Source organism: Streptomyces cucumeris (assembly GCF_024295805.1).
GTDB classification, from domain to species: domain Bacteria; phylum Actinomycetota; class Actinomycetes; order Streptomycetales; family Streptomycetaceae; genus Streptomyces; species Streptomyces cucumeris.
Genome location: NZ_JANCLX010000050.1, coordinates 1 through 42435, shown reverse-complemented (window position 1 = coordinate 42435; position 42435 = coordinate 1). Strand labels below are relative to the sequence as shown.

Below are 42435 nucleotides of genomic sequence, written 5' to 3'. Positions count from 1 at the left end.
GGGGGCGGGAGCAAACGGCGCCCCGCCGCCCGGCGGGCGGGCCCCTCTTTTCCCCCCCCACCCCGACGAAGGACTACGCATTGACCATGCAGTTCCCGGATCCCGGGCGCGTCATCGAGACCGAGATCCGGATCAAGGCCCGAAGGATCCTCAAAGCCATGTCCACCGATGCCCTCACGGTGTGGGAAGAGGCCATGGAAGAGGTCAAGGAAGATGCACTGGGCGAGGGCATTGTGTTGTCCACTCAGGCATTCAAAGGAAGGTTCGACACCGACGACGAAGTCTGGCTCGGCCCCCGGGAGCTGAACCTTGACCGATACATGTGCGAAGAGGGCCTGGGCGTGCTGACGATGGTCGAGTACGCCATCGCAGGAACCGTCACCCGGTGCGAGGTGGTCACGTGCCGTCAGTTCGGTGATGTGGTCCACCGCATGGTCGTCGGGGAAATCGTGGTGGGCGGCACGCCCACCAGTCCCAGCCGTCCGGCGATCCCCCAAGTACGGCTGGAACTACCCTAAAAGTAAATGCAGTTCGACGGAGCAGATTACCTTCGTGACGGATGGGGGGTGCCTATCAGAGAACAACGGAAGGCACCTTCCTCACCCTTGTCACGCGGATTCCGCCTCCGCGGCGGCCCGTCGGGCCAGTCGGTGCGCTTCGGGGAGGGCTTCGGGCGTCGTCAGAGGAAGACGCACCGCATGGGCATTGTCGGCTTGGACGTTGCGCGCGGCAGCAAAGCGACAGCCGTCCGCGGCGTGGCTGGGAAGACGGAAGTCCAGGTATGTACGGTCCGGACGTACGTAGCAGTAAGCGCCCACTCTGCGCGGCCCCGGAACGTACAGCTTCACATAACTGGTCTTCTCAGTACCGAGTTCGGCGACGGCACCGTGATCGCGAACTTCCGTTTCCACGAACGAGATGAAGAGGTCGGCGTGCTGGGAGGGGGCACGCGTGCGCAGCAGGGTGAGCACGTCGCGATCCAGTACAGGTTCGGTCCGCACCTCTGCCGCCTGCGAAGTGCTGTGCAGACTGAAATCGGCCCCGTGAGCGGCCAACGCATCAATCAGCGCCGGCAGTTCCTCGGGGCTCGCGTGAATGCTCACCTTGATCATCCGAATCGGCTCCTTGATCTCGTACGGGTGCCTTGCGGCAGCCAACCGAGAGCAGCATAGGGGAAGCAGGTGACCAACTGTTAACAGTTCACGGACCGCTGTTCGTTTACTCTTCGGGTCCGCTGCAGCTACGACCGTCAGGGTTGTCTATCGTGTCCGATATCGCATCATGTGCGCACCGCTTTACGGCCAGGCGGGCGGAGCCGCCATTCAACAGGCCGCCGTGACTCCGGTCGATCACGCTTCGACGGCACACGCTTGCGGCTCAGTGCCACTGAGTAGCCGCCCTGATGGACGGACCCTCCCCGGAGAGGCCCGGACGGGCTACGGTAACGACCCAGACTCGGCGTCACGCACATGTAGTCTATGTATCGTCGCAGTTCAGAGCCGGTATCCAAGCTCCTGCGGTCGGTAAAATCGAGTACAAGCGCGGCACGGATGCCGGCGTGATCAACCAGGGCCTGTTCTACCTGGCCTGGCTGCTGGACCACCGCGCCGAGTTCGAGCGCCTGGTCCGAGACCGGCTCGGGGTGACGGCCGCGTCCCAGGTCCTGTGGAGCGGCCCGCGCCTGATCTGTATCGCCGGCGACTTCACCCGCTACGACGTGCACGCCGTGCGCGAGCACCGGCGCTCGATCGACCTGGTCCGCTACCGACTCTTCGGCAGCGACCTGCTCGGCCTTGAGACCGTGGCCGCCGTCAGCGGCGACATGCAGGTGGCCCGCCGGGCACAGCGCCATCCGGCTGCCCGGGCAGCGGCCGACGTTCAGGGTGCGGCGATGATGGAGTTGGCGGGCGCAGTTGACGAGGTCCTGCTCGGGCTCGGGGACGGTGTGAACCGCGTGGAGCGCAAGACCTACCGGGCGTATCAGCGGCTGCGGAACTTCGCCTGCCTGTGCCCGCCGCAGCGCAGCAAGCTGCTGGTCTACCTGAAGGTCAACCCGAAGGACGTCGACCTCGTTCCGGGCTTCACCCGGGACGTGCCCGGTCTCAGACACCACGGGACGGGCGACCTGGAGGTTCAGCTCCGTACGCCGAGGGACGTGGAGCGGGCGCAGGATCTGTTCCGGGCGAGCTATGCGGCGGCGTGATCAGATGGCGCTGCCTGTCACCTGGCGGGCTGTGCTTCGTGTCGTGTCTGTGGTCGTGGGTGGTGCCTTTCGACGTCCGGGCAGGGGGTGGCGGTGGACTATCTATGGTCCGCAGGTTCGCCGGTTTGGCCAACCGGCGATCCCGGGCTATGTTGCCCGGTCGTGAGGGCCGATGATCAGCGTGAACGGCTGCTGGGGCGGCTGGCGGTGGCCGCCGGAGCTGCTGGCGCACTGTTGGCGAGGCGGGTCCTGTGCTCGCGGCCCGGCTGGACCTCGTGCATGCAGGTCTGATGGGCGAGAGTCTCGGAGAGACCCGTCAGCAGCGAACTCGGGGTGTGCAGGGACGCGGTGATGGTCCAGGTGGCCCGGTCCGGACCGGGGCCGGCCCAGATGGTCCAGGTGACCAGGTTCTGGCTCGGGTGCTGTGCGGTGAAGGCTTCGAACTGGACGCCCGCAGCCCCGTCGGGGGATGTCCAGCGGATCCATCGCCCGTCCACGGTGTGCTTCCATCCGGCGTCGGAGAGGGGCTGGGTGGCCGCAGCGACAGTCCTGTCGTCCACCGGGGTGTCGATGGCTGTGTCCCAGCCGTCGGCGTCGGCGAGGTGGATGAGCAGATCCTGCAGCACTGGGGCGGGGGTGGCGCCGGTCGCGGTGAGGTGCCACATGCGGTCGGAGACGGGTGTCTCGTAGGCGGCTACGGTCCAGGCGGTCTCGTGGGCGGGGGTTTCATGGATGCGCTCGATGCGCAGGGTCTGCGATTCGTGGATGGCATGGGTCGTGTCATCCGACCAGGTCCGCCACCGCTCGAACTCGCCGTGCGTGGTGAGGAAGGTGTCGAGGAGCGCGTCGTGGTCGCCGGTATCGGCGAGGTAGACGGGGACGGTCTCCATCTCGGGGCGGGGAAGGGGTTTCGTTGCGCCGAGGTCTGAGGTGGTGCGGAGTTTGCAGGCTGCGAGTTCGGTGGGAGTCAGAGGGGCCGGGCCGGGGTGCATGTCGGTGCCGTGGGCCTTCTCGAAGGCGAGCAGGGCCTGCGCGGGTGAGTCGAATGTGTCGGCGACCTGGCGCGTGTGGTCCTCGCCGCGGAGGTACACGCTCTTGCCGGTGTGGAGGTAGGTGCCGACCGCGAAGGTGGTCTCGCCATCGTCGGCGTGGGCGTGGATCAAGAGATGCCCGCGGCGGATGTCGTCGTGGATCTTCTGTGCCTGATTGGAGACCTCACGGATTTCGCTGCGGGTCAACCAGGGCATCGGATGTTCCGCCCAGGCCCAGTCTTCGTCGATGGTCTTTTGAAGTCGCGGGGTGATCTCGACGGTGATGCCGTCGGCCCGCAGCTGCGTGGCCGCGTCGTTGGCCCAGTAGGGCTCCTCGTGATCGATGCGGGCCAGGACCAGGACGTTGGTGGCGGCGACGCTCCAGTCGGCAGCTTCCAGAGCCATGGCAGCGACGCGGGCCTGCGTGCCGGTCAGGACGGCGGTCACGGCGCTGGGGTGAGTGGGGTGGGTGTCGAGGCGGACATGGGCGTCGATGGCGGGAGTCACGTGGGGGTCTCATCTGTTCTGCCGGTGGCCGGGCCTTCGGGTCCGGCCACCGGCGTACTCGGGGGTCACCGGGCTGCTCGTGTCGACCGAGCGGTGTGTGCGGCCGTGGTGGTCGGTGGGCCGGCGCGGGTGGTGGGTGCGGGCCGCCGCCGCTGTGGCGGGGCGGTTCCGGTGGCGTGCTGCCAGCGGGTGCGGACTGCGGCGATGTCGGTGAGGGCGCGGCGGGCGCCGACGACGAGCTGGAAGGGAGTGTTCGCCGGGTCATCGGCGTACGCCTCGATGCGCCGGCCGGTGTGATCGGCGGTGGCCAGCAGGGAACGCTGCAGGGCGCGCTCGCCCCAGTGCTCCACGGAACCAGCCGGTTCGGCCAGCATGCGGAGCACCTTGCCTGGTTCATTTCCGTCGTCGAGCAGACCGCGCTGCTGTGCTTCCCACAGGACCGTGACGGGGTCGATGGGCTCGCGGCGCCGGGCCAGGGCGGTCAGGCACTGCCACAGGCCGGCGTGCAGGGGCAGGGTGAGGTCGTCGGGGAGCAGCCACGGGACGGAGTTGATGTCGCAGGGGTAGGCCGTGGCCGTTGCGAGCAGTATCTGCTCCTCCTCGGCTGCCTCTGTGGGGTCGGGCGCGGTGGGCGGCGATGGTGCCGTGGTGCGGGGTAGCACGCCTGCGCGTGGTGGGAATCGGGCTGCGATGTCGTCCACGACCTCGGCGAGCGCGTCGGCCTCGGCGAGCACCGTCTGGACAGGGTGAGGGAGGGAGACGTCGTGGGCGGTGTGGACGAGGTGTTCCGCGGCCGTCTGCAGTCGGCGGCGGGCGTGTTCGGCCTCGACCATCCGGGCATAGGCGGGGGCGTGGCTGGGCCAGGGGCAGACCTGGATGAGGGTGTGCAGGTAGGAGGCGGTCAGCCCGCGCGTCTGCCCCCGGGCTGTGGCGAGTACGTGGTCGAGCCACTTGGTGTTCTTTGCGTGCTCGGCGGGGTCGGGGCGCGGCAGGGTGGTGATCGCGGCGTACAGCGCGGTGTGCGCGGCGGTGGAGAAGGAGACGGCGGCGATGTCGCTCACGTCGTCCACACGGTGCGGGTCGAGGAGGAGGGCTCCGAGGAGGGCCTGCTCGACATGGAACACGGGCCGGGGCGGTGGAAGAGCGTCGAGGTCGTCTTCGTCGGGTTCGGGGGCGCGGGGCATCAGGCGGCGAGGGTGAAATCGTCGGGGTCGAGGGTGACGCCGAGGTGTGGGGCGAGGAGGTGGCCGGCGAGCAACGGGGGCACCGCGTTGCCGATCTGCGAGAACTTCTGGCCCTTGTTGCCGGCCCAGGGGTAGTCGGCCGGGAAGGTCTGCAGAAGGCCGGCCTCGCGGGTAGTGATCCGGATTGGCTCGGGAACGGCCGCGGCGTCGGCATCCTCAGCCGACGGCGAGGCGGGTTCGGCGATCCAGGTGCATTCGTTCGCACGGTGTCCGAAGAACAGCGTGCCGGCCGGCTCCTGGATGGACCGGACGGTGGCGTTGGTCTGGTTGTTGCTGCGCAGGGACCAGGACCAGCGGTGGGCCTGGGCGGTGCACGTGGGTGCCGGAGCGTCGGCGGCGCGGTTTTCGCGTGTGCGCCGGGCCGCCCACCCGGCGCCTTCACGACGGGATTGCAGGACCACCCCATCCGGCCGGGGCACCCAGGTGCCGCGCTCCCGGGCGTCGGACAACGTCTTGCGAGAGCCCGACGGGAACGGCTCCGGCCCGCCACCGGGCCCACCGCCCGCGCAGACGGTAGGGACAGGGCGGTCGGTGGCACCCCATCCCAGGGCTTCAGCCATGCTGACCCAACGGGCGCGGCCGGGACCGAACAGCGACTCCGGCTCCGCGAGTCGGGCGTGCGTGGGCGCGGGGGGTTGCGCCGTACGGACGCGGGAGGCCAGGAGGATCGCCCGCTTCCTGGTCTGCGGAACGCCGAAGTCGGCGGAGTTGAGGATCCCGGACCAGACGGAGAACCCCCAGCCGCGCAGGATGACCGCGTACTGTTTCCACAAGGTCAGGACGTCCGGTACTTCCTCCATGGCGACCCAGTCGGGTTCGCCGACCGTGTTCAGGGCATGCAGGTAGCGCATCGGTTCCGCTGCGAGCAGGGAGCGCTTGTCGAGGCACGCGGTCAGGAGATGTTCGCGCGTGTCGCGTCCGGTGGCCAGGTCCTCGACGGCCTCGTGTACCAAGGGCTGGTCGAGCAGGCCCAGGCGTTTGCCGGCCCTGCTCCACGCCTGGCACGGCGGCGAGGCGATCACCCCGCGGGTGCGGCCGACGAAGGGCCGGGTCGGATACATCGCCACGTCGGTCCGGATGGTCAACTGCTCAGCCGCAGCACGGGTCTTGCACGCCCACTGATCCCATTCCAGCCCGACGTCGCGCACGCCCAGGACGTGCAGCGCTCTGCTCCAGCCGCCCGGCCCCGCGAAGAGGTCGAGTATCACGTGGCCAGCCCGAAGTCGCCCTGCGTCAGCGCGTTGGCGTCGCCGCGGCACGCCCAGGGCGAGCAGCCGTCCTCGACACCGTTCTCCAGGACGTCGGCCTCGCCCGCGCTGATCCGCAGGGCGGCTCGCTCGGCGGCGGTGACGTGGTCGATCGGGGCCTGGCTCAGCGGGACGCGGGAGCGGTGCAGGAACGCCTCGCCGAGCAGACGGCTGCCCGACGCGTTAGCGCGCGCGTTGCCCTGCCGTATGGCCGCGTCGAATTCGACAACGTCCGCCCACTCGGACGGAGAGTTATCCCTGATATGCCTCCACTGCGCGTTTCCATGGAACGGACATCCGAGGCAGCTCGACTTCGGCGTATCGGCAAGCCCGAGCGAAGTCAGGTATCGCACGCAGTCGACCCTGCTCCAGGACATGTCCAGAAGGGGATGCCGGTTGCGCATGTACTTGACGTCGGCATCCTTGGCTCGGTGGAATTCGTCGGTCGATATTCCCACCCACTGTTCGACGAACACCCCCTTAGGTATGCGGGCGGGGTAGGGGAACCCGAGCAGTTCGCGAACCTTCTGCTTGATCGGCTTTATCTTATATTCACCGGTGCACTGCCTCCGGGTCATCCCAGGCCGCCCATCCTTGTTGAGGATGTGGAGGGGCATGGATGCGAATCGGTGTTCCGGGTTCAGGGCGTCACTGCGAATGTTCCCGGCCGACACGCGCAGTACCGGGATTCCGACGGGTGCGGCTATCTCTTCTTCCAGCCGGTCGAGGTGGGCATAAACTGCTTCGGATTCCCATCCGGTGTCAGCGAAAATCGCGTAGTCGACCTTCGGGAGAATCCCTTCGGCTGACAGGGCGAGGAGGGTGCTGGATTGAACTCCCGCACCCAGAGAAAGGGCGCGGAATCGGGGCTGATCTGAAATGGTCTGTCCTGGGAGTAGGGAAACGGGATGGCGCGTCCTCACTGCGGCGGGCGCGCAAGCGACTGAGAGATAACGGCCGGTCGCGGGATATGGCGTGGCAGAGCGCGGGGATGCGGGTGGGAAGGCCGGCGACCGACTCGACCCGATCAGGACGGCCCGCCCTGAGGCGGCGTCAGGGTGCGCCTTTCTCGGCGTGCGGGCTGTCGCCGCAGGTCAGAGGTGGCGTGTGGCCGGTGAAGGCGGGGAGACCACGGGAGCGGTGGCGCTCCGGTCGTGAGCGACCTGAGCGCTGGGTGTGGTGTCCGGGGCGGGCCGGTGGCTGAAGGCGGGGGCCACACAGCCGAGGGCCTGGGCGATCTGCTGGGCCTGACCGTGGGCGTCAGCGAGCTGCTCGGCGACATTGGCAGGGAAGCGGTCCCGCCGGGCTTGGTACTGGTAGCGCTGGATGATCTCGGCGGCGTTGCGCAGCTGTTTGGCGACCTGGCGCAGGACTGCGGTCTTCTGTTCCGGGGTGGTCGCGGTGTGCGTGGCCTGCAGGAGCGCGTCCAGAGCGGCGGGCAGCGACTCGTCGTGCGTCGGAAGGCCGAAGAGGGCGGCGTGCAGTGCTTGGGCGTATACCGTCACGGGCCCGCCCCGGCCGCGGCTGCGGTACTCGACGGGGGCTTGACGGCGGGCGCCGAAACTGACGGTCACGTCTCGGGGGGCGGCACCGGGGTGGAGCTGGTCAGCGAGGGCGCGGGCGAGATCATGGACGGTGGGGGTGTCGGAGGACGTGGAAGCTCCTCGGGGGGACGGATCTGTAGAGCGGTCAGCGGCGGCGCATGGCACGGTCGAGCTGGGCGCCGGCGTGGTGGACATGTGGGTTCACGGCGGCTCCGCGTACGGGGGTGATGAGCGCGTCGTCCAGGTCCTGGACGAGGTAGGGGATGTCGCGGAAGGCGCGCTCGACTGGTGTGGTGGTCGCGAGGTGGGTGAAGAACTGGGCGACGAGCTGCTCGGGGGTGTCCTGGGTGAAGGATGCGTCCCAGTGGGTGTCGAAGCCCTCGTACACGTGGTGCCGGAATCGCCACGGGGTCTCTTCCCCTGGAGTGTGCTGCAGGTGGCAGTGGCCGTCGGGCGAGGTGAAGGTGTCGCCCTCGCGGTGCCAGTGGTTCAGGTCGGCGATCTGTGCGAGAGGGGTGGCGGTGAGCGGAATCCGTTCGATGTGACGGTGGTCGCCGATCAGCTGGGGCAGTGCCTGGGTAACGGCGGCGATGGCCTCGATGGGGGTCTGCCGGGTGAACCGGGCTTCCCAGTACGGCTCGTGGTGCGCGATGGTCCACCAGTGGCCAAGGGTATGGAGGGAGTTGAAGTTCACGAACAGGCTGCCGTCGGGGCTGTTGACGCAGATGCGTCCGTTCGCGTGTTCGTGCTCGCTTGGCCAGCCGAAGAGGTGGATCAGCGGGCCGATCGCGTCGGCGAGTCGGTCGACGCCTGCTCCCGCCAGATGGCGCGGGGAGACCAGGACGCGGTCTTGAGGCTCGAAGGGCTTCACCAAAGGGCTCCTTGTACTGCAAGCGGCTTGGGGGAGACTTGCGAGGGAGGTGTTGCCGGGGCTTCGAGGCGTGGCCTGGCCAGGGTTTAATGTCCTTCGGTGACGGTGATCTTCTGCCTGCTGAACGAGCCCACGCTCGGTCAGGGCCCGGAAGGTGGCGGTCGAGATGCAGGTCCGGTCGTCGAGGTGGCGGGCGACGGGCTGGCTGACGAGGACGACGGCGCGCAGGATGCCGGTCTTGTCCGCAGCTCCGACAGCGGAGATCTGACCCGCGGGTGCCGGGTGGTGGCGGTGCCAGGTGCGCATGAAAGCCTTCGCCCGGCGTGCGCGGGCCAGCGCCAGGTGTAGGGGGTGTTCCTCACGCGGCCTTCCCGAAGTCCGACTGAGTCGGCGTGTGCTTTGCGACGGCGCGGGCGGTGATCGCCTGGGAGGCGCGGGCGGACGCCGCGGACAATTCCTCCGCGCCGGGCTCCCGGTACCACGGCCGAAGATCGAGTATGGCGGCGCGCATGCCGGTGGCGAAGCACAAGGCCGTGCCCTTAGGGAGGGCGCGGATCGCGTCGGCGGGCAGGATCCGCTCCTGCCGCATCGACACCGACGTGCTCTTGCCGGACTCCGAGTGCGAGGTGGACGTGGTCTCCACGTCGTGGTCGCCGATCAGGCGACTGAGCTTGTCGGCGAGGTCCGGATCATCGATTCCAGAGCCGATGACCTTGATGGTCGAGGCGGACCACATGGCGTCCATCCCCGCGTCCCCCCACACCTTCTGCCCCTGGCGGTAGGACTGGAGGATGGTGATCGGGATGATGCCGCGGCTACCCAAGTGGGAGAACAGATCCGGGAGGTCCGCAATTTTGCACACGTTGGCGGCCTCGTCGAGGATCGCCAGCATGGGCGGATCCAGGCGCCCGCCGGCGCGTTCGGCCTGCGCGGTCGCGGCCCGCATCACCGAGTCGGCGCACGCGGCGATCAGCGCCGAGGCTCCACCTCCGCCGTCCTTGCTGAGCAGGAACAGCGTGTCCCTGGAAGTGACGAACTCGGCGGGCCGGAATTCCGCCACGTCCTTCTGCGGGGTGACCCACGCGGCGATCTCCGTGTTCAGGAGAGCGGAGGCGTACTGTCGGGCGGTCTCGTAGATGCCGTCGCGCGTCTCCGGGGGGCCCTCGACGGTGCCCTTGAGCTGGGCGGCGACGGCGGTGAAGCCGTGGTCGCGCAGGATGTCCAGCGGGGTGCGGTCGGCGGGGAAGGCGAGCCACTGCATGATGTCGGTGATCGGGCGCTCGTCGAGTGCTGCGGCCAGCAGCAGTTGGGCCAGGATGTTGCTGCCGGCCTTCGACCAGAAGTCGCCCTGCTGGGAGGCGTCCACCGAGGCGGCGAGGAAGTGTCCGGCGAGCCGGTTCGCCCCGTCCAGGGTTCTTGCGCTGGCAAGGGGATTCCACCACATCTCGCGTGCGGCGTGCGCGATCTGCTGCGGGTCCATGGTCCACACCGCCCCCGCCCGGGCCCTTGCCTCGTGGGCGGTGGTGAAGGCGTCACCGGCGGCCTTGTTCGACGTCAGCAGGACCGGGCCGGGTGCGCCGAGTATGGAGGGGATGGCGAGCGAGGTGGTTTTGCCGGAGCGGGGTGCCATGATGGCGACGGCGACGTCCTCGAAGCCCATGCGTACTTCGTGGCGGCTGCCCTGCAGGTTGCCGAGAAGGATGCCGGTGTCCTTCGCGTCGATGTGCTTGGTGTCCTTGAGGCTGGGGCGCAGGGAGCGGGCTTTGTCGGTGATCGCCTTGGCCATCAGCGGCTCGATGTCCCGGGCCTTGGCCATGCCGGTGATCTTCTTCCGGCCGCCGTTTCGGTTCTTGTGCCGGGCCCACAGGATGCCCGCCCCCGCCCCGAGGGCGAGGAAGACGATGACGGGGACGATGCGGGCGCCGATCAGCAGGGACGTTTCTCCTGCGGCGGGCCAGACCTGTCCGGGGTGGAGCAGGGCCTTGGTCGGCTGGTAGGGGGCCCAGCTGGTGCCGGTGAGGTAGGCGGTGATGTTGCCGGACAGCCAGGCAAGGTGGGCGAGGGGGGCGACGACGGCGAGCACGCCGAGCAGGAGACGCAGGACGAGGTCGTATCCGTCGGTGTTGCTGCTGGAGGAGGAAGGGGGCAAGGGCTACGTGCTTCCGGGCGGGGAGGAGGGTCAGCGGGTGCGGCCGTGCCTGGGCGGCGCCTGGGGCGAGGGGATCGCGACCGGCGGCGTGGCGGTGCGCCGGGCAGCGAGGGAGCGGACGCGGTCTTCTAGCGCGCCGGTGACGTACGCGGCAGGTACGTTGATGAACTGACGGGTGACGACGTCCGGGTCGAGTGTCGGCATATTGCGCCCGCTGTCGGTGCGGTGCACCGGTTTCGGGTCGGAGAGCGCGTCGGTGAACGCGGCGACGAGGGGCGGCGGGGTGTGAGCTCCGAAGCGGGCTTGCCAGACCTGGTGCGTGCCGAGGGTGATGGTGGCGAACCAGGCTCCAGGGTCAGCCGGTGTTCCCAGCCGCTCGACGAATGCCGTCCTGTCGGGGGAAGCGAGGCTGCTGTCGCCGGACGGTGTCCAGCCGTTCTGCCGGAGTGCACCGTATGGATCGCACGGCGCATCGGCGTTGGGGGCCGGATCGGTGAGGGCGTCGGTAACCGCGGCGATCAGTTCAACGGGGGTCCGGGCGCCGAAGCTCGCGTACCAGGCGGGCCGGTTCGGCTCGGCAACGTGGAGCAGGCGGGGTCGCCCCCGCCGGCGAGGTGGCGCGGGGCGATGAAGTCGACCTCGACGGTCTCGGGTGCCGGGGACATGGTCACTTCCGTGCCGCGGTTCGCTGGGCGGGTGCGAGGGCCGGTGTGGGGGCCAGGGGTGAACGGGCCTTGCGGGCTGCGGTGTTGATCTCCCGGAGTGCTTTGCCGTGGGTGGCCCAGTCGTCGAGGTAGCTCCACGATTCGGCGTGATGCTCGGCGAGGGCGCCATCGAAGTCCGGCGTGCCGGGCTTGGCCGTGGCGGGGAGGGCGTCGCGGGTGAGCAGCCACTGCTCGTGCAGTTCGTCGAGCCGGTCGAGGGCGTTGCGTAGGACGCCCAGCTGATAGACCCAGCGACTCTGGACCGTGTTCTCCGGCAGCCGGGTCAGCTGTGTCTCGGCCGTGGCCAGCAGGTGCCGGGCGCCGTAGCGGAGCGTCTCGAACGCCTCGGCGGTGTCGGCGTCGCGCTGACTCGCGCGCAGGCCGTAGGCGTCGTCGTCGTGGGGCCAGCCGTCGAGGTCGGTGTGCTCGTCGGAGTAGGTATCCCAGGCGTCGAGGATCTTCTTGCTGTCGCGCACGTAGTGGTCGAGGTGGCGCAGGGAGTCGCGGTGTGCTCGGTGGTTTCGGGAGATGGGAGAGGTCCTGTCGGTTCAGCGGCGAGCGGCCGGCCGCGGGTGCTGGCGGGGGCCGGGGCGGTCACGGGGGTCTTCTGCTGGCGGCGTGCGGAGCGGGCCTCGCACGGAGTGCTTTGACTCGCGTGGTGTGCGCATCAACCGTCTGCTGCGGAGTGAGCGGGCTGGGCTTCTGCGTCACCCCGTAGGTGGCCGTGCAGTCGAACAATCCGCGTTGCAACGGCGCGGGGTCGGTGAGCGCTTTGAGAAAGGCCGTCACGAGGCGCTCGGGCGTGTAACGGTGGAAGGCGGCGTGCCAGAGGTGAGTGCCACGGCTGCCGACGTCGGTGGGGAGATCGCTCACCACGATGTTCCAGGCGACTCGCACCTGTTCGCGCCACGGCACCGTGCCCGCGCCCTGCCCGGGGAGGCGCTCCACCTTGCAACTCGGATGATCGCTGTAGGCGACTCCGCGGCCGTCAATGAGCCAGCCTGCCGCGTCCAGCACGGCCAGTGGGCCCTTTGGCTCGGTAGGCGTTTGGGCGACGAGCGCGTCGGTGAGGCCGGCGAGGACTTCGGAAGGCACGTGCTCGCCGAACTCGGCATACCAGCCGGGCTCGGTGCCGACGGGCTCAGCCCGTAGCCGCCACCATGCCGAGGTGCGCGACTGGGGGTCAAACTGGAGCCGGTGGCGAAGATCGGGACTCACCAGGACGAACTCGGCGCTCAGGGGGTCGGAGACCGCGTTCCATCCAGCGGCGGCCAGACCGTGGGTGACGTGGCGGGCGTCTCCAGGGCCGGCGAGGTGGCGAGGGCTGGTGTCGTAAGGGATCTGCGTGGCCTGCTTGTCGGCGAAGGCTGCGAGCTGCCGTTCGCTCAGCGGCACCAGCAGCACCCCGCCTCGCTCGTGGGCGAACTGCCGTACAGATCACGGAGATCGTCCAGCACGTAGTGGAGGGTGTGCTGGTCGGCCAGTTCCCACGCGGCGGTGCGTAGTTCGGTGATCAGCAGGTCGGCTTGCGTCGTGCGCGGTGTGTCCGGGTTCTCTTGTACGCCGCGGGCGAGGGCGCGCAGCGTGTCGGCGAACTGGACGGGCAGGCCCGTGTACTCGTCGAGGAGAGGCTCGACGAGAGCGAGCGCCTCAGCGGGGTCGGGGTTCTCCCGCAGGTAGTCGGTAAGGTCCGCGAGCGTTTCGGTCAGGGTGCGGATGGTGTCCGGGGTGAGTGCGGGCATCGGGCTCCTCGGGGCGGGGCAGTTGTGGTCAGCGGCGGGTGCGTGCGCCGCCGGCCGGGGTGTAGGGACGGGCGCTGGTACGCGGCCGGGTGCTGCGGGGGCTGTCCCGGGCCCAGGTGGCGGCTCGGGCGGCCGTGATCCGGGCCTGCTGCCACGCACTGAGCTGGGAGGGTTTGACGGACACCGACCAGGTGCGGATCTGCGCGCTGTGCGGAACGTGTCCGCGCGGGCGCATCACGTGGTCCGGGCTGGCGAGTTCGGTGGAGAAGGCTTGCACCAGGTGCATGGGGGTGTTCGGCGTGAAGTGGGCTGTCCAGCCGTTGCCTTGCTCGTCCTTCGCTCCGGTCCACCACATCGTCGACCCGTCGGCGTCCTGGTGGTACTGCATCCACGCGGTGCCGTCGGGGCTGGTCGCCACGTAGTGCTCGCCCTTGGAACGCGTGTGCCAGTTCTGCTCCTGCAGAGGTGCCCAGACGTTGGGGGCGTGTGCGGATCGGGGACGGGTGAGGGCGTCGGTCAGGCCGGCGACGATCTCCACCGGCGTCTGCCGGCCCAGGTGCGCCGACCACTCGCCGTTGCCGCCGTCTGCTCTGCCGTGGATGGTCCACCCGCCAGGCAGGACGCAAGGGTCGTAGGCGATGCGGACCGTGCGGTCCGGGCTCTCCATGAACAGGGGGCCACCGGATATGGATTTGTCCCGCCATCCCGAGGCACGCGGGAACTCGGAGACGTGCCGGACGTCGCCGCCGCCGGCGAGGACACGGGGCTGGACGAGGTAGTGCTGCTCGGCCTGTTCACCGGGTCCCCAGCCTGGCCACTGCTTCTTCTTCACCGGTGCCGCCGGGCGACGAGCGGTGCGGGTGCCGGCGGCTTCGCACCTGTGGTGGCCGGAGTGGTGCCGGCGAGCTGGAGGCTGTCTTGGTGTTCGTCCAGGTCGAGGACGATGTTGTGCAGTTCGTTCGAGGCGCGGCCCAGGGCGAGCCACACTTCCGGCGGGAGGGCTCCTCGCTCTGCCTGGTCCTTGGCGAACACGCTCCCGGTGGCGACGAGGTGGGTGACGCCACCGAGGACTCCGGAGTCCGGGTCGAGCACGCGGGCGATGACCTGTGCGGCCTGGGGCGGGGGGAGTTGAGAGAGGCGGTCGGCTAGTTGACCGAGCTGGCGGGTGATCTCGTCGGTCAGCCTCACTGCGTAGGTGGTGGGGTGGGACATGCTCCTCCGGGTCGGGGGACGGTTCAGTGGTGGTGGCGCTGTCCGACGCGCTGCGTCTCGGTGAGTACGGCCTGTGGGCGGGCGCCGGCCAGCGGCGAGGTGCGGTCAGGGCCGGTCGGAATGCAGGCGCGCAGGTAACGGCGGAAGAGGGCCGTGGCCAGTCGGGGCTTGAGCCGGTTGCTGATCGGTGGGGGTGTGCGGGTTGCTACGGGTTTCTCCGAGTTTCGGGTGGGAGGCGGGTGGCCCCGGCGCGGTGCCGGGGCCACCCAGGCGCTTATGGCGTTCGGCGGGCCGGGGTTGGAGGCGAGGAGGTGCTGGACGGTGCCGGTTGCCGAGCGGCAGGGCGGCGCGCTCGGTTACGCAGGTCCAGCACGGCCTGCTGGTAGGCGAGTTCGTCGAAGACGTCGGGTGTGCAGTTGACCTCGTACCCGGCCACCAGCAGCGCGGGGATGGCGCGGGTTGCCAGCCGCTTCTGCTCGTCGGCGTCGAGGTGCTCGGGCACGGTGTGCCAGATGTAGAGCGGCGCCTCCTGGGGGTAGGCGTGACGCTCCAGGCCGAGGCGTTCCAGCAGGTCGTGGAGCTGGGCGGGGGCGCCGGTCGGGGTGTCGGCATGGATGGTGGTCGTCAGGGCCTTGATGTAGATCTCGACGTCCGTACCGTATTCGTCGGCCAGATTGGCCATGTAGTTCTCCGGTGTCAGCGGCGACGGGATACCGCGGCTGGGCGCGACCCGGCGGTGGCGGGGCAGCGATCGCCCGCTGCGCGGGGCGCGCGGCGTGATTACGTGCGTGGAGGATGGCGCGCGCGGCCTCGCTCATGGAGGTGGCGGTGTCTGCTTCACCGAGACCGGGTGGCCGGCGTACGGGGGTCGGCCGGGACGGGCGGCACGGACGCGGGGGCGGCGGTGGGGGCGGTCCGGCCTGCGGGGTGCTGCAGAGCGGTGCCGATGCCGAGTGCGTCGAGGCGCGGGCCGATCTCGCGCAGGGCACGGGCCTGGGCTTGGGTGTCGTCACCACTCAGGCGGTAGATGCCGCTCTGCGGGTCCTGGACGAAGCCGTGGGAGGTGAGGACCGCGTCGGCGCGGTCGTCGGCGGGGGCGGTGGCGACGCTGCCGTCCTGCTGCCAGGTCAGGACGACCCGGTCCGGCTGGGAGGGCTGAATGCCGCCCAGGGCGTTGTGCCGGACCTGGGCGAGGGCGCTGTCGTAGCGGGCAAGGAGGTCGCCAGCGATCTGCTCGGCACTCAGGAACGGGTCGTCGACCAGGGTGATGCCGTTGGGCTCGGAGACGCCGTGGTATGCCTCGTCGGGCAGGGCGCGGGGGGCGACGGCGGCGATGAGGAAGCCATCGCGTTCGTCGTGGCGTTCCAGTACGACGAGCTGGGCGCCGTCCGGGCGGCTCAGGACGGCGGCCTGCTGGAGCGGGTGCTCGGTGAGGGAGGCGGCGATCAGGTCAAGGTCCCAGATCCGGTCGGCGAGTTCGGCGAGGTCGTCCTTGGCCTCCGGCGGAAGGTGGGAGCTGGTCCAGGCATCGGGGAGTTCGCCGGCGAGGACGTCGGCGTATGAGGTGAGGCGCTCGGAGGTGTCGAAGTGGTCGGGCATGGTGTCCTTGGGCGAGGTGGGAGTCAGCGGCGCAGTCCGGCGGCCAGCGGGGGCGGCGGGGCCGGGAGGGTGCGCGGCGATGGCGCGCAGGCGCATGGGGCGGAGCGCTCGTGCTCGGTGGGCGGGACTTCCTCCGTGCAGGTGCTGCGGCCGGGGTGCTGGGCGTGCCGGTCGGCGAGTTGGCTGCGGGTCTCGGAGAGGTCGGTACGGATGACGCGAAGGTGTCAGTCAGCGAGGTAGCGCAGCCGCCGGGCGATGTAGGGGTCGGCCGCCTGGCCGAGCCCGTCGTGGAAGTCGGCGGCGGCCAGGATGTTCTCCAGCGCGGCGATGACGCCGTCGTAGGAAGCGGTCAGCTCGGTCAGCGCCTGGGCCGCCTCATCCGTGGTGGTGGCCTCACGAAGGCGCTCGGCGACGTGGGCGACGGAGGTGCCCAGCGGCAGGTAGCTGGCCGGACGCGAGTCGGCGTCGAAGGCCGCGTCGCAGTCCACGTGGTACCCGGCTGCTCGCAGGCGGCCGACGGCGTCGGTGGCGAGACGGGACTCGTCGTCCTCGACCAGGCCGGTGGGGACACGGTGGTACGTCTCGTGGACGCGGACGACGGCGACGAAGCCCGCCCGCTGGAGAACGCTGTGCGCCTCGGGGTCGCCGCCGCGGGCGAGGGGTTCGTCGGAGTGCGGGTCGCGGCGGATGTCCAGGAAGCGGTCGGTGCGGGGCGAGGAGACGTTTTTCCTACGGCGATCGGTGGGCGTTGTGCCGGAGGGCGGCCGGGGCCGGGACGGCACGGGGCTGGACCAGGCGGGTTGCCGTGGTGTCCAGGTCCTGCTGGATGGCGTGGAGGCGGCGGGCGATCAGCTCCAGGCGGTGTGCCGCATCGGTGCTGGCGGCCTCCGGCTGGCGGGCGATCCGGTGCGAGGCGTGCTCGACGAGTCCGCGCACCGCAGCCAGCGGGCCAGCCTGTTCGTCGGCCAGCTGCGCGAGGATGGTCGCGAGCTGAGCCGACGCCGTAAGCACCGTGCGGACAGCAGGCCGCGAAAGGGGTTCGGACCGGACGGGGATCAGGTGGAGGTCCTGTTCGATGCGACGCGTCTCATGTGCCAAGCGCCGTCCCGTGTTGACGGGAGGAGCGTGCCAGGCACCGTCGAGATGGATCAGGTTGGCGATCAGGTCGAGGCGCCCGGGCTGGGCCTGGACGGCGATCCACCGGCAGCCGCTTTCCTTGCCGGGAATCTCGATGCCGGCGGCCCGCGCGAGCCGGTGTGCGACCTCGGCCCACTCCGGCCCGGTCAGGTCCCGGTCGTCCGGGTGCAGACGGACATCGACGTGGAGGATCGCCCGCCGGTCGTCGTCGGGGCTGGCGGCGAACGGGTGCCCCAAGAGGGCCTCTTCGAGGTGCTCGGCCCACTGGACCGACGTCCAGGTCTTCTGCTCATCGTCCAGGGTGAAGTAGTCCAGGCCGGGCCAGTGAGCGACGATCGTGTGCTCCGTCAGCCCCTCGTTCGGTGAGACCGGCCGCCCCAGCGCCTCTTCGAGCGGGTCCTGCGGCGTGTGGGTCCGCACGTGCACGCGGGGGATCACCGGCCGCCCCGGATGTCCGCGACGTGGACGAGCTGGCCCAGGGCGGTGGTGGTGTACCAGCCGCAGTCGATCAGCTCGTCGCGGCCGGCGAACCGCGCGAGGAGGGTGTCCTCCATGGCCCGCAGATAGATCAGGCAGTCCGGGCACCGGCGCGAGAGGTGCACGAGATAGCGGGGGTGGGCAGTGACGTAGGACTGGGCGCCGCCGGTCGCATCCCGCAGCCGCCACCCGTCCTCGTCGGTCGGGGTGTGCCAGGACGGGACGACGACCCGCATCGCGTCTCCCCACAGTTCCCCGTCGGCCACCCCCTTCAGGACCACGACGGTGTCACCGGCCTGGAAGTGGGCGTGGGTGATATCCCGGGTGGGAGTGAGCGGGTCAGGCGTCGGTGCGAACGCCGAGGTGGGCGGGGGCTGGGACATGAGTTCCTTCCACGCAGGGGCTGGCGAGGTGGGAGCATCAATAGTCCGGAGGAACGCCGGTTTGGCCAACCGGCGTTCTCCGGCTATGTTGCCCCGCCGTCAGCGGAACGGATTCTCCGTCCCACGGTCCGCCTCACTGGCCGCGTCGAGGAGTTCGAGCAGGTCAGTGCCGTCGGCATCGCGCTGGTCGATCCACCATGCGGCACTGCTGATGCCCCGGGCCTTCTCTTCCAGCTCCGCCCAATCCGCCTCGTCCCACGTGCCTTCGACGACGAGCGCGGTGTGCCCGGCCGTCATCAGCTGATGGCGGGAGCGCTCGCCCCAGTCCAGGGCCTTGGCCGGGCCTTCCAGATCTGGCATGTCGAACTGCTTCGCCCACGCGACGGCTGCCTCCTGTTCCTCGGCCCGCTTGGTTGCGAGCCACTTCTTCTTGGACGCGGAGTCGGCGTTGCGCGTCGCCTTCCAGCAGTCGGTGCAGTCCTTCGACGCGAGCCAGCGGGCGAATCCCGCCCGCTTGTCGGCAGGACGATTGGACAGGTCATGATCCACGCTGTGGGAGCAGGCGTGCTCCACGGTCCAGTGCGTACGCACGGCCATAATTCGATCTCCTAAAAAGAGTGTGGAAGGTGGGGGTGCGCCCTGATCAGGACGTCTTGTGCCAGCCTCGGAGCGTGCGGCGGTGACGGCTGCGCCGCCACTGTTCGGCAGGGCGTAGCTGTCGGCGCGCGGCGAGAAGCACGGTCAGGGCGAAGGCCGCACCGCCGGCCGGGAATGCCGCGGTGGCGAGAGGCTGCTCGGCGAGGCATCCGGCCAGGGCGGTACCGGCGGACTGCCCGACGCCGATCGAGAGGATCAGCCTCTGCGCGCCCCGGATTTCGCCCACAAGATCGTCTCGTTATGAGATCGAGACCGTTTCACTCCGACGGAATTTGCCGCCGATGCCCTGCGGCCCTACTCGGCGGAACCACTTTGGTGCCGCGCTTTCGTAGGTGAAACGGCGTTGGCGCGCAGGCAGGGGGGCTGCTGCCTGGTCGCGGGTTTGTGTTTACCGATGGCGCCGATGGAATGGCTTTCAAACGAAGGGCGCCCAATATCCGGGTTCCGCCCGAAAGTCCTGTTTGTAACCGAATGGGGCCCAGTCATGTCTGACGGTAGATCTGCAAATCGCTGCGTTACCTCGCCCGCGCGCACGGGGTATGAGCGGGCACGTGTTCGGAGTCCTCGTGGTCGTGATCGTGCTCGCCATCGCAGCCCCCCGGATGCCTTCGGCGGCGCTCTCCGTGCTTCTCGCAGGGCTCACCGTACTTGCGCCGTACTGGCTGACCCGTGGCGCCATCCGAGTGCAGAGCTGACGCATTTCCGCCCCACCGCGCGGGGGCGCGTGCCCCGGTCACCATGCTGTTGGGAACGCGGCCGGGTGAGGGTGTCGCCGAGAAGGCGGGCGACGTACGGGCTGCCCAGCACCGCGTCGTAGGTGATGCGCGGTGCTGGGACCGGGAGTGCGGTCGGGGGCAACGGGAGCTTTCTCGGCGGTCTATCGGTGGCGGGCGGTCGTGTGGCGCGGGGTGGTGGCGCGGGTGGTGTGGTGTCCACGGCCGGGCGCGGGCGGGCGTGCAGCACGGGGGTGCGGTGCGGGGGCAGGACGGCGACGGTCGCGCCCAGATCCTCGGCCGCTTCTTCGACCTCGCGGGTGAGGAACTCGATCTGCCGGCTCAGCGCTGAGAGGCGGGCGGCGATCTGACGGCTCTGCACGGTCTCCAGGGCACTGGCGAACTGGCCGCTTGTCTGCAGGAGTTCCTGCAGGCGGACCATGGGGCCGGCGTTGTAGCCTCGTTGGACGGCGGCGAGGAGAGCAGTCGATGCGTCACCGGCACTGTGGCCTTCGACGACGTCGCGGATGAGGTCCTGCAAGGACAATTCCGGTGCTGGTGCTGGGTGGTTGAACCGGGAGACGTCCGCGTGCAGCACGCCGGGCGGGACCGGAGCGGGCAGGACCTTCCCCGCCTCCAGCTCGTGGGCGTAGTGCCCGATCGCCTGCCAGCCCGGTACCCCCGGATCGCCGCGCAGCGCGACCACCGTGGAGTCGTCGCCTTCGACCAGGTGAGCGAGGGTGATCGGCTGCCCGTCGGCTGCGTACCACGACTCGGTCAGCTCCAGCTCGCCGCGCCGCTGCGCGGCCTGGGCCCTCTCGGTCCATATCTGCTGTTCCTCGTCGGTCAGCGGAGCCTTGTGGTGCTGGCCGTCGCGCTGGTCGGCGAGGTTGTTGGCGATGGAGCCGTGGTCCGCCCACGCGGTGAGGTGCGGCCACAGGGCGGCGTGCTGGGTGCGTTCGTCCCGGGAGCCGGGGGCCGCAGGTCGGTCGAGGGCCCGGCCGATCTCGGCAGCGGAGGCAGCAAGGCCGTCCAGGACGGCCCGCCACCCAGGTAGGTGCCGGGCTGGGGGCAGTTCGTCGAGTGCGAGGCGGGCGGTATCGAGGAGAGCCTCGGCGTGCGGGGCGAGGTGGGTGGAGTACGCCTCGACCGCCGCCGTGTCGCGGTGGGCTCGTGCGGCTGTCGCGGCGCCCGCGTGGACGGTACGGCCATGGCGGTCGCGGGTCGCGTCGAACGCGGCTTCCGCCTCGCAATCAATGACCGCCATTCTCAAGCGGAAGTTCTCTGCTGTGTTGGCCAGTTCGGGGATCGCCTGCGCGGGGCTGTCGGGAGCCGGACCGTTCAGGACTGTCATCGGGATCGCCCGCCGGCTGTGGCCGTCAGGTGGACGGTCGGAGCGTAGGTGGGCTTCGGAGGGATCGGCCGGGCGGCTGGCGGGGAGGTGCTGGGCGGTGCAGAGCGCAGCGTCGTACGGCCGGTGGCGGCCTGGGCGAGACGACTGCGGCGCTCCTGGAGTCCGTTGGGCCGGGCGGGGCGTGGCGGGCCTGCCGAGAGAGACGGGTCGAGGCGGATGTCGGCCTGCACGGTGTAGCCGTGGCGGCGCAGGTCGTGGACCGCCTGGCGGGTGCGGCGGACTCCGTCGCGCTCGGGCTCGCTGAGCCGGTACAGGCCGGGCTCTGCGGGAACGGGCTCGAACTGCTCGCGCTCCAGGTACCAATGGGCGAGATGGGCGGGCAGGGAGGCGGTGAAGGAGGCCACGAAGCCGTGTTCCTCGTGGTCGCCGAAGGCGAAGTGGGTGCCGGGCGGCAAGGGAGCGGGGTTCTCCTCGGGGCGTGGAGCGGAAGGGTCACGGGCCGTGGAGCGCGGGCCGGACTGCGGCGAGGGGCAGGGCTGGCGCGGTGACGGGCAGGGCTGGGCGGCGGTGGGGTGCGCTGATGCGGGCCTGACGCAAGAACGTTTCACCTTCGGCGAGCCAGGTCTCGATGGCCGACCCCGCGCGTGCCCGGCGCTCCTGCTCCGGCACGGAGCCGCCGTGGACCATGTCATCGACCAGGGCCTCGGCATCGATCACGGCGTCGGCCAGGCGGGAGAGGGCTGCGGCGTCGTCGGGCCACGAGCTGGTTGCCGGTCGGCATCGGTCCAGCAGCGTCGGGGCGTGGTCGAGGACGGTGAGGAAGCGACGCCAGGAGTGGTCGAGGAACATCTCGGTGGCGGCGCCGAGAGCGGCGGCGCTCAGCGGTGTGGCGTCGCTGTAGCGGCCGGAGGCTTTCATCGCCTGCCAGGTGTCGTGCTCGGAGCGGATGTCCCCGAGTGCAGCGGCGATTTCCGCTGTCTGGCGGGCGTGGACGGCCTGTTCGTAGACCGGGAGGTACCGGTCGGTGAGTGCCTGGGCCGCCCGCCCTGTGGTGCCGTGGACAGCGTCGGTGAGGGTGGCGGCGAAGGGGATGCGCTCGCTCTGGAGGCCACGGCCGAGTTCGCCGCTGTCCCAAATCCAGGGGACCAGGTCTTCCTGCCAGGCGGGGTGCGAGTAGATCTCGACCGAGGCGTTCCACCGGCCGGGCAGGAGGCGGGCGAGGTCGCCGGCCGTGTCGCCGATGAAACGGCGTTTACTCGTGTGCACGCTGGTGCGGTGCTGCTTCGCGCACGTGACCAGGTCGACCACGGTGCTCTGCGTACCGTCCGCAGGTAGGTGCCAGACGCCGTCGTCGTCCCGCCGGAAGCCGCTCTCCGCGAGGGCGGTGTTCGCCCACGGGTACCGTTCGCCCGAGGCGATGGCGACGATGCCGGACTCCCGGCTGTGCGACAGGATGATCTGCGCCTCAGCCATGGACCAGGTCCTCGCGGCGCAGGATGGCGCGCAGGCTGCGGCCGTACGTCCAGGCGTGCTCTCGGGCCGCTGTCTCCAGCTGGTCGTACCCGGCCTGGGCTGTCATCTGCCCGTTCCACTTGCGGTACCTGTACACGGGGACCGGCAGTAGAATCCCGGGGGCGAGAGCGGTGACGCCGAGGGCCGCGCAGTAGTCCTCGCCCTGGACAAGGCCGCCCATCGGCGCGGCGCGCACCAGGTCGGTGCGGGCGAGGATCGTGGTCGGCCCGATGGGGATGGTGTCCGTCGGCGACCTCCAGTACGTCCACACGTCACCGGCCTCGTGCCGGCCGGGCGGCGTGGGGCAGCGCCACAGGGTGGTCGAACCGTCGGTGTGCTGGTCCTCGCTCCATCCCGCGCACCAGCCGACCCCGGTCGACTCCAGGATCTCCAGCCGTACGGCCATCGCGTCGTCGGGGAACAGGTCATCGTCGTCTGCCCAGTTGGTGTATTCGGTGCGTACATGGCCGAGGGCCAGGTTCCTGGCGCAGGCAGCGCCCACCGGCCGGGGCAAAGTCAGCGTGCGAACGCGGGGGTCCTGTGCGAGCGGGGCCGGGAGGCGGTCGGGCGACGCGCCGTCGAGCGCGATCACGGCCTCCCACGGCACGGACTGCCGGGTGAGGCTGGCGTGCATGGCGGTCAGGTAGTCCAGCCGGTCTTCGCGCAGGCGGCTCGCGATGACGACGGTGATCAGGGGCGTGGTGTGCGAGGGCAGGGAAGGCTCCGGGAAGGCGAGGGGGAACTAGCGGCCGACGGCGGGGCGCGAGGAGCCCGCCTTTGCCGGGGCTGCGGCGGGAGCGCTCTGAGGCCGACTTCCGCGCGGTGCGCAGGTGGCGGGCGGGGCGTCAAGGGAGGACCAGGCCGCCGGGTGGTCGTTGAAGGCGGTGCGCGGGTCGGTGGACCAGCTCACGACCGGGCCGATGTCCTCGTGCAGGAGGCTGATCACCTCGCACCCTCCGTGTGCAGGACGTACCCCCACTGCATGTCCTGCTCGCTGGCGGTCGTGACCCGTCCGGGGTGACCAGGTGGTCGAGGGTCGGGCTGGGCCAGCGCTCGCCGCCGGTCAGCGTGTTCACCAGGGCGGGCGGAGCGTCGTCCAGGAGGTGGGTGCCGAGCTCATCCCAGCCGACGGCCACGTCGTCGATGCGGCGCCGGGACATGGCCTCAATGTCGCGGCCGAACTTGTACTGGTAGGCGGCCAGGAGCAGGGGGAGGTGGTGGCTGGGCACGCCGTCGAGTTGGACGTGGATGATGCCCGTGTATCCCGTACCGGTGGTGGGGCGGGCGATGAAGGAGCGGCACGGAGTTGCTGTTCCTCAATGCATTCGGGCGTCGGTGTCGAAGAGTGCCAGTTCATGGCTGTGCAGCACGTGTTGGACGATGAAGCTCCGACCTGCGACTTTCCACAATCCGCGCCCCCGGTTGAGGTGGGCGATGGCGTCCATCTCGACAGAGGACAGGCCGAGCAGGGAGGCTGCGGCGTGGAGTTGGTCGGTCTCCTGGCGGTAGATGATCCGGGTGCTGCAGTCGGCGAGGAGTCCCTCCGCCAGTGCCCGGCCTTGTGATCCGGCGTCGCCGGCGGTGAGCAGATCGCTGAGCCGGTGGATCACCATGAGGTTGGCGATGCCGAGGCCGCGGGAGAGCTTCCACTGGGCCTGCATTCGTTGGAGCAGGCCGACGTGTCGCATCAGCCTCCACGCCTCGTCGTACACGATCCAGCGCCGGCCGCCACTGGGGTCAGAGAGGGCGGATTCCATCCAGGCAGAGGCGCAGGTCATCGCGAGGACGAGCGCGGTGTCGTCCCCGCTGCCGCCGAGGCGGGACAGATCGATGGTGAGCATCGGCGCGGTCGGGTCGAAGCTCACGGTGGAGGGGGCATCGAACATGCCCGCCAAGTCGCCATGGACCAGGCGCCGCATGGCGTGAGCCAGGTCGCGGGCTGCTTCGCCGAGTTGGCCCGACATCATCCCGGCGGCCTCGTCGAGTGCCAGTGGGTTGTTGAGGTTGGTGGCGACGTCGCCCAGGAGCGGGGTGCGGCCGGTGGCGGCGGCGCGGGTGACGACCGCGTCGAGGGCGACGTCCAGGGCGGTGTGCTCCATGGGCATCAGGTCCCGGCCCAGGACGGTGCGGGCCAGGGAGCCGAGCAGGAGAAGGCGTCTCTTGCGGATCTCACCGACCCAGTCGGCCTCGGACACGCTCTGCGGGCGTGGGGCCGCGTCCAGGGGGTTCAGGCGTCCCGGCAGTCCGGGACCGAGGGCGACGGACCGGCCGCCGAGGGCTTCCGCGACCGGCGTCCACTCGCCCTTGGGATCACACGGGACGTACACCCGGTATCCGAAGGCGACCGAACGCAGGGCGAAGGACTTGGCGAGGGCGCTCTTGCCCTGGCCGATCACGCCGGCGAGCAGGAGGTTGGGGTTCGTGAATCCCTCGACGCGGCCGTACAACGCGAACGGGTCGAAGACGAACGATGCTTCGGCGTGGACGTCACGGCCTATGTAGATGCCCTCGGCGCCGAGTCCGCCCTCGGCAAGGAACGGGTACGCCCCGGAAGCGGTGGCGGTGGTCATGCGGTGCGCGGGCAGCTTGATCTTGTTGTTGCGTGAGGAGGCGGGGCCAGGCCGTCCTGTGGACGGGTAGAGCGGCGCCGGCATCTCGTATTCCTCGACGCCGGCGCCGCTGGTGTGGGCGGCTGCTTCGGTACGGGCCTTCGCGGCGGCGCCGGCGAGTTGGCGGCGGGCAACTTTGCGGGAGGCGCGGTCGGTGCCGTGCGGGGTGAACAGGGGGCTGGCGCTGGCTCGGTGGGCGCGGCGCGCGGGCCGGTGGCTCATGACGGGGTGGCTTTCACGTGACGGAATTCAAGGCGCGCCATTGCAGGTCAGACACGCAGGGGCGTGGCGGTGGCCAGGGCGGCGGTGCCGGTGAGGGCGGCGGTGGAGGTGGAGCGCTTGAGCTTGCGCATGAAGCCTCTCTGTGGTGGAGCTACTGGGCGCAGGTGGTGGTGTGGCCGGGCGCCGGGGTGTTGAGGTCAGCCGGGGTGGTCTTGCGGCGTACCACGTGGCCGGCGGCGAGGTGGCGCTGGCAGATGGTCAGGACGGGCGGGCCTTCAGGGAGGCGCTCGGGGCGGCATTCAGTGCCCGACGCGGTCACGTCCCTCGCGGGCAGAAGGTGGAAGGCGTTGTGGATGGCCGCGGCGGCCTGCCACAGCCGGGTGTGAGCGGTGGCGAGCTGTCGGCCGGCGGCGGGATGCGGGGGCCGGGTGGTCTCCGCTACCTGGTCGAGCAGCTGGTGCAGTGCGGTGAGGTGGGCGTGCAGCACGTCGAGATGCACGCGGTCGGTGGCCGAGGCCGGGTGCTCATCGCGCGGGGCGAGGGTGCGGGAGTGGTGGCGGATGCCGGCGCTGGCGGCCCGCAGGTACGGGTGCGCGTCGCCGACGGGGATGTCAGAGGTCAACGGGGAGAGGTTCCTTCCTGCCACGGCGGCAGGACGTCGGCGGGTGGCCGGTGCGGGGGTTACAGGGCAGTACGGGCCAACGGGAGGGCGCCGAGCGCGAAAGCGTCGGGCTGCTGGAAGTTCAGGCGCCGCAGGTCGACCTGGGCGGTGACGGCGGCGGTCTCGATCTGCGCGCAGGCGGCGTCGAGGAGCGCGTCGGTCTCGGCGGACACGGTGAGCAGTCCAGTCAGGGCGACGTCGGCATGCCCTGCGAGCAGCTGGCGCTCGCGGGTCTTCACGTCCGCGTACTCGACGCTGTCGGCCTCGGAGTCCACCTGCCCGCGCCGCGACCGCTCGTTCGCGTCGGCGATGATCGCCGCCTTCTTGCGCTGCACGTCGCGCATCGCGGACTCAAGCCCCTGGGGGGCGTATATGAGGGACAGGGTGCGGCGGACCCCGGCGGTGAACATCAAACCGTGCAGGAAACCCGCGCTCGTTTCGGTGCGCGGCCAGTCCTCGACCCAGTAGGTGGCGTGCCGTGCGGAGTCGGTGGCGAGCCGGTCGTACTCCTCGACCTGGACCACCGGCCCGGCAGCGGCCGGGTCGGCCTCGGCCTGCCCGGACTGCGACCACTGCTGCAGGCCGGACAGCGCCTTGGGGTCGTAGGCTGTGCGGATGACGGCCGCGATCTCGCGCGCCGAGAGCCAGCCGGTCACCATCAATCCCGCGCTGCGCGCGGCCTGCGCGATTGAGCTGGTGGTCTGCTCCAGCACGGTGAAGGCACCGGGCAGACCGCCCCCGGCCTGGCTGATGAGGCGCTTGGCCGCCCTGAGATCAAGGGATATCGCCAGGTACGCCTCGTGCGGGGCGGCGGCCGGTCCGGCGGAGGCGACCAGCTCGCTGTAGACCTGTCCGGCCACCGGCGTCTCGGGGTGCCCCTGCTGGCTCCAGTGCCGGGCGAGGGTGTCGCGGGTGTCGGGGACGGTGCGCTCCAGGACCTGCACGGTGGCAACGTGTCCGGTACGGGCGATGCCGGCCAGGGCCCGCCCCCACCCGGCGACGTTGTGGTTCTGGGTCGTGGTTTCCAGCAGCGCGAACGCTCTGCTGGAAACCCGGGCGATGGCCGTCAGGGTCTGCTGATGCGGATCGTGGACCGCGGAGGCGTCGTTGGCGGAGTCACCGGGAGTGACCACCTTCAGGGAAGCGACGGTGCCGGGCAGATGAAGGACCCCGTCCTGCCGGGGCCGGGTCAAGGGCCGGGCCAGCCAGTGAGTCTGGCCCGTACGGCGGCGGTGCGCGTACCGGGTGACGATCGGTGCCCAGTCGATGAGGGAACGGCCGTGCCGGCGAATCGCGATGAGTGCACCGGATGCCACCCACAGCGGTGCCAGGGCGACGGCACCGAGCAGCCCGGTGGAGATCACCGTCATCAGCAGCAGCGCCAGTGTGCAGGAGACGAGGACGAGTTGGGGCAGGGAGAGGCCGAGGAGGATGCCGCGGCGGGACCGGTGCGGGAATCGCACTGTGACCGGGGCGACGGAGGGGGCAGTCAAGGGGCGGGTCCTGGAGGCGCGGGTGGAACCCGGGGGCGGGGAGGTGGCGGTCACCTCCCCGCCCCCGGGTGTCGGGCAGGAGATCAGAGGCCGGCCGGAGGTGGCGGCGGGGAGGCCGTCCCGCCGGATGTGGCGTTCTGTGAGCCGGAGGAGGGCGGTGCGCCCTGCGGCGGCGGGGTCGTGGTCGGCGGAGTGGACTGCCATCCGCCGCCCTGGCCCGACGCTGCGCTTGCGCCGGATCCGCCTGGCGCCGGGCTGCCGTCCGCCTGGCTGCTGGTGTCGTCACTGGGGCTGGTCGGAGGTGGCTGCACGGCCTTCTCCAGGCCGTTCTTGAGCCCGTCGCCTCCGGAATCCGGGGAGCCTTGGCCTTCCTGGCCACCGCCTCCGGTGGGGTTGGCGGCGATGTCGCCGGGGAATCCGCCGCCCGCGGGGTCGGGACCCTGCGGTGCGCCGCCCGCTGCGGCTGCCGCGCCGCCCGTTCCGGCGGTGGTGACCGCGGCGGCGGCCTTGCGCGTGGCCTTCTCGGCATGCTGTCTTGCGAGCTGGGCTCCGGCGCCACCGGCGCGGTGAATCGACTCTCCGTCCGTGCCTTCGGACGCCCAGTGGACGAACTTGAAGGTGGCGTACGGGCAGAGCAGCACCAGGACCATGATGACGATGCCCGCCATGACGTCGGCCAGAGCGGCGATACCGTCCTTGGCTTCGCTCTTGCCCATCGCGGCGATACCGAGGACGAAGATCACGGTCATCAGCAGTTTGCTGAACACCAGGGTGGCGGTGGCTTCGATCCAGCCGCGCCGCCAGCGGCGGGTGGCCTCCCAGCCGCCACCCGCACCAGCGAAGACAGCGAGCGTGACGAGGACGAGGATGCCCACTTTGCGGACCATCATCACGCACCAGTAGAGGAAGGCTCCGATCGCGGCCCCGATGCCGACGACTACCGCCACGAGCCAGCCCATCCCGGCGAGGCCCGCGATCTGGGAGACCTTGACGATACGGCGGACCGCGGATGCGATCGACAGGTGGGACGCCTGGAAGAGCCCGTCGGACAGGGCATCGGTGACTTCGATGGCGACGGTGGTCAGGGAGATGGCGCAGAAGACGAACATCACGCCGGAGACGGTGCCGGTGACGGCCTGAGTGAGGGCTTGTCCGTCGCGTCGCACGGCGGCCCGGATGAGCTGCGCACAGAAGGTGCCGACGAGGATGGTCAGGCCGATCGGCAGCAGCATCTGGTAGTTGTCCCGGAACCAGGCCGCGTTCAAATCGACGTTGGTAGTGGTGTTCACAGCCTTTGCCGCCAGGTCAGCTGCCGCGGCAGCGAGTTCTCCGGCGCTTGTGGCCATCCAGTCACCGATCACCTTGCCGGGATTGGAGACGAAGTCGGCCGCGCCTTTGGCCCCGCGACCGATCGCGCATACCTTGTCCGCGACGGGCAGGTTGCAGAAGCCCATGGGGTATGTCCTCCTTTCTCAGTCGGGGCAGGTCACTGCGTGACCTGGGGAGCGATGGCGGCCAGGGAGCAGTCGTCGTGGGGCCGGCACTGCACCGCCAGGGTCACGGCGCGGTCCTCGGCTCCGCCGCCGCCCGTCTTCCAGCCGATGTGCTGCTTGCCGTTGACGGTGACGACATAGACGTACGCCTCGGTGATCGCGGACGGGTCCTCGGCCAGCGCCTGCTGGAAAGCGGAGGGGTAGTGGCCCTCGGTGACGTGGGCGGTGGCGTGCTGGTCCTGGTCGGCCATCCGCGACCACAGCACCGGGTCGGGGACCTGGCCGGAGACCGAGGCCCAGTCGGCGTACTTGGTCTCCTTGGTCACCCACGTGCGCATGCCCGCGAGCTGCTGATCGCGGCTGGTGTCACGGGTGTCGTAGGACCACAGCATCTCGGCCGCTGCCTTGGCGAAGGCGACCGGCTCGGCGATCTGCGGAGGCTTGGCCATCGAACCGGATCCAGAGGAAGGCTCGGGTGCGACCTCGGAGGAGGACGGGCTGCCGGTCGGGGCAGGTGCTGCGGTGTCCCGAGCGTGGTGGCTGTTCCCGCCTCCGGTCAGCACGGCGACGGTGGCGGCGATGGCGAGCAGGACGGCGACGGCGACAGCGACGATCACGATGCGCCGGTTGGCCGACCAGCCGACGCCGTAAGAGGACAGCGAGAGGACGGGGAGTCGTTTTCGCATTAGTGGACCTGCGACCCCAGGCCGGAGAAGAAGGCCACGATGCCGTTCGCGGCGCCCAGACCGAGAGCGGCCCCGGCGGCGACCACGGCGCCCTTCTTCCCGTTCGCTTCAGCCTGGTGGCCACCGGTGTGGTGGCCCCAGGCCCAGACACCGAGTGAGACGGCGAGCGCGCCGACGACGGCGGTGATCCCGAACATGTTGATGCTGTTGACGACGTTCTTCAGCACGCTCAGGCCGGGCAAACCACCGCCCTTGGGCGAGATTCCGGGATCGTAAGCGAGTTGGAAGACGCGGTCTGGGAGAGGGAGGGACATGGGCGTGGCGGGGCTCCTTGTATACACGGGCCAGGCGATAGCTGGCGGGGGAGGTGAAGGCGGAGGGGGAGGTGCGCGAAGGGCGTGCAACTTGCCGCGGGCCGCCCGGGGCGAGGCCGGGCGGGGCGGCGTCAGAGGACGCGGCGGGCGGCGAGGATCGTCCAGTCCTTGATCGGGGTGATCCGGACCGGCTTGGTGGTGCGTGGCGCCTCGATCACGAGACCCTCGCCCATGTACATGCCGATGTGCTCGGGCCGTGCGGCGCTGCCGCGGCTGAAGATCAGGTCACCGGGCTGGAGGCTCTTGGCGGAGACGGCCTTGCCCTCGCCCACCTGTGTGTACGTGGTGCGCGTGAGCGTGACGCCGGCGTGGGCGTACGCTTGTTGCATCAGGCTGGAGCAGTCGCAGCGGCCCATGGGGTCGGGACCGTGCGAGTTCGTGCAGGATCCGCCCCACTGGTAGAGCGTGCCGAGCTGCTGCATTGCCCAGGCGATGGCCTTGCGCGCCCTCGGATCCGCGTCCTTGGGGATCGAGTAGCCCTTCGGAACGCTCCCCTCGGGGATGTGGCCGAAGCCGGAGCCGTCCCTACCCGGAGCACAGCCGGTGGTGCCGGTCGTGGCCGACTGCTTGTCCTGGTCCGTGTCCTTGCCGTCCGCGTCACCGCCGCCGGGGAAGGTCTTGGCGATGGCGGTTTGCAGCGCGGTGGCCAGCTTCTCCCACTGTGCGTACGCATCCGGCAGTCCGGACTTCTGCACGGCCTGGGCGGCCTGGGGGACGGTCATCTGCTGCCAGCCGTCCACCTTGAGCAGGTGCTTGTAAAACTGCTCGGAGGCATAGACCGGATCGCGGATCTGCTGGGCGCTGCCCCATCCCTCGGAGGGACGCTGCTGGAACAAGCCGAGCGAGTCACGGTCTCCGGAGGAGAGGTTGCGCAGCCGACTCTCCTGCATCGCCGTCGCGAGCGCGACGATCTGCCCCTTTTCGGGGACGTCGAGGGAGAGGCCAGCGGCCACGATCGTCTGTGCGTTAGGGACCTGTTCGGCGGGCAGGTCCAAGCCCTCGACGTGCACGTCCTTGCCGGAGGCGCCGTCGAGGATCTTGGTGACCTGGTCGGCAACCTTGTCGGTGTCGATGTCGGTCCGGCATTTGCTGACGGTGCTGCTGCTCTGCACGGCGCTGGCGGAGGCGGCCAGCATCATGCCGGTGCCGGCTAGCAGGATGGGGGAGAGGAAGACGGTGCCGATACCGGCGGCGAGCCCCTTCAACCCGAGTGGGCCGCTCGCCGATCAGCGGTTTCGGGCATGGGTGGGTAGCGAGACGTCATGAGCGTGTCCTTGGAGGGTTCGGTGTCCGGTGTGCCGCGTGCGCGAGGCGTCTCGGAAGGGCGCGGCAGCCGAGGTGGACGATCAGAGGTGGGCCGGTGCGGGGCGAGTTGCCGCTCGCTCCGCGTGGCCGGGCCGTGAGCGAGGTGTGCCGGGGCAGGGGGTTACCCCCGTGCGGTGTGGCAGGGGTAGCCAGCGGCGGTGTGCGCCGGGCGGTTCAAAAACAGTAGGCGCGGATCGGCGGTTGACCAAAAAGGCGGCGTGAGGTGCCGGACACCGATACCTCGGCAGGCACTTCTTGGTCGTCGGCGCTTTCGCCTCTACAGTTTTTGGACTCCCCTCGCCCTCCTCGGTCTGCGGCCCTGGGCTTCTGCATGCCCACTTCCGGTCCGCGAGGACTCCTGCGCGAGGCGGCTGTTTCCCTCCGCGTTTCCGCACCCGAATCGGGGTTCCTCTTTGCCTTTTTCCCTGCACCAGGGCGACGCCCTGGCCGTTCTGTCCGGCCTTCCGGACGGCTGCGTCGACTCCGTCATCACTGACCCGCCGTACAACTCCGGCGGTCGGACCGCGAAGGAGCGCACCACCCGCTCCGCGAAGCAGAAGTACACCTCTGCCGACTCCAAGAACGACCTTGCCGACTTCACCGGCGAGAACATGGACCAGAGGTCCTACGCGTTCTGGCTAACGCAGATCATGACCGAAGCCCACCGTCTGACCAAGACCGGCGGGACGGCGCTGCTTTTCACCGACTGGCGCCAGCTTCCGACCACGACGGACGCGATCCAGGCCGCCGGATGGCTGTGGCGCGGTGTCCTGGCCTGGCATAAGCCCCAGGCCAGGCCCCAGAAGGGTCGCTTCACCCAGAACTGTGAATTCATCGTCTGGGCCAGCAAGGGGCCGATCGACGGCTCCCGTAACCCGATCTATCTGCCCGGCATGTACTCGGCGTCGCAGCCCTCGGGGGCGAAGCGCCAGCACATCACGCAGAAGCCGGTCGAGGTGATGCGCGAGCTGGTCAAGATCAGCCCCGAGGGCGGTACGGTGCTCGACTTCTGCGCGGGTTCCGGCTCGACGGGCGTGGCCACCCTACTGGAGGGCCGGGACTTCATCGGTGTTGAGAAGACTGAGCACTACGCGTCGATCGCCGCCGACCGGCTCACCGAAACGATCCGCGCAACTCTCACGCAGGACGACGTGGTTCTCACCGCCTGATCCCTGCTCCCTCCTGTCCGTCGCCAAGGCGGCCAGCCCCACGCGCAGCCGTCGGCGGGATTCCGCCGGAACTCCGAGTGATCCGTCGGCGGCGCCGCGCGAGGGCGCCGTATTTCCATGTCTCGTTGGAGGCCGAACTTCGCAATGCCCGAATCTGAAAAGCCAGCCTTGGACGGAGAGTTGGAGCCCATTCGCCTTCCGGATCAGCACCTGGAGGGAATCGAGGCGAGCGTGCGACGCCTCATGGAGCAGTCGGCGCAACAGGCCCAGCAGATCGACCATCTCGCCTCCGCCCCGGCACCGGGTGCATCACCGTTCGCCGCGTTCGGCATGCCGGGACCCGGCGGGACGCCGGCAGCCGCTCCACCGGAGCCCCGCCCGATCCTGGAACTGGACGGCGAGGAACGCGAAGACGAACTCGACGCCCTGTCCGACTGGGTCGACGACTTCTTCCTCCCGGTCTACGGGGCGGAGGTCACCACCGCGGCGCCCTGGTGCCTGCAGTGGCAGGAGCACGACGACGTCGTGGCCTGGCTCCATTCCCTGTGGCTGGCCTACCAGCAGCACAAGGACCCTGAAGCCGGGCTGTCCGGGATGTTTGTGTGGCACCGGGACTTCCTCACCCACACCGTCGCGGCGATTCGTGCCCCGGGCGGACCGTTGTCGGCCTGCATGACCTCTCCCGACCGGCCCGCGCACCGTCTCCTGCCCGGCCCGCCGCCGTCCGTGCGCACGGAGACGACGGCCACGGCGGAAGCCGCCGAACCGGACGAGCCGACGTCATGACCGCGGGAGCGGGACAGCCCGCCTTCGGACTGAGCTTCGACCCCCGCGCGCTGACCGATCTCCTCCAGGCCCCCAGCGACATCCGCGACCTCACCCTCATCTACCTGCAGGAAGTCGTGAACGCACAGCGTTTCGGGCTGCGTCTCGACGGTGACCTGGAGGGCTTCCGGAAGCTGTTCGTGGACTCCCGCAAGGACTGGCGCGTCGTCTACGCCGTCCGCCCGGCGCCCGCGGAATCCACCCATAACAAGGAGATCCACGTCGTCGCGATCCGGCCGCGGGCGGGCAACGACGTCTACGACACGGTGGGTGCCCGGCTGGGGATGACCCGTCGGCCGCTGAGCGCCCGCACCCACGCGGCACGCTCCCGTTCCCCGCAGCTGACCACCCTCACTCCCACGCCCCGGCCCGGTCCGCCGCCCACCGCACTGCCGGGTCTGCCCCCTCCCGCACAGAACACCTCACACCATCACACCCGCTGAACACATGGAGAGGGTCGCCTATGCCCCCTGAACCCACGCCGCCACCCGCCCGGCGTGCGGTCTTCCCGCTCGACCACCGCCTCGAAGCCGTCACCGGCCACGACATCGACACCCTGTGGGGCTACCGCGACCGCGGCGTGCTCGACGAGCCCCATGCCCACCTGGTCGACCGGCACCGCGAGCTGGTCGAGACCCAGACCGGTGTCATCTTCTACCTTCGTCTCCTCAACCGCCTTTCCAGCGGAGAGTTCGACGTCGACAGTGCCCTGTTCACACGCATCGGCCGCACCGTGGACCAGCTGGCGGAGGCAGCCAACGCTCGGGACGCCGCTGCCCGGAACATGCTCGCCGCCCTGGAGCCCATCGAAGCCGCAGCGGCGTCCACCGCGCCCGACGCGCAGCAGCTCTCGACGGACGACAAGGCGGCGCTGCTCGCCATCGTCGGAGGCGCCAAGCTGTATTCGAACACCTGCTGACCGGCCGGGTGTCCGTGACCGCTGCCTCTGGCACCCGCATCTCTCACGCCAAGCTGCAGCGGCTGGAGGACGCCGGTCTGGTCGTCCGTGACACCGGCCACCCCGTACATGCCGGTCAGCCCGTCGCGCTCACCGACGCCGGACGAGCCGCACTGGTCGCCGCCCGACGGAGCCCTACGACGCAGGTGCCGAAGGTCCCGGCTGGACCCGGCGCATTGCCATCCACCCCGGCGCAGCGGCGCTGAACTCCGCCGAAAGGCTCTTGTTGTCTCCCACTGAACGGGCTCCGGCTCGGAAGCCCATCCCCCAAGTCGACTTCGCCCTGGACAATTTCGACGCCGATGAGGAGATGTACCTCGCCTTCCGCCGCAAGGTCGCCGTCAGCGAGAACGAGCTCGTCCCTCTCGCTGAACACCACGACGGGCCGCACAGCTACTACGTCCTGTTCGACCGCTCCGCCACCTATGGGATCCCCGGCGAGCCACAGATGCTCGCCGTGTATCTGCAGCGGGATTACGAGTAGCAGACGTTCAGCTTCGAGCGGGCTCCGCTGCCGCTGGCCGCGATGGCGCAGTCCTGGCTCATCCACCGCGGCTGCCCGCACGATGAAATCGGCCTCGACTCCATCTGGGGTCCACCGCCAGCGGATGAGTCCACGCGTGCTCTGGAGCGACGCCTCGCCGGAGATGGCGACCACTACGCCATGGGCTACTCCTACACCAGCGACGACCCGGACGACATGGTCACCGTCGTGGCACTGCGCGCCCGGGACGAGCGAGCCCCTTCGCCATTCCGCGTCATCGTCGAAGAGGTCGACACCGAGACGTGGACGCACACCCTGCGCGAGGGCGGCTTCGACACGGTGAGCGAGGCCCTGCAGTGGTGCGATGACCGGCTTGCCGGTGAGGCCGGCCCTCTCCCGCCGGTCCGCCCGGCAGCCGCCGCCAGCCGCCCGGCCGGTGTGGCGAAAGCCCCTGCCGCGCGCCCGCCTGGCCTTTCGCGCTGAGCGCCGAGTCCGACGCGGGCGGCGAAACATAGCCGACGATCGCCGGTTAGCCAAACCGACGATTCTCCGGACTCTTATACAGCCGCCAGGACAACCCCTGCGGCGCCCTTCCACACCTTCCCCCACGCCTTCACGGAGGCTTCTTCCGCATGCGCTCCACCCGAATTGCCATATCCGCGTCGATGCTCGGCGCACTCGCCCTGCCGGTACTGTCCGCCACCACCGCCAGCGCGGCACCGACCGCCGCCTCCGCTCTCCCCGCGAACGACTGCTACGACCAGTCGCCGTACCTGCCGTACGCAGTGCACGCCAAGGCCGTGACCACCCGGTCCAAGGCCAGCTCGAAGTCCACGGCGCTCGGCGTGCTCTACAAGAGCCACAAGTTCACCGTCTCGAAGAAGAGCGGCAACTGGGTCTACATCACGGACAAGACGACCGGCGTCAAGGGCTGGGTCTCCGGAACGTACGTCTACCGCGACGTCCGCATGTGCCTGGACTAAACGGACTTCAGCACGTCCCGGAACGGCGCTAGTCGCCGAGCACGTGACCCCTTCCATTCCCTGCGCACCGGCCTATCCAGAACAGGAGATTCTCTTTTGTCCGACGGCATACCCGATGAGTCTGAGGATGTCGTGGGCGTGCTCACCGAACAGGTCGAAGTGCACTTCGCCATGAGCATGGACCAGTTGAAGGCTGCGGTCACCGCCGCGCTGACCGCGAATCCTGACGCCACCGACGTCGTCAAGTGGCACGGCCTTCTCGTCGAGGCCCAGTTGGTGCTGGAGCGCGCGGAGGACGACCTCCTCGCCGCGCTGCAGACCCAGCCCAGCGAGGTCGACGACCCGACGATGGGCCTCGCCCACCGGGTGAACGCAGCCGTCACCGCCCGCGACGGCCGTGCCCTGGTCGTGCGATGGCTCCTCGACCCTGACGCCCCGGGGAAGATGGACCTCGCCGCAGAGCGCCTCGCCCGCCTTCGGCCTCGAACCGGGCCAGCGGTGCAGACCAGCGCGCCTAACCATCCTGCGGGTACAGCCGCGCCGGCGACGGCGTGGCGGTCGATGAGGGCTGTCCGATGAGCCGGGACAAGGCCAGCACCATGGACGCCTACCTGCAGAAGGTCTTCGGGAACCCGGTCTCCGAGCTGTACGAGGCGGCTGCCGGCCACGGTGTTTCGCCCGCGCTCGCCCGGGCTCTGGAGCTGCGCTCGTTCCTTGCTCTGGTCGAGGAGCAGGTCGTCCGCGTCCGCGACCGCGTCCACGCCGACATGGATCCGGAGCGCGACGTGGGCGAACTGTCGGCGGACAAGCTCCGCTTCGACGCGCAGTGGCTGGACGCGGCACTGGAGGCCCGCGACGGCTATCGCGCCGCCCTCGGCGAACTGCTGCGCACCATGCCCCCGCCCGCTCAGCAGGCCCGGCCCGTGCGCACGGCACAGCTCAGGGCCACCGTAACCCTGCCCCCGTCTTCCGCCCCGGCACCCCAGCGTGCCGGGGCGGCCCGAGTCCGCCGACCGTGAAAGCCCCCGATTGCCCCACCTCACGGCCACCGACATAGCCGGACGGATTGAGGACCTGTACGGCGCGCCGCTCGCCGACCTCGAAGCCCACGCCCAGGGCCAGCCGCCCGGCATGCTCTCCGCCCTGCTCGGCATGCACGACGACCTCGCCCTCGCCGAGCGCAGCATCGACTTCCACCGCGGCCACCTCGCCCGGCTTATCCACCCCGAGCGGCAGATCGGCCCGCACGAGGTCTCCCACCTCCTCGACGGTGCACGCCGGCTCGCCGAAGCCGTCGCCGTCCGCGACGTCCAGGCCAAGTCGGTCGCCGCCGTCCTGCAGAGCCTGGCCCGCGTCCCGGCCCCGACGTCGGTCCCGCCAGCTCCCTCGGCGCCCGCTCCGGCTCCGCCTGTTGCGGCGCCGAGTCCTGCGCACAGCCGGTGACCCGCAGGCGATCCCCCCCTTTTATTCACCCAGGAGTTCCTCCCTTGGCCATCACCGGTCTGCCCCCTGACACCGACGCCGACGTCGCCCGGGTCACCGAGGCCCTCGCCATGATCACCCCGCGCTGGAACGTCCGGATCATGCTGGCCCTCTCCGGCCCGCCGCTGCGCTACGGCGAGCTGGCGGCCAAGGTGTCCTGGCTACAGAACGGCCAGCTCCACCCCAAGCTCATGTCTCTGTGCGACGCCGGGCTTGTCGAACGCACTGAAATCACCGCACGGCAGGTGACCTATAGCCACACCAACCGCGGTACGGCCCTGCTGCCGGTCCTGCCGATGCTCGCCACCTGGGCCGAGGAACATCTGGAGAAGGCGGACCGCCCGCTGTCCTCGATCGAGCAGATCGAGGACAGCCTCACCCTGCTCACCCGCCGCCACGCCGCCGCCATCCTGTGGGTACTGAAGTCCCGCGGTGAGGTCAGCGGCCGTGCCTTGGCCCGGATCGTGATGCCCAGCAGCGACTGGACTAACGTCTATCCGCCGTTGCGGCAGCTCGTCGCCGACGGCCTGGTCGACACTGACGGCATGGGCCGGCCCTACCGGCTGTCCGCGGCCGGCGACGGCTTGGGCCCCGTGCTCGGCACTCTGTCCGCGTGGTCCGCCGGGCAGCCCCTCGACCAGGCCGCTCAGCACCCGGTCTGGGGGCGCCCGCAGGCGAAGCCCGCCCCAAGGCCGTGGATCAGCAGCCAGTCGAGGCCGGCCCCCACGACAGTTCCACCTGCTCGGACACCTCAATCCTCTCCCGCCTGGCACAACAGGGACCTCTTCTCGCACGTCACGACCGCCCGCCCGAAGGCAGTCATCCCGGCGGGAGGCCCGCGCCGATGAGCACCCCTCTCACCTCGGCCGACGCGCAGCGCATGGTCGAACTGCTCGCCTCGCGGCCCCTGGTCCGTCTCATCACCGAGATCGACGACAACGGCGCCATACCGTCCCGACGGCTGGCCAGCACTCTGCCCGACCTCGCCACGCACCAGCTGCGCAGCTCATCCGACACGGCCCGCGCCCACGGCCTCGTCCGGGTCGCGCCGGGCGCCGGTCTGGAACTGACCGAGACAGGGTTGGAGTTGGCAGCTCTGTATGACGCGATGGCTCGCTGGGCCCGGCGCCACAATGTCCCGGCCCCCGTCTGCGAGTTCAGCAGCCGTATCCGACGCGTCTTCGACCTGCTGGCACCATTGCTCGCCACCGAGGGCGCCGACGGTGCGGAGATGGGCCTGGCCCGTCTCCACACGCTTCTGAACCAGTGGCTGGCCGACAACCCCGACGTGGCCAAGGCGTGCGAACCTGAGCCGGTCGCGTGAGCGTAGCGGTCACACCCCGGCACGCACGCCACACCGCCGGGCTGATGCGCAGCATCTACCTGCCGCGCACGGCGGACGCGCTGGCGTTCGCGATGTCGACCTACGGCATCCCGCTCCTGGTGCTGGCGACCACAGGCTCCGCCGCGCTGACCGGCGCGGCGTTCGCCCTGGAATGGATCCCGCGTCTGACAGCGTTCGGGTGGGCCGGAACGATGGTCGACCGACGCGGGGCGGCCGTCGTCTTCCACCTCGCCGCTGTGGGACGGGCACTGGCCCTTGCCATCGGCGCGGTCCTCCTCCATCTGCACCCGTCCGGCACCGTGGCGAGCGCGACTGTGATGGTGCTGGCGGCGACGACCGGCGTGCTCACCGAGTTCAGTTACATCGCGGCCGAGACCGCGGGCGCTGCCGCCGGCCGCCGGGCAGGGGCACGGGCCCACCGGGTCCAGGCCGTCCTGCTCGGCATCGACCAGACCGCGACCCTGGCAGGCCCGGCGCTCGCGGGAGTCCTTCTGCTGGCCGGGCCAGCGCCGATGCTCGCGGTGATCACCGTGCTCTCGTTGCTTGCCGCGCTGCTCGCTCTGCGCACGCCGCCGTCGCCCGTGGCACCGGCCCGTGCGCCGAAGGGGCAGTCCGGCGCCGGACTGGTCACCGGGTGGCGCACTATCCGCTCGCTGCCCGCGCTCGGCTGGCTCGTGACCGGGCTGACCCTGTCCAGCCTGGCCATCGGCCTGCTCCAAGCGGCTGGTCCGGTGATCGTGGTCCAGCACTTCGGGCAGTCCACCACCGCCGTCGGCTTGGTCTGGTCCGCCGCTGCTGCAGCGACGCTCATCAGTGTCACGCTGTGCCGGTTCGCGCTCGACCGCCTCGGCCTGTGGCCGGTCGGCGCCGCCTGCGCCGTCCTCGCCTCGCTCGGCTGTCTCGCCGCTGCCCGGGCCCCCGACTACTGGTCCTACCTGGTCCTGGTCGCGGTCCTCATGGCGGGCGAAGGCGGCATGACGGTCGTCCTGCGCACCCTGCGCTCCCGCCTGATCCCTCCGGAGAAGTTCGGCAGCACTCTGTCGGCGACCATCCTCATCCTCTTGGTGCCCTTCCCCGTCGCCGGCGTGCTCACCGCCCTCACCCCGCCCGACGCGATGGGACACGCCATCACCGTCTGCGCCGCGCTGCAGGCCCTCGGCCTGTTCTGTGCCTTCGCCCGCCTGCGCACCGATCCCGCCCTGCGCGCCTGACCCCGCTGCGCCCCCAGCCTGTGGAGAACTGCATGCCCATCGCCGTCCTCGGATCGCACCGCGCGACCGGTCGCACCATCACCGAGCAGTTTCACGCTTTCGACGCCCATAACCCGCACGTCTACCGGGCCCTGGAACGCCTGGTCGCCCGCCGCCTGGCCGCCGGCGCAACTCGGGTCAACTTGAAGGACCCGTTTGAGGATCTGCGCCGTCAGCTCCCGTACGGAGTCGCGGGGCTGAACAACAACTACACCGCCCTCTACGCCCGCCGCTTGATCGGCGAACACCCGCAGTGGACTGCGGCGTTCGAGCTGCGTCGCCGCCGTGCCGCCTGAGACACCCCTTCGTCTCTCGTCCCGCCGTCCACCGATACGGAGAACCTCTTCTTGTCCGCTCGTCCCCTCGTGCTCGTCGTTTCTCCCGGCGACGAGACGTATCGCGGCTACTGCCTGGAGCAGGTGGCCGCCGCGTACGACGTCGTCCTGCTCACCGGCACCGAGCCGTCGTGGGAGAAGCCGTTCATCGTCGACCACACCGTGGTCGATCTGAGCGACCCCGCAGCGCTGCTTGCCGGCGGCCGGGCGTTGGCCGAGCGCCACGACCTCGCGGGTGTGGTCACCTGGGACGAGTGGCATCTGATCCCCACCGCCCGACTCGCCCGCGCGCTCGGCCTGTCCTCGACGTCCGTCGAGGTGATGCGCGCCTGCCGCAACAAGGCCACCGCCCGCACCCTGTTCGCCCGCCACGGCGTGCCCTCGGCCGCCTCGATGAGGGCGCGGACCCTGCTGGAGGCCAGCCTGGCGACGATGACCATCGGCTTGCCGGCGGTCATCAAGCCCGCCGCGTTCGCGGGCAGTATCGGCGTGATCCGCGTCGACCAGCCCGAAGAACTTCCCGCCGCGTTCGCGTTCGCCTCGGCCGGCGCGAGCCGCAGCCGCGAGGACACCGGGATCCTGGTCGAGGAGTACCTCGACGGCCCGGAAGTCTCCGTCGAATGCGTCACCCACCGCGGCGTGACCACGGCGGTCGCCGTGACCCGCAAACACCTGTGCTCCGCGCCGTACTTCGACAAGACCGGGCACACCGTCGATGCCGCCGACCCGCTCCTGTACCAGGTCGCCCCGGCCGCAGCCGCTGCGGTCAAGGCCCTGGGGATCACCGACGGGGTGCAGCACGTCGAGCTGCGCCTGGTGGACGGCAGGCCCCGGCTGATCGAGGTCAACGCGCGTATCGGCGGCGACATGATCGGCCACCTCGTCCGTCTCGCCACCGGCATTGACCTGCCCAGGGCTGCCGCCGACCTCGCCTGCGGCCGAGCACCGGACCTCACCCCGACCCGCAGCGCAGCCGCCGGCATCCGCATGCTCTACCCGGAGTCCTCCGGCACCCTCACCGCCCGGCATATCAACCAGCCCTTCGCCGCCCACACCTCCTGGCTGCGGCAGGTGCAGTGGATACGAGAGATCGGCGACCAGCTCGTCCTGCCGCCCGACGGCGACCTGTTCACCGCCCGGGCCGGGTTCTACATCGTCACCGGCCGAACCTCCGCCGAGGTCACCGAACGCCTCGACACCGCCGCCGACGAGATCACGGTCACCACGAGGGCGGACCTATGACGCAACGGCCCGGTCCGCACCACGAGATAGACGGCGACGTCTACGTCTGGCCCCGCCACCTCGCCTCCACCACCGGAACCGGCGACCCCGCCCTCGCCCCGCTGCTCGACCTCGGCTGGGAACTGCGGTACGACGAGGACTCCAACGTCTACGTGAGCGCGCCCGACCGGCGCGTACGCCTGGGCTACCTGCCCGAAGGCGAGGACGACGGACTCTGGCGCATCAACGCCTACAAGGACTCCTTCGGACCGCCCGCGTGGGGCGTCTGCTTCAACGACCGCGTCCCCACCGAGTTCTTCTCTGAACTAACGAGAGCGTCCCGTGATCAGGTGACGGGACGATCAGTCCTGAGGGAACCGGTGTGGGGCCGGAGAACGGTGGCGAACGGCGCGGGTGTTAGTTTCCTTCCCGTGTTAGGACACCAGGACGAGACTAGGGCGGCCTATGACGGGGTCGTCGATCTGTACGCGTCGATGTTCGCCAATGGGCTGGAGACGCACCCGTTCGCGCGGAACATGATCGGCACTTTCGCCGAGCTCGTGCGTGGCACTGGGAACCTGCGGGTAGCCGACGTCGGGTGCGGCCCCGGTCATGTGACGGCGATGCTGCATGACTTGGGGCTGGACGCCTTCGGGCTCGACCTCTCCCCGGCGATGGTCGCCCACGCCCGGCGGGCCCATCCGGCGCTGCGGTTCGATGAGGCGCGGATGGAGGCCCTGCCGGTCGAGGACGGTGCGCTCGGCGGAGTGCTGGCCCACTACTCGATGATCCATACCCCACCTGGAGAATTGCCCGCGCTGCTCGCCGAGCAGGTGCGTGTCCTGGCACCAGGGGGTCTGCTCCTGGTGTCCCTCTTCGGGACCGAGGGACCGGAGCCGGTCCGCTTCGACCATAAGGTGACGCCCGCCTATAGCTGGCCGGCGGACCGGTTCGCCGGGCTTCTCGCCGAGGCCGGACTCGTCACGTTCGCCCGACTGCTCCACGACCCAGCGTCCGAGCGGGGCTTCCTCGACACCCATCTGCTGGCCCGCCGCCCGTAGGGCGTGGCTCGTGGCCTGGATCGGGGTGGTGTAGATCATCCGCGTGGATGAGGCTCGACTAAGACCGTGTCCTACGTGGTGATTGCTCGTTGGTCTGGTCATGGGGCGGGGTACGTGGAGTTGGATTGTTCCGGACGGGTTGTGGGAGATCGCGGAGCCGTTGATCCCTCCGTCGAAGGTGCGGCCGCAGGGT

49 protein-coding genes and 5 pseudogenes are annotated in these 42435 nt (G+C 70.1%); 20 read left to right on the top strand and 34 right to left on the bottom strand.

Translation table 11 applies throughout. The features are described 5' to 3' along the window. Positions 1 to 518: hypothetical protein (locus NMK44_RS39315; RefSeq protein WP_254752542.1), on the top strand; the 518-nt coding region annotated here is incomplete at its 5' end. 90 nt (positions 519 to 608) lie between these two features. On the opposite strand, the gene NMK44_RS39310 is transcribed toward NMK44_RS39315, so the two are convergent. Next, positions 609 to 1112 (bottom strand): hypothetical protein, encoded by a 504-nt coding sequence (locus NMK44_RS39310; protein ID WP_254752540.1) that lies wholly within the window; start codon positions 1110 to 1112, stop codon positions 609 to 611. Between the two features lie 392 nt (positions 1113 to 1504). On the opposite strand from NMK44_RS39310, the gene NMK44_RS39305 reads away from it, so the two are divergent. Next, complete coding sequence (locus NMK44_RS39305; RefSeq protein ID WP_254752556.1) at positions 1505 to 2203, top strand: DUF5655 domain-containing protein; 699 nt, start codon at positions 1505 to 1507, stop codon at positions 2201 to 2203. 176 nt (positions 2204 to 2379) lie between these two features. Here NMK44_RS39305 and NMK44_RS42550 read toward each other — a convergent pair whose 3' ends face one another. From NMK44_RS42550 to NMK44_RS39275, 6 genes are all read right to left on the bottom strand, one after another. Next, the gene (locus tag NMK44_RS42550; RefSeq protein ID WP_254752538.1) at positions 2380 to 3741 is read right to left on the bottom strand and encodes an SPDY domain-containing protein; all 1362 of its coding nucleotides are present in this window, start codon (positions 3739 to 3741) and stop codon (positions 2380 to 2382) included. A 65-nt stretch (positions 3742 to 3806) separates the two neighbouring features. After that, on the bottom strand, positions 3807 to 4925 hold the full coding sequence (locus tag NMK44_RS39295) for a DnaB-like helicase N-terminal domain-containing protein (RefSeq protein WP_254752536.1): 1119 nt from the start codon (positions 4923 to 4925) through the stop codon (positions 3807 to 3809). After that, complete coding sequence (locus NMK44_RS39290; RefSeq protein WP_254752534.1) at positions 4925 to 6193, bottom strand: DNA cytosine methyltransferase; 1269 nt, start codon at positions 6191 to 6193, stop codon at positions 4925 to 4927. Before NMK44_RS39290 ends, NMK44_RS39295 begins: the two co-directional genes overlap by 1 nt. Beyond that, positions 6190 to 7080: an adenine nucleotide alpha hydrolase family protein gene (locus NMK44_RS39285; protein WP_254752554.1), complete on the bottom strand. Its 891-nt coding sequence runs from the start codon at positions 7078 to 7080 to the stop codon at positions 6190 to 6192. Before NMK44_RS39285 ends, NMK44_RS39290 begins: the two co-directional genes overlap by 4 nt. 246 nt (positions 7081 to 7326) lie before the next feature. Continuing rightward, on the bottom strand, positions 7327 to 7737 hold the full coding sequence (locus tag NMK44_RS39280) for a hypothetical protein (RefSeq protein WP_254752532.1): 411 nt from the start codon (positions 7735 to 7737) through the stop codon (positions 7327 to 7329). A gap of 184 nt (positions 7738 to 7921) precedes the next feature. After that, the gene (locus NMK44_RS39275; RefSeq protein ID WP_254752530.1) at positions 7922 to 8647 is read right to left on the bottom strand and encodes an SPDY domain-containing protein; all 726 of its coding nucleotides are present in this window, start codon (positions 8645 to 8647) and stop codon (positions 7922 to 7924) included. Between the two features lie 99 nt (positions 8648 to 8746). Between NMK44_RS39275 and NMK44_RS39270 the strand changes: the two genes are divergently transcribed. Next, a complete protein-coding gene (locus NMK44_RS39270; RefSeq protein WP_254752528.1) occupies positions 8747 to 8995 on the top strand; it encodes a hypothetical protein in 249 nt (82 codons plus the stop codon). Between the two features lie 10 nt (positions 8996 to 9005). Here the strand turns inward: NMK44_RS39270 and NMK44_RS39265 are convergent, their stop codons facing one another. From NMK44_RS39265 to NMK44_RS39130, 27 genes and pseudogenes are all read right to left on the bottom strand, one after another. Next, positions 9006 to 10796, bottom strand: a complete 1791-nt coding sequence (locus NMK44_RS39265; protein ID WP_254752526.1) for a type IV secretory system conjugative DNA transfer family protein — start codon at positions 10794 to 10796, stop codon at positions 9006 to 9008. A 30-nt stretch (positions 10797 to 10826) separates the two neighbouring features. Then, positions 10827 to 11027: a hypothetical protein gene (locus tag NMK44_RS42545; protein WP_308358786.1), complete on the bottom strand. Its 201-nt coding sequence runs from the start codon at positions 11025 to 11027 to the stop codon at positions 10827 to 10829. 57 nt (positions 11028 to 11084) lie between these two features. Further along, positions 11085 to 11387, bottom strand: a pseudogene (locus tag NMK44_RS42540) (SPDY domain-containing protein); the annotation flags it as partial. A 76-nt stretch (positions 11388 to 11463) separates the two neighbouring features. Further along, positions 11464 to 11976: a hypothetical protein gene (locus NMK44_RS39255; protein WP_254752524.1), complete on the bottom strand. Its 513-nt coding sequence runs from the start codon at positions 11974 to 11976 to the stop codon at positions 11464 to 11466. A 118-nt stretch (positions 11977 to 12094) separates the two neighbouring features. Continuing rightward, positions 12095 to 12904 (bottom strand): SPDY domain-containing protein, encoded by an 810-nt coding sequence (locus NMK44_RS39250; RefSeq protein ID WP_254752522.1) that lies wholly within the window; start codon positions 12902 to 12904, stop codon positions 12095 to 12097. Then, entirely contained in the window at positions 12886 to 13242 is a 357-nt protein-coding gene (locus NMK44_RS39245) for a hypothetical protein (protein WP_254752520.1), read from the bottom strand. The genes NMK44_RS39250 and NMK44_RS39245 overlap by 19 nt, the downstream gene beginning before the upstream one ends. Positions 13243 to 13270: 28 nt before the next feature. Then, a complete protein-coding gene (locus NMK44_RS39240) occupies positions 13271 to 14074 on the bottom strand; it encodes an SPDY domain-containing protein (RefSeq protein WP_254752518.1) in 804 nt (267 codons plus the stop codon). Next, positions 14071 to 14454, bottom strand: a complete 384-nt coding sequence (locus NMK44_RS39235) for a hypothetical protein (protein WP_254752516.1) — start codon at positions 14452 to 14454, stop codon at positions 14071 to 14073. The genes NMK44_RS39240 and NMK44_RS39235 overlap by 4 nt, the downstream gene beginning before the upstream one ends. Before the next feature lie 274 nt (positions 14455 to 14728). Next, complete coding sequence (locus tag NMK44_RS39230) at positions 14729 to 15136, bottom strand: hypothetical protein (RefSeq protein WP_254752514.1); 408 nt, start codon at positions 15134 to 15136, stop codon at positions 14729 to 14731. 155 nt (positions 15137 to 15291) lie between these two features. Beyond that, entirely contained in the window at positions 15292 to 16053 is a 762-nt protein-coding gene (locus tag NMK44_RS39225) for a hypothetical protein (protein WP_254752512.1), read from the bottom strand. Between the two features lie 224 nt (positions 16054 to 16277). Next, positions 16278 to 16835: a hypothetical protein gene (locus NMK44_RS39220; protein WP_254752510.1), complete on the bottom strand. Its 558-nt coding sequence runs from the start codon at positions 16833 to 16835 to the stop codon at positions 16278 to 16280. Further along, positions 16783 to 17628 carry a relaxase/mobilization nuclease gene (locus NMK44_RS39215; protein WP_254752508.1) on the bottom strand — a complete coding sequence of 282 codons (846 nt, stop codon included), beginning with the start codon at positions 17626 to 17628 and terminating at the stop codon, positions 16783 to 16785. Before NMK44_RS39215 ends, NMK44_RS39220 begins: the two co-directional genes overlap by 53 nt. After that, on the bottom strand, positions 17625 to 18050 hold the full coding sequence (locus NMK44_RS39210; protein WP_254752506.1) for a hypothetical protein: 426 nt from the start codon (positions 18048 to 18050) through the stop codon (positions 17625 to 17627). Before NMK44_RS39210 ends, NMK44_RS39215 begins: the two co-directional genes overlap by 4 nt. Positions 18051 to 18149: 99 nt before the next feature. After that, positions 18150 to 18647, bottom strand: coding sequence for a hypothetical protein (locus NMK44_RS39205; protein ID WP_254752505.1), 498 nt, complete (start codon positions 18645 to 18647; stop codon positions 18150 to 18152). A gap of 46 nt (positions 18648 to 18693) precedes the next feature. Beyond that, a complete protein-coding gene (locus tag NMK44_RS39200) occupies positions 18694 to 18933 on the bottom strand; it encodes a hypothetical protein (RefSeq protein ID WP_254752503.1) in 240 nt (79 codons plus the stop codon). A gap of 413 nt (positions 18934 to 19346) precedes the next feature. Beyond that, entirely contained in the window at positions 19347 to 20774 is a 1428-nt protein-coding gene (locus NMK44_RS39190; protein WP_374215408.1) for a hypothetical protein, read from the bottom strand. Further along, positions 20771 to 21229 (bottom strand): hypothetical protein, encoded by a 459-nt coding sequence (locus NMK44_RS39185; protein ID WP_254752499.1) that lies wholly within the window; start codon positions 21227 to 21229, stop codon positions 20771 to 20773. Before NMK44_RS39185 ends, NMK44_RS39190 begins: the two co-directional genes overlap by 4 nt. Before the next feature lie 37 nt (positions 21230 to 21266). Next, a complete protein-coding gene (locus NMK44_RS39180; RefSeq protein ID WP_254752497.1) occupies positions 21267 to 22247 on the bottom strand; it encodes a hypothetical protein in 981 nt (326 codons plus the stop codon). Then, complete coding sequence (locus NMK44_RS39175; RefSeq protein ID WP_302889146.1) at positions 22240 to 22980, bottom strand: glycosyltransferase family 2 protein; 741 nt, start codon at positions 22978 to 22980, stop codon at positions 22240 to 22242. The genes NMK44_RS39180 and NMK44_RS39175 overlap by 8 nt, the downstream gene beginning before the upstream one ends. Before the next feature lie 48 nt (positions 22981 to 23028). Beyond that, positions 23029 to 23232 carry a hypothetical protein gene (locus tag NMK44_RS39170; RefSeq protein WP_254752494.1) on the bottom strand — a complete coding sequence of 68 codons (204 nt, stop codon included), beginning with the start codon at positions 23230 to 23232 and terminating at the stop codon, positions 23029 to 23031. 370 nt (positions 23233 to 23602) lie between these two features. Next, on the bottom strand, positions 23603 to 25117 hold the full coding sequence (locus NMK44_RS39165; RefSeq protein ID WP_302889143.1) for a VirB4 family type IV secretion system protein: 1515 nt from the start codon (positions 25115 to 25117) through the stop codon (positions 23603 to 23605). A 151-nt stretch (positions 25118 to 25268) separates the two neighbouring features. After that, on the bottom strand, positions 25269 to 25739 hold the full coding sequence (locus NMK44_RS39155) for a DUF6238 family protein (protein ID WP_254752490.1): 471 nt from the start codon (positions 25737 to 25739) through the stop codon (positions 25269 to 25271). A gap of 59 nt (positions 25740 to 25798) precedes the next feature. Then, positions 25799 to 27271: an SCO6880 family protein gene (locus tag NMK44_RS39150; RefSeq protein ID WP_254752488.1), complete on the bottom strand. Its 1473-nt coding sequence runs from the start codon at positions 27269 to 27271 to the stop codon at positions 25799 to 25801. 83 nt (positions 27272 to 27354) lie between these two features. Next, positions 27355 to 28725, bottom strand: a complete 1371-nt coding sequence (locus tag NMK44_RS39145) for an SCO6881 family protein (protein WP_254752486.1) — start codon at positions 28723 to 28725, stop codon at positions 27355 to 27357. Positions 28726 to 28757: 32 nt separating this feature from the next. Beyond that, positions 28758 to 29450, bottom strand: coding sequence for a hypothetical protein (locus NMK44_RS39140; RefSeq protein ID WP_254752484.1), 693 nt, complete (start codon positions 29448 to 29450; stop codon positions 28758 to 28760). Continuing rightward, positions 29450 to 29764: a DUF6112 family protein gene (locus NMK44_RS39135; protein ID WP_254752482.1), complete on the bottom strand. Its 315-nt coding sequence runs from the start codon at positions 29762 to 29764 to the stop codon at positions 29450 to 29452. The genes NMK44_RS39140 and NMK44_RS39135 overlap by 1 nt, the downstream gene beginning before the upstream one ends. A 131-nt stretch (positions 29765 to 29895) precedes the next feature. Then, complete coding sequence (locus tag NMK44_RS39130) at positions 29896 to 31029, bottom strand: C40 family peptidase (protein ID WP_254752480.1); 1134 nt, start codon at positions 31027 to 31029, stop codon at positions 29896 to 29898. 513 nt (positions 31030 to 31542) lie between these two features. Here NMK44_RS39130 and NMK44_RS39125 point away from each other — a divergent pair. The 17 genes and pseudogenes from NMK44_RS39125 to NMK44_RS39045 form a co-directional block, all read left to right on the top strand. Then, positions 31543 to 32298: a DNA-methyltransferase gene (locus tag NMK44_RS39125; RefSeq protein ID WP_254752478.1), complete on the top strand. Its 756-nt coding sequence runs from the start codon at positions 31543 to 31545 to the stop codon at positions 32296 to 32298. A 243-nt stretch (positions 32299 to 32541) separates the two neighbouring features. Next, a complete protein-coding gene (locus tag NMK44_RS39120) occupies positions 32542 to 33084 on the top strand; it encodes a DUF4913 domain-containing protein (protein WP_254752552.1) in 543 nt (180 codons plus the stop codon). Continuing rightward, positions 33081 to 33566: a hypothetical protein gene (locus NMK44_RS39115; RefSeq protein ID WP_254752475.1), complete on the top strand. Its 486-nt coding sequence runs from the start codon at positions 33081 to 33083 to the stop codon at positions 33564 to 33566. Before NMK44_RS39120 ends, NMK44_RS39115 begins: the two co-directional genes overlap by 4 nt. 20 nt (positions 33567 to 33586) lie before the next feature. Further along, positions 33587 to 34287: pseudogene (locus NMK44_RS39110) on the top strand (hypothetical protein). A gap of 17 nt (positions 34288 to 34304) precedes the next feature. Beyond that, a pseudogene (locus NMK44_RS39105) lies at positions 34305 to 35048 on the top strand (hypothetical protein). Positions 35049 to 35197: 149 nt separating this feature from the next. Then, the gene (locus NMK44_RS39100; RefSeq protein ID WP_254752473.1) at positions 35198 to 35548 is read left to right on the top strand and encodes an SH3 domain-containing protein; all 351 of its coding nucleotides are present in this window, start codon (positions 35198 to 35200) and stop codon (positions 35546 to 35548) included. Positions 35549 to 35644: 96 nt separating this feature from the next. Then, positions 35645 to 36127: a hypothetical protein gene (locus tag NMK44_RS39095; protein ID WP_254752471.1), complete on the top strand. Its 483-nt coding sequence runs from the start codon at positions 35645 to 35647 to the stop codon at positions 36125 to 36127. Continuing rightward, entirely contained in the window at positions 36124 to 36567 is a 444-nt protein-coding gene (locus NMK44_RS39090; RefSeq protein ID WP_254752469.1) for a hypothetical protein, read from the top strand. The genes NMK44_RS39095 and NMK44_RS39090 overlap by 4 nt, the downstream gene beginning before the upstream one ends. A 10-nt stretch (positions 36568 to 36577) precedes the next feature. Next, the gene (locus NMK44_RS39085; RefSeq protein WP_254752467.1) at positions 36578 to 36991 is read left to right on the top strand and encodes a hypothetical protein; all 414 of its coding nucleotides are present in this window, start codon (positions 36578 to 36580) and stop codon (positions 36989 to 36991) included. Between the two features lie 44 nt (positions 36992 to 37035). Then, a complete protein-coding gene (locus NMK44_RS39080; protein ID WP_254752465.1) occupies positions 37036 to 37878 on the top strand; it encodes a winged helix-turn-helix transcriptional regulator in 843 nt (280 codons plus the stop codon). Further along, complete coding sequence (locus NMK44_RS39075) at positions 37875 to 38354, top strand: regulator (RefSeq protein WP_254752463.1); 480 nt, start codon at positions 37875 to 37877, stop codon at positions 38352 to 38354. The genes NMK44_RS39080 and NMK44_RS39075 overlap by 4 nt, the downstream gene beginning before the upstream one ends. Then, the gene (locus NMK44_RS39070; protein ID WP_254752461.1) at positions 38351 to 39586 is read left to right on the top strand and encodes an MFS transporter; all 1236 of its coding nucleotides are present in this window, start codon (positions 38351 to 38353) and stop codon (positions 39584 to 39586) included. Before NMK44_RS39075 ends, NMK44_RS39070 begins: the two co-directional genes overlap by 4 nt. A gap of 32 nt (positions 39587 to 39618) precedes the next feature. Then, a complete protein-coding gene (locus NMK44_RS39065; RefSeq protein WP_254752459.1) occupies positions 39619 to 39921 on the top strand; it encodes a hypothetical protein in 303 nt (100 codons plus the stop codon). A gap of 51 nt (positions 39922 to 39972) precedes the next feature. Next, a complete protein-coding gene (locus tag NMK44_RS39060) occupies positions 39973 to 41202 on the top strand; it encodes an ATP-grasp domain-containing protein (RefSeq protein ID WP_254752457.1) in 1230 nt (409 codons plus the stop codon). Then, positions 41199 to 41501: pseudogene (locus tag NMK44_RS39055) on the top strand (DUF317 domain-containing protein); the annotation flags it as partial. The gene NMK44_RS39060 and the pseudogene NMK44_RS39055, both read left to right, overlap by 4 nt. 111 nt (positions 41502 to 41612) lie before the next feature. Then, positions 41613 to 42242: a class I SAM-dependent methyltransferase gene (locus tag NMK44_RS39050; protein WP_254752550.1), complete on the top strand. Its 630-nt coding sequence runs from the start codon at positions 41613 to 41615 to the stop codon at positions 42240 to 42242. Between the two features lie 100 nt (positions 42243 to 42342). Then, positions 42343 to 42435, top strand: a pseudogene (locus tag NMK44_RS39045) (IS5/IS1182 family transposase); the annotation flags it as partial.

Bases quoted from the DNA above. Each gene is read 5' to 3' on its own strand.
- NMK44_RS39310 (WP_254752540.1), bottom strand. From the start codon at position 1,112: ATGATCAAGGTGAGCATTCACGCGAGCCCCGAGGAACTGCCGGCGCTG.
- NMK44_RS39295 (WP_254752536.1), bottom strand. From the start codon at position 4,925: ATGCCCCGCGCCCCCGAACCCGACGAAGACGACCTCGACGCTCTTCCA.
- NMK44_RS39245 (WP_254752520.1), bottom strand. From the start codon at position 13,242: ATGCCCGCACTCACCCCGGACACCATCCGCACCCTGACCGAAACGCTC.
- NMK44_RS39235 (WP_254752516.1), bottom strand. From the start codon at position 14,454: ATGTCCCACCCCACCACCTACGCAGTGAGGCTGACCGACGAGATCACC.
- NMK44_RS39230 (WP_254752514.1), bottom strand. From the start codon at position 15,136: ATGGCCAATCTGGCCGACGAATACGGTACGGACGTCGAGATCTACATC.
- NMK44_RS39225 (WP_254752512.1), bottom strand. From the start codon at position 16,053: ATGCCCGACCACTTCGACACCTCCGAGCGCCTCACCTCATACGCCGAC.
- NMK44_RS39210 (WP_254752506.1), bottom strand. From the start codon at position 18,050: ATGTCCCAGCCCCCGCCCACCTCGGCGTTCGCACCGACGCCTGACCCG.
- NMK44_RS39205 (WP_254752505.1), bottom strand. From the start codon at position 18,647: ATGGCCGTGCGTACGCACTGGACCGTGGAGCACGCCTGCTCCCACAGC.
- NMK44_RS39190 (WP_374215408.1), bottom strand. From the start codon at position 20,774: ATGACAGTCCTGAACGGTCCGGCTCCCGACAGCCCCGCGCAGGCGATC.
- NMK44_RS39180 (WP_254752497.1), bottom strand. From the start codon at position 22,247: ATGGCTGAGGCGCAGATCATCCTGTCGCACAGCCGGGAGTCCGGCATC.
- NMK44_RS39165 (WP_302889143.1), bottom strand. From the start codon at position 25,117: ATGAGCCACCGGCCCGCGCGCCGCGCCCACCGAGCCAGCGCCAGCCCC.
- NMK44_RS39145 (WP_254752486.1), bottom strand. From the start codon at position 28,725: ATGGGCTTCTGCAACCTGCCCGTCGCGGACAAGGTATGCGCGATCGGT.
- NMK44_RS39140 (WP_254752484.1), bottom strand. From the start codon at position 29,450: ATGCGAAAACGACTCCCCGTCCTCTCGCTGTCCTCTTACGGCGTCGGC.
- NMK44_RS39135 (WP_254752482.1), bottom strand. From the start codon at position 29,764: ATGTCCCTCCCTCTCCCAGACCGCGTCTTCCAACTCGCTTACGATCCC.
- NMK44_RS39120 (WP_254752552.1), top strand. From the start codon at position 32,542: ATGGAGCAGTCGGCGCAACAGGCCCAGCAGATCGACCATCTCGCCTCC.
- NMK44_RS39115 (WP_254752475.1), top strand. From the start codon at position 33,081: ATGACCGCGGGAGCGGGACAGCCCGCCTTCGGACTGAGCTTCGACCCC.
- NMK44_RS39100 (WP_254752473.1), top strand. From the start codon at position 35,198: ATGCGCTCCACCCGAATTGCCATATCCGCGTCGATGCTCGGCGCACTC.
- NMK44_RS39090 (WP_254752469.1), top strand. From the start codon at position 36,124: ATGAGCCGGGACAAGGCCAGCACCATGGACGCCTACCTGCAGAAGGTC.
- NMK44_RS39075 (WP_254752463.1), top strand. From the start codon at position 37,875: ATGAGCACCCCTCTCACCTCGGCCGACGCGCAGCGCATGGTCGAACTG.
- NMK44_RS39065 (WP_254752459.1), top strand. From the start codon at position 39,619: ATGCCCATCGCCGTCCTCGGATCGCACCGCGCGACCGGTCGCACCATC.